Annotated in this window: 62 protein-coding genes and 3 pseudogenes (1 of these 65 cut by a window edge); 21 read left to right on the top strand and 44 right to left on the bottom strand. The window is 35.3% G+C overall.

Annotation, left to right across the window (positions count from 1 at the left end):
- Positions 1-187: 187 nt before the first annotated feature.
- The 5 genes from F0362_RS05445 to F0362_RS05430 form a co-directional block, all read right to left on the bottom strand.
- Entirely contained in the window at positions 188-841 is a 654-nt protein-coding gene (locus F0362_RS05445) for a DUF975 family protein (RefSeq protein WP_000625392.1), read from the bottom strand.
- Between the two features lie 223 nt (positions 842-1,064).
- Positions 1,065-2,495 (bottom strand): PH domain-containing protein, encoded by a 1,431-nt coding sequence (locus tag F0362_RS05440; protein WP_000278183.1) that lies wholly within the window; start codon positions 2,493-2,495, stop codon positions 1,065-1,067.
- The gene (locus F0362_RS05435; RefSeq protein ID WP_000371350.1) at positions 2,488-2,964 is read right to left on the bottom strand and encodes a PH domain-containing protein; all 477 of its coding nucleotides are present in this window, start codon (positions 2,962-2,964) and stop codon (positions 2,488-2,490) included. The genes F0362_RS05440 and F0362_RS05435 overlap by 8 nt, the downstream gene beginning before the upstream one ends.
- A gap of 79 nt (positions 2,965-3,043) precedes the next feature.
- Positions 3,044-3,211, bottom strand: a complete 168-nt coding sequence (locus tag F0362_RS30460) for a hypothetical protein (RefSeq protein WP_000783814.1) — start codon at positions 3,209-3,211, stop codon at positions 3,044-3,046.
- A gap of 2 nt (positions 3,212-3,213) precedes the next feature.
- Entirely contained in the window at positions 3,214-3,795 is a 582-nt protein-coding gene (locus F0362_RS05430; protein ID WP_000164841.1) for a TetR/AcrR family transcriptional regulator, read from the bottom strand.
- Positions 3,796-3,952: 157 nt separating this feature from the next.
- Here F0362_RS05430 and F0362_RS05425 point away from each other — a divergent pair, with 157 nt between their 5' ends.
- Positions 3,953-4,096, top strand: a complete 144-nt coding sequence (locus F0362_RS05425) for a YjcZ family sporulation protein (RefSeq protein ID WP_000522751.1) — start codon at positions 3,953-3,955, stop codon at positions 4,094-4,096.
- A gap of 40 nt (positions 4,097-4,136) precedes the next feature.
- Here F0362_RS05425 and ecsC read toward each other — a convergent pair whose 3' ends face one another.
- The 3 genes from ecsC to ecsA are packed head-to-tail and all read right to left on the bottom strand — an operon-like array spanning position 4,137 to position 6,805.
- Positions 4,137-4,844 (bottom strand): ecs operon protein EcsC, encoded by a 708-nt coding sequence (ecsC, locus tag F0362_RS05420; protein WP_000634139.1) that lies wholly within the window; start codon positions 4,842-4,844, stop codon positions 4,137-4,139.
- A gap of 13 nt (positions 4,845-4,857) precedes the next feature.
- On the bottom strand, positions 4,858-6,069 hold the full coding sequence (locus F0362_RS05415) for an ABC transporter permease (RefSeq protein WP_001089114.1): 1,212 nt from the start codon (positions 6,067-6,069) through the stop codon (positions 4,858-4,860).
- Positions 6,062-6,805, bottom strand: a complete 744-nt coding sequence (gene ecsA, locus F0362_RS05410; protein WP_001292604.1) for an ABC transporter ATP-binding protein EcsA — start codon at positions 6,803-6,805, stop codon at positions 6,062-6,064. Before ecsA ends, F0362_RS05415 begins: the two co-directional genes overlap by 8 nt.
- A 559-nt stretch (positions 6,806-7,364) precedes the next feature.
- Between ecsA and F0362_RS05405 the strand changes: the two genes are divergently transcribed.
- From F0362_RS05405 to F0362_RS05395, 3 genes are all read left to right on the top strand, one after another.
- A complete protein-coding gene (locus F0362_RS05405; protein ID WP_001016840.1) occupies positions 7,365-7,799 on the top strand; it encodes an HIT family protein in 435 nt (144 codons plus the stop codon).
- A 214-nt stretch (positions 7,800-8,013) separates the two neighbouring features.
- Complete coding sequence (locus F0362_RS05400) at positions 8,014-8,376, top strand: YtxH domain-containing protein (RefSeq protein WP_000030306.1); 363 nt, start codon at positions 8,014-8,016, stop codon at positions 8,374-8,376.
- A gap of 297 nt (positions 8,377-8,673) precedes the next feature.
- Positions 8,674-9,231: an HTH-type transcriptional regulator Hpr gene (locus F0362_RS05395; protein ID WP_000834919.1), complete on the top strand. Its 558-nt coding sequence runs from the start codon at positions 8,674-8,676 to the stop codon at positions 9,229-9,231.
- 5 nt (positions 9,232-9,236) lie between these two features.
- Here the strand turns inward: F0362_RS05395 and F0362_RS05390 are convergent, their stop codons facing one another.
- Complete coding sequence (locus F0362_RS05390) at positions 9,237-9,572, bottom strand: DUF1878 family protein (protein WP_000383648.1); 336 nt, start codon at positions 9,570-9,572, stop codon at positions 9,237-9,239.
- A 118-nt stretch (positions 9,573-9,690) separates the two neighbouring features.
- Between F0362_RS05390 and F0362_RS05385 the strand changes: the two genes are divergently transcribed.
- A complete protein-coding gene (locus F0362_RS05385) occupies positions 9,691-9,885 on the top strand; it encodes a hypothetical protein (protein WP_000172690.1) in 195 nt (64 codons plus the stop codon).
- 31 nt (positions 9,886-9,916) lie between these two features.
- Here the strand turns inward: F0362_RS05385 and F0362_RS31355 are convergent, their stop codons facing one another.
- Positions 9,917-10,030: a YjcZ family sporulation protein gene (locus tag F0362_RS31355; RefSeq protein WP_306472009.1), complete on the bottom strand. Its 114-nt coding sequence runs from the start codon at positions 10,028-10,030 to the stop codon at positions 9,917-9,919.
- A gap of 279 nt (positions 10,031-10,309) precedes the next feature.
- Here F0362_RS31355 and prsA point away from each other — a divergent pair, with 279 nt between their 5' ends.
- The 3 genes from prsA (at position 10,310) to F0362_RS05365 (ending at position 14,534) form a co-directional block, all read left to right on the top strand.
- Entirely contained in the window at positions 10,310-11,173 is an 864-nt protein-coding gene (prsA, locus tag F0362_RS05375) for a peptidylprolyl isomerase PrsA (RefSeq protein WP_000710079.1), read from the top strand.
- Between the two features lie 378 nt (positions 11,174-11,551).
- On the top strand, positions 11,552-13,885 hold the full coding sequence (helD, locus tag F0362_RS05370; RefSeq protein WP_001035451.1) for an RNA polymerase recycling motor HelD: 2,334 nt from the start codon (positions 11,552-11,554) through the stop codon (positions 13,883-13,885).
- Between the two features lie 85 nt (positions 13,886-13,970).
- Positions 13,971-14,534 (top strand): hypothetical protein, encoded by a 564-nt coding sequence (locus F0362_RS05365; protein WP_001017091.1) that lies wholly within the window; start codon positions 13,971-13,973, stop codon positions 14,532-14,534.
- A gap of 838 nt (positions 14,535-15,372) precedes the next feature.
- Here the strand turns inward: F0362_RS05365 and glpD are convergent.
- From glpD to F0362_RS05270, 16 genes and pseudogenes are all read right to left on the bottom strand, one after another.
- Positions 15,373-17,055 carry an aerobic glycerol-3-phosphate dehydrogenase gene (gene glpD, locus F0362_RS05355; protein ID WP_000672820.1) on the bottom strand — a complete coding sequence of 561 codons (1,683 nt, stop codon included), beginning with the start codon at positions 17,053-17,055 and terminating at the stop codon, positions 15,373-15,375.
- A 133-nt stretch (positions 17,056-17,188) separates the two neighbouring features.
- Complete coding sequence (gene glpK / locus F0362_RS05350; RefSeq protein WP_000759975.1) at positions 17,189-18,679, bottom strand: glycerol kinase GlpK; 1,491 nt, start codon at positions 18,677-18,679, stop codon at positions 17,189-17,191.
- Positions 18,680-18,691: 12 nt separating this feature from the next.
- Positions 18,692-19,513, bottom strand: a complete 822-nt coding sequence (glpF, locus tag F0362_RS05345) for a glycerol uptake facilitator protein GlpF (protein WP_001272191.1) — start codon at positions 19,511-19,513, stop codon at positions 18,692-18,694.
- A 227-nt stretch (positions 19,514-19,740) separates the two neighbouring features.
- Complete coding sequence (gene glpP, locus F0362_RS05340) at positions 19,741-20,301, bottom strand: glycerol uptake operon antiterminator GlpP (protein WP_000394289.1); 561 nt, start codon at positions 20,299-20,301, stop codon at positions 19,741-19,743.
- A 97-nt stretch (positions 20,302-20,398) separates the two neighbouring features.
- A complete protein-coding gene (locus tag F0362_RS05335) occupies positions 20,399-20,848 on the bottom strand; it encodes a helix-turn-helix domain-containing protein (RefSeq protein WP_000577654.1) in 450 nt (149 codons plus the stop codon).
- A gap of 221 nt (positions 20,849-21,069) precedes the next feature.
- Complete coding sequence (locus F0362_RS05330; protein WP_000404439.1) at positions 21,070-21,270, bottom strand: sporulation YhaL family protein; 201 nt, start codon at positions 21,268-21,270, stop codon at positions 21,070-21,072.
- A gap of 80 nt (positions 21,271-21,350) precedes the next feature.
- Entirely contained in the window at positions 21,351-22,223 is an 873-nt protein-coding gene (locus tag F0362_RS05325) for an alpha/beta fold hydrolase (protein WP_000819491.1), read from the bottom strand.
- Positions 22,224-22,464: 241 nt separating this feature from the next.
- Positions 22,465-22,713 carry a hypothetical protein gene (locus tag F0362_RS05320; RefSeq protein WP_000725083.1) on the bottom strand — a complete coding sequence of 83 codons (249 nt, stop codon included), beginning with the start codon at positions 22,711-22,713 and terminating at the stop codon, positions 22,465-22,467.
- Positions 22,713-23,801, bottom strand: coding sequence for a response regulator aspartate phosphatase (locus F0362_RS05315; protein WP_000500567.1), 1,089 nt, complete (start codon positions 23,799-23,801; stop codon positions 22,713-22,715). Before F0362_RS05315 ends, F0362_RS05320 begins: the two co-directional genes overlap by 1 nt.
- A 252-nt stretch (positions 23,802-24,053) precedes the next feature.
- A complete protein-coding gene (locus F0362_RS05310; protein ID WP_001072584.1) occupies positions 24,054-25,031 on the bottom strand; it encodes a ring-cleaving dioxygenase in 978 nt (325 codons plus the stop codon).
- Positions 25,032-25,086: 55 nt separating this feature from the next.
- Positions 25,087-26,031, bottom strand: coding sequence for a ring-cleaving dioxygenase (locus F0362_RS05305; RefSeq protein ID WP_149889687.1), 945 nt, complete (start codon positions 26,029-26,031; stop codon positions 25,087-25,089).
- A 545-nt stretch (positions 26,032-26,576) separates the two neighbouring features.
- Positions 26,577-26,843, bottom strand: a pseudogene (locus F0362_RS05295) (AAA family ATPase); the annotation flags it as partial.
- A gap of 794 nt (positions 26,844-27,637) precedes the next feature.
- Positions 27,638-27,967, bottom strand: coding sequence for a hypothetical protein (locus F0362_RS05290; RefSeq protein ID WP_000566287.1), 330 nt, complete (start codon positions 27,965-27,967; stop codon positions 27,638-27,640).
- A gap of 585 nt (positions 27,968-28,552) precedes the next feature.
- The gene (gene yhaM / locus F0362_RS05280) at positions 28,553-29,497 is read right to left on the bottom strand and encodes a 3'-5' exoribonuclease YhaM (protein ID WP_000726648.1); all 945 of its coding nucleotides are present in this window, start codon (positions 29,495-29,497) and stop codon (positions 28,553-28,555) included.
- A 41-nt stretch (positions 29,498-29,538) separates the two neighbouring features.
- Positions 29,539-32,463: an ATP-binding protein gene (locus F0362_RS05275; protein WP_097980337.1), complete on the bottom strand. Its 2,925-nt coding sequence runs from the start codon at positions 32,461-32,463 to the stop codon at positions 29,539-29,541.
- Entirely contained in the window at positions 32,460-33,701 is a 1,242-nt protein-coding gene (locus F0362_RS05270; protein ID WP_000815714.1) for a metallophosphoesterase family protein, read from the bottom strand. The genes F0362_RS05275 and F0362_RS05270 overlap by 4 nt, the downstream gene beginning before the upstream one ends.
- 261 nt (positions 33,702-33,962) lie before the next feature.
- Between F0362_RS05270 and F0362_RS05265 the strand changes: the two genes are divergently transcribed.
- A complete protein-coding gene (locus tag F0362_RS05265; RefSeq protein WP_000539550.1) occupies positions 33,963-34,148 on the top strand; it encodes a YhzD family protein in 186 nt (61 codons plus the stop codon).
- Positions 34,149-34,174: 26 nt separating this feature from the next.
- Here the strand turns inward: F0362_RS05265 and F0362_RS05260 are convergent, their stop codons facing one another.
- Positions 34,175-34,537, bottom strand: coding sequence for a hypothetical protein (locus F0362_RS05260; RefSeq protein WP_000582774.1), 363 nt, complete (start codon positions 34,535-34,537; stop codon positions 34,175-34,177).
- 153 nt (positions 34,538-34,690) lie between these two features.
- Between F0362_RS05260 and F0362_RS05255 the strand changes: the two genes are divergently transcribed.
- Positions 34,691-34,831, top strand: a complete 141-nt coding sequence (locus F0362_RS05255; protein WP_000273535.1) for a YflJ family protein — start codon at positions 34,691-34,693, stop codon at positions 34,829-34,831.
- A gap of 54 nt (positions 34,832-34,885) precedes the next feature.
- On the opposite strand, the gene F0362_RS05250 is transcribed toward F0362_RS05255, so the two are convergent.
- Together F0362_RS05250 and F0362_RS05245 are read right to left on the bottom strand one after the other, a co-directional pair.
- Positions 34,886-35,131 carry a hypothetical protein gene (locus F0362_RS05250; RefSeq protein ID WP_000418550.1) on the bottom strand — a complete coding sequence of 82 codons (246 nt, stop codon included), beginning with the start codon at positions 35,129-35,131 and terminating at the stop codon, positions 34,886-34,888.
- Positions 35,132-35,221: 90 nt separating this feature from the next.
- A complete protein-coding gene (locus F0362_RS05245) occupies positions 35,222-35,806 on the bottom strand; it encodes a hypothetical protein (protein WP_097927213.1) in 585 nt (194 codons plus the stop codon).
- 215 nt (positions 35,807-36,021) lie between these two features.
- On the opposite strand from F0362_RS05245, the gene F0362_RS05240 reads away from it, so the two are divergent.
- From F0362_RS05240 to F0362_RS05230, 3 genes are all read left to right on the top strand, one after another.
- Positions 36,022-37,014, top strand: coding sequence for a zinc-dependent alcohol dehydrogenase family protein (locus F0362_RS05240; RefSeq protein WP_001215030.1), 993 nt, complete (start codon positions 36,022-36,024; stop codon positions 37,012-37,014).
- Between the two features lie 161 nt (positions 37,015-37,175).
- Positions 37,176-37,856 (top strand): FadR/GntR family transcriptional regulator, encoded by a 681-nt coding sequence (locus F0362_RS05235; protein ID WP_001024476.1) that lies wholly within the window; start codon positions 37,176-37,178, stop codon positions 37,854-37,856.
- A gap of 70 nt (positions 37,857-37,926) precedes the next feature.
- Positions 37,927-39,108: an MFS transporter gene (locus F0362_RS05230; protein ID WP_000768277.1), complete on the top strand. Its 1,182-nt coding sequence runs from the start codon at positions 37,927-37,929 to the stop codon at positions 39,106-39,108.
- 118 nt (positions 39,109-39,226) lie between these two features.
- Here the strand turns inward: F0362_RS05230 and F0362_RS05225 are convergent, their stop codons facing one another.
- The 4 genes from F0362_RS05225 to F0362_RS30455 all read right to left on the bottom strand — a co-directional run bounded on the left by F0362_RS05225 (position 39,227) and on the right by F0362_RS30455 (position 40,781).
- Positions 39,227-39,538 carry a YbjQ family protein gene (locus F0362_RS05225; RefSeq protein WP_000637510.1) on the bottom strand — a complete coding sequence of 104 codons (312 nt, stop codon included), beginning with the start codon at positions 39,536-39,538 and terminating at the stop codon, positions 39,227-39,229.
- A gap of 142 nt (positions 39,539-39,680) precedes the next feature.
- The gene (locus F0362_RS05220) at positions 39,681-39,884 is read right to left on the bottom strand and encodes a DUF4028 family protein (RefSeq protein WP_000635853.1); all 204 of its coding nucleotides are present in this window, start codon (positions 39,882-39,884) and stop codon (positions 39,681-39,683) included.
- A gap of 165 nt (positions 39,885-40,049) precedes the next feature.
- Positions 40,050-40,580, bottom strand: a complete 531-nt coding sequence (locus F0362_RS05215) for a general stress protein (protein ID WP_001100091.1) — start codon at positions 40,578-40,580, stop codon at positions 40,050-40,052.
- 60 nt (positions 40,581-40,640) lie between these two features.
- Entirely contained in the window at positions 40,641-40,781 is a 141-nt protein-coding gene (locus F0362_RS30455; protein WP_001004563.1) for a hypothetical protein, read from the bottom strand.
- Positions 40,782-41,017: 236 nt separating this feature from the next.
- Here F0362_RS30455 and F0362_RS05210 point away from each other — a divergent pair, with 236 nt between their 5' ends.
- From F0362_RS05210 to F0362_RS05200, 3 genes are all read left to right on the top strand, one after another.
- Positions 41,018-41,269, top strand: coding sequence for a hypothetical protein (locus tag F0362_RS05210; protein WP_000991353.1), 252 nt, complete (start codon positions 41,018-41,020; stop codon positions 41,267-41,269).
- A gap of 202 nt (positions 41,270-41,471) precedes the next feature.
- Positions 41,472-44,162, top strand: a complete 2,691-nt coding sequence (locus F0362_RS05205; protein WP_001084949.1) for an ATP-binding protein — start codon at positions 41,472-41,474, stop codon at positions 44,160-44,162.
- Between the two features lie 16 nt (positions 44,163-44,178).
- Positions 44,179-45,036 (top strand): CheR family methyltransferase, encoded by an 858-nt coding sequence (locus F0362_RS05200; RefSeq protein WP_000429037.1) that lies wholly within the window; start codon positions 44,179-44,181, stop codon positions 45,034-45,036.
- A gap of 39 nt (positions 45,037-45,075) precedes the next feature.
- Here the strand turns inward: F0362_RS05200 and F0362_RS05195 are convergent, their stop codons facing one another.
- The 5 genes from F0362_RS05195 to rsbV form a co-directional block, all read right to left on the bottom strand.
- Entirely contained in the window at positions 45,076-46,218 is a 1,143-nt protein-coding gene (locus tag F0362_RS05195) for a fused response regulator/phosphatase (RefSeq protein ID WP_000025510.1), read from the bottom strand.
- Positions 46,219-46,543: 325 nt separating this feature from the next.
- Entirely contained in the window at positions 46,544-46,984 is a 441-nt protein-coding gene (locus F0362_RS05190; RefSeq protein WP_000017755.1) for a ferritin-like domain-containing protein, read from the bottom strand.
- A gap of 69 nt (positions 46,985-47,053) precedes the next feature.
- Positions 47,054-47,830, bottom strand: coding sequence for an RNA polymerase sigma factor SigB (gene sigB, locus F0362_RS05185; RefSeq protein ID WP_149889686.1), 777 nt, complete (start codon positions 47,828-47,830; stop codon positions 47,054-47,056).
- Entirely contained in the window at positions 47,793-48,275 is a 483-nt protein-coding gene (gene rsbW, locus F0362_RS05180; protein ID WP_000970214.1) for an anti-sigma B factor RsbW, read from the bottom strand. Before rsbW ends, sigB begins: the two co-directional genes overlap by 38 nt.
- A gap of 6 nt (positions 48,276-48,281) precedes the next feature.
- Complete coding sequence (gene rsbV, locus F0362_RS05175; RefSeq protein ID WP_002038093.1) at positions 48,282-48,620, bottom strand: anti sigma b factor antagonist RsbV; 339 nt, start codon at positions 48,618-48,620, stop codon at positions 48,282-48,284.
- 197 nt (positions 48,621-48,817) lie between these two features.
- Between rsbV and F0362_RS05170 the strand changes: the two genes are divergently transcribed.
- Positions 48,818-49,018 carry a hypothetical protein gene (locus F0362_RS05170; protein ID WP_000391008.1) on the top strand — a complete coding sequence of 67 codons (201 nt, stop codon included), beginning with the start codon at positions 48,818-48,820 and terminating at the stop codon, positions 49,016-49,018.
- Positions 49,019-49,198: 180 nt separating this feature from the next.
- Here F0362_RS05170 and F0362_RS05165 read toward each other — a convergent pair whose 3' ends face one another.
- From F0362_RS05165 to F0362_RS05155, 3 genes and pseudogenes are all read right to left on the bottom strand, one after another.
- On the bottom strand, positions 49,199-49,450 hold the full coding sequence (locus F0362_RS05165; RefSeq protein WP_000522903.1) for a GlsB/YeaQ/YmgE family stress response membrane protein: 252 nt from the start codon (positions 49,448-49,450) through the stop codon (positions 49,199-49,201).
- A 75-nt stretch (positions 49,451-49,525) separates the two neighbouring features.
- Positions 49,526-49,726 (bottom strand): annotated as a pseudogene (locus F0362_RS05160) (CsbD family protein).
- A gap of 50 nt (positions 49,727-49,776) precedes the next feature.
- Positions 49,777-50,166, bottom strand: a complete 390-nt coding sequence (locus tag F0362_RS05155) for a YflT domain-containing protein (protein ID WP_000448820.1) — start codon at positions 50,164-50,166, stop codon at positions 49,777-49,779.
- Between the two features lie 213 nt (positions 50,167-50,379).
- Between F0362_RS05155 and F0362_RS05150 the strand changes: the two genes are divergently transcribed.
- Together F0362_RS05150 and F0362_RS30815 are read left to right on the top strand one after the other, a co-directional pair.
- Positions 50,380-50,850 carry a hypothetical protein gene (locus F0362_RS05150; protein ID WP_000720845.1) on the top strand — a complete coding sequence of 157 codons (471 nt, stop codon included), beginning with the start codon at positions 50,380-50,382 and terminating at the stop codon, positions 50,848-50,850.
- A 71-nt stretch (positions 50,851-50,921) separates the two neighbouring features.
- Positions 50,922-51,089 (top strand): annotated as a pseudogene (locus tag F0362_RS30815) (YolD-like family protein); the annotation flags it as partial.
- A gap of 64 nt (positions 51,090-51,153) precedes the next feature.
- On the opposite strand, the gene F0362_RS05140 reads toward F0362_RS30815, so the two are convergent.
- Entirely contained in the window at positions 51,154-51,567 is a 414-nt protein-coding gene (locus F0362_RS05140; protein ID WP_000120218.1) for a BtaA family protein, read from the bottom strand.
- 428 nt (positions 51,568-51,995) lie between these two features.
- On the bottom strand, positions 51,996-54,380 hold the full coding sequence (locus F0362_RS05135; protein ID WP_000710824.1) for an immune inhibitor A domain-containing protein: 2,385 nt from the start codon (positions 54,378-54,380) through the stop codon (positions 51,996-51,998).
- Between the two features lie 513 nt (positions 54,381-54,893).
- On the opposite strand from F0362_RS05135, the gene F0362_RS05130 reads away from it, so the two are divergent.
- A complete protein-coding gene (locus F0362_RS05130) occupies positions 54,894-55,988 on the top strand; it encodes a response regulator aspartate phosphatase (protein WP_000253567.1) in 1,095 nt (364 codons plus the stop codon).
- On the top strand, positions 55,988-56,146 hold the full coding sequence (locus tag F0362_RS05125; RefSeq protein WP_000732342.1) for a hypothetical protein: 159 nt from the start codon (positions 55,988-55,990) through the stop codon (positions 56,144-56,146). The genes F0362_RS05130 and F0362_RS05125 overlap by 1 nt, the downstream gene beginning before the upstream one ends.
- Before the next feature lie 360 nt (positions 56,147-56,506).
- On the opposite strand, the gene F0362_RS05120 is transcribed toward F0362_RS05125, so the two are convergent.
- Positions 56,507-57,671 carry the 3' portion of a sensor histidine kinase gene (locus F0362_RS05120; RefSeq protein WP_000736484.1) on the bottom strand. 209 nt of this gene lie beyond the right edge of the window, so 1,165 of the gene's 1,374 nt are visible here — the last part of the coding sequence; its start codon lies off the right edge, out of view; it ends in the stop codon at positions 56,507-56,509.

The raw sequence follows: 57,671 nt of genomic DNA, 5'->3' as shown, positions 1-57,671 counted from the left end.
AACCATCTGCTCCCTATATTCAGTTTAGATGTTTTATCCCGCTATTTGCGGGCAGTAAGACCCCCACCTCAAAATTTAGCGAAAGCAAAGAAGTTAGGTGAGGAATCAACTGCCCGTAAACGCCCGATTAGTTCAACTAATAATCAGTGGGGATGAAGAACCCCCCACTGATTAAAGTTTCACTTTATTAGAAAGTAGTACCTTCTTTTTTGTAATATTCTTTTGAAATCTCTTCATAAAACGCTGCCGATGTCGAATAGAAGTAAGGTGCTAACCATAAGAAACCGATTCCGATAGTAAGAATACTTAAAATGAACCAGCCAAGGAAACTTAAGCATAGTAAAAAGTAATCCATTTTATGTCCGTTCATCATACGGCGACTTTCAGTAATTGCTTGATTCGCTGTATATTCTGGATGATCATTCAAAATAAAATACGTCATAGAATAAGAAAATGATTTAATAATACCCGGAATAATAAGAAGTAATGTCCATAGAATTACGTATACATACATTAGTAAATATGTTAAAAATGCTTTCATAAACTTACTTCCATCGCTAAACCATCTAAATACATGACCAATACTAGCATTAGTTCCACGAATTACATTTAAAACTAGGTAATAAGCACCCGTTGTTAACGGACCGATAATAAGCATTGCAATAATAGTTACTGTAAGCGAATCACTTGCTTCTTCCCAACCCCAAAACATTGAGAAAATACCTGTCGTTAGAAATTCCACAGCTCCAATAAGAATTCCAATTAATAAGGTTGCTCCTACTGCTAATCCCCATTTTCCTTTTAATGCATCAAGTGCTTCTCTTTTCAACTGACTTATCATACATAGCCTCCTAATATTATTTCTACATTAGTATACCATTTATATCAAATATTTCACGAATTTCCCTGAAATAGAAGTATACTTCCTTTTTCCTGATACATATTCATTTATGTGCGCTGTAGTCCTCATATATGGATTGGACTAAAGAAAACTTAGTTCAATTGTAAACTACTCATTTCTCTATAAAAAAGCCTGCCTATCATACTAGGCAAGCCTTTTTAAACTAATCCTCACTTATTCTCTTCTTATACCAATCCTGCATTCTCTCTGCATCTTCTACTCTCGTATGCTCTAATTTATAATTCGATGATGCACTAGAAAACTTATACGTACATAAGTCTACGCGGCGCTGGAAATATGATTGTGTCTTCTCCATTGATTGGACGTGTCTTCTTCTGACAAGTCCTGTATATTTTCCAATACTACGATACACAATTGTAATTTGTTCTCCGTTTACACCGTAACCATTTGTTTTAAATGTTGCGTATCCAAGTGTAAAGATGAGGATCGCGAGCGGTAATAATGCCCACATGATGTAATACTTTTCAAAGTATATGCTGATTCCCGTCAGCGGGATTGCTAGCATGGCGAAGAAGATGAAACTATCAATGAGATAGCGACGCAATGCTGCTTTTGGTAATGAAATAATGTTTGTATTCAGTTCGTATGGTAATTGTAAATGGGTGAGTAACTGTTGCACGCGATCTTTTCGAATGATAGGATGTAGCGTAACTTTTTCTTCTTTTCCTTCACTTTGAATGACTTCTACTTGCACAGCACAATAACCGAATGGTTGGCGTAATATACCTTCTTTTATCGTAATACCTTGAATGCGGTGTAACTTTAATACGAGTTCTTTTTTCTCCAGTAATCCTTGCGAAATACGGACTTCATCATTTTTTCGATTGACTGTGAAATCCCCATGTTTTAACGCATATCCAATTGTAGATATAATCCAAGAAACGACAAGTAAAATAGCTACCATGTAAATCCAGCCATATATATCATGATCCATAACATAAGACTCTACGCTATTTTTGATCCATTTCGGAATATACTCGTCCACTTGGTTATAAACGAAAAATATTAAAGAGAATAATAATCCAAATTGACCAGATGTAACAGACGCTATTAAAATCTCTTTCCACGTTAACTTGTACTCTGTCGTTTGTTTTTCCTCTGTAATAATTTCTTTTTGTACTACTTCTTCTGATGTTTCTTCTACTTTTACTACCGAGGTTGGCTCATTTAACATTGTAATAAGCTTTGTTGCCTCTTCTACCGTAATACCAGCTAAACTAACTTCCGGCTCATTTCCTCCGCCAGCTGTTTCAATTTTAATTTTCTTTAGTCCTAACACTTGGTACAGCATGCCTGAACTTGTATTAATCGTTTGAACACGTTCTTTATTTAAGTAGCTCTCCTTCTTCACAAAGAGCCCTTCTTTAATATGTAATACGTTATTTTCGACCCAATATACTTTGTAGTACCAGCCTACGATAGCTGAAACAATCGTGATTACCGCAAAACCGATAGGAACTAAATACCAAAATGGAAACTTTCCTTTTAAACTAAAAAGAAAAATAATAAATGGTATAAAATCTGTTATTTTTAATTCTAATAACATCGTGATTGGATGCTGCCTCTTATACATCCTCATCACTCACTTTCGCTAATTCTGCGATTTTCGTTTTCAACATTTCTGCCTCATACATCGTTAAACCTGGGATACTATGAGAAGTCGCCGCTGTTGAAATGTGTAATTCTGCTAATCCGTATTTCCTCATAATTGGCCCTTGTTCAATTGTAACGTGCTGCACACGAATCATCGGTACTAATACACGTTTTACGACGAAAAGACCGTGCTGAATTTCAAGTTCTTCTTCATTTAGTTGGTAGCTATAGTAACGTTGACGCAATTTCGGGAATGTAAAGTAATCAAGCGGCGTATATACAATTGTTAATCCGATGAGCACATAAAAAATCCAAGCCCACCAATTAAACTTAATCATAAAGAAAAGATATGCCAAAATGACGATAATACTAATTCCTAACTCAATTAAGGAACGCGTTTTCCACACCTTGACCATGTCAGGGTGAATTTCATTTTTCAATGGATCCATGTAACCACTCCAAATCTAGTAATCTAATATATGAATACTCTCAATCTATATTTTACATAACTTTACAGAAAATTGAAATTTAATTATCTTTCTTCTCTGGAATAAAATATCCGAACCAAAGTAACCAAATGAAACCGATTAACTTCAGCCAACTTCCATCCGCCTGAAAAGCCTCTATCATACCTGGAATTTTATACACTCCAATGAATCCAAGAAAACCGAGCCACCAGTTTTTTTGCATTTTCACTTTTACTCCTCCTTTATGACGTTTTTCACATTTCGAATCCAAATTTCTTTATACTTTAACTGGAATCCCATTAACATGTAGTTGCTCATATTATCGATAACGAGCGCTAACGTATGAGCATTCTCTTCTGTTGCATGTTGTGACACAACGTCAAGTTCTACACCTTGCTTTAATAAATCATGAAAGCCATTTAAAAACTCTTCTTGTATTTCAAATAAACGTTTCTGATACTTTTCATTTCGCGCCGCAGTTACGATAAATTCATTTATGACGCGTAATATACCTTCTTGTCCTTCATACTCAGACAACATATGTAAACCATCTGCAATTAACTTTTTTGCAAAATTTTCTTTCGTATATTGATCTTTATCGAAGTAAGAAGAGAAATGATACCCAGAAAAAATTTCTTCAAATAAAAAATCTACTAACGCTTCTTTAGAAGAAAAATGATAGTAAATGGCCGGTTTTGAAATACCTACCTCTTTCGCAATCATGGAAAGGCTCATTTTCTCAATACCGTGCTCTGCCATAAGTTTAAATGACGCCTCTACAATGTTCTGCGATGTTTGTAAATTCTTTGTCATACTGTACCTCACTTGTTTTTACTTACCGGTCGGTAAGTAAATTATAAAATGAAACGAAATGATTTTCAAGTTAGTTAGCACTTTAGAAGGGGGGTTATTGGTAAATGTAGAAAAACATAAAGTAAAAGCAATATATAACAATAAGGAGGATGTTCATATGGGACTTGGTGGTAAAGGCGGTAGCGGCGGAACTGGTGGCGGTGAAGATGGACAAGCTGGTAAGAGCGGATTTCCATTCATCATTGTACTCTTTATCGTATTAATTATAGTTGGAGCTAGCTATAGTGGACTTGGCTTCTAAGAAAAGGCGTCCTACATTACACATGTAGGACGCCTTCTTTTTAATCCCTATTCAACAATCGCATACGATAACAATTCATCGTCACTTCTCCAAGTCTTTGCAGTAATTGATAGTTCGCATATGCGCCGACCGGGGCACCAATTATTGGTACGAGCTGAAGCATTTTTGCTAAATCGATATAGTCTCGGTACTCTGTTTGGAACTTTTCCCAGTCCATATGATTTTCTTCTTCTGTATCCCACGTTTCGATGGCTTTCCATATTTCTTTTCGATGATCATCACTTGAAAAGGCGAGTTGGAAAACGTGAAGGATAAAAAGGCGCTCTTCTTTGTTACTCGTATCAAATCCGTACAACGTTGCTGCATCGAATAAAAATTTAATTTTAATGCCGAGTAAAAGCGGAAAGTCAGCAAGGCCAAGGAGAATACCACCAGCTCCAGTCCCAGCCCCTTCCGCCGCTGCTATTTTTTTGTACTCATCCATTTTTTTGCGTACTTCATCGTCACGTCTTTGCAGTGACCATGTCGTCTCTTTTAATTTCGGCTTTATAAAGTTTGATCCGGCGCTGATCGTTTGCACCATCATACGAATCGTCTCTGTTAACACCTTTTGTACTTTCGCCGGAATGAGCTGTTGTACTTTCGTCTGCACTTTTTTGGAGAACCGTGTCATCATAGAAGAATCTTTCATGAATGTAGCTTTCCACTGCTCCAATTCTTTTATAACCTTCTCTTCATATGTAATCATAGGTTCATTCCTTTCAATTTAAACGCTCAATGCGCTTCGCCCCGTATTGGTAAACGAAACCGATACTAAATAATATGCTTACGATAAGTAAAATTCCTGTCATCATGAAATCTTTCGTTGCTAGTGCAAATATAACTGTAAAGATTACGCTCCCGATGATTAGAATCGCGTTTAATAAAGTAAGAAAATCTTTCTTCTTTTCATCTACCTTTACTGGATACAAATCAAGCCAAATTTTCATGCGGTGATGTTTCCATAAAGTTAATAGCTGATAGCCGATTAAGTATAGGAAGATAAAACTCACGATGAATCGTCCATATAAAAATGGAATGAAGTAAAGAATAACTCCTCCAAGAGCGAGCAAACGCACATATAATCCAAAATAGTTACCTGATCTTAAAAATGTTCTCGTATATAAGTATAAATATGTACGCTTTTCGCCGATTATCGAAAGAATGAAATCAAGCCATTTCTTGCGGGATACTCTCTCTTTTAATGCTGGTACATCAACGAACATATTCGCAATGCGGTACAGTAACATCATCTTTTTACCTTCTTCAGAAATTAAATACTCCCAATTCAGTGGCTTCCCTTTCACCATTTGATGCATGATAGCAAGGTATAACACCATGAATAGAACAATTCCGCCAATAAAAAGAACTGAAGTACGTTCTACAAGGAAATATACAAATAAACCGTTTAAGATAAAACGTATGAACCAATCCGCCTTTTGTACATTTTGATCTGTTAAAAAGGACTTTTCCCACGCTATAAATAAATTCCAAGCTTTCACAATAACAAACGCGATTACAATCCATATGTAAGCCGCTCCTGTTTGCTTCATTTGCTGGAAGTATAACGGGGCAAGCGCAGCTGCTACGATTGCGATTATGTATAACTGAATCATAAGCGTAAAGAGAAAGGCCTTTGTGAAGTAAGGCTTTAGCTTCTCTTCAACTGGCAGTAAGTAAACAAGGTCTGCTTCTTTTAATAACGTTTGCATTGATCCAGCTGTTAAAACTAGTCCAATTAACACTGCCATCACGAGCGCAGTTGGAAACGAAGGTGTTAACGTTTGTAACCATTGTTGGTAATAATACGCTCCCGCACCGATGATAAACACGAAAATAAATTTCAAATGATCGTTAAATACGTATTTACTATATGTACGAACTTCTTTTAGAAAGTGACGAAATCGTTCTTTCCATAATGCTGTACTATTCATAATCTTCTTCCTTTGTTAATGCAATATAAATATCATCTAACGTTGCACCTGGCATATTAAACTGTGATTGCAGTTCAGATAATGTTCCCATCGCTCTTACTTCGCCTTGATGTAAAATAATGAACGAATCACAATAACGTTCTGCCGTCGCTAAAATATGTGTACTCATTAAAATACCTGCGCCGCTCTTTTTCATTTGATCCATCATTTGAAGTAGAGATTGAATTGCTAACGGATCCAGTCCAACGAAAGGTTCGTCTACTATGTAAAGAGATGGCTCCACTAAAAATGCACTCATAATCATTACCTTTTGTTTCATCCCTTTTGAGAAATGAGATGGAAACCATTTTAAACGATTTTTCATACGAAATTCTTGTAATAGTTGTCCTACACGTTCTTCGTACTGTTTTTCATCGACACCGTACGCCATCGCTGTTAATTTCAAATGCTCTTCTAGCGTTAGCTCATCATATAATACCGGTGTTTCTGGAATGAATGAAAAGCTAGAACGGTACGCTGTCATATCATCACGAATTGTTTTCCCATTAATTGTGACAGTTCCTTTTTTCGGTTCCATTAAACCGATAATATGTTTAATCGTCGTACTTTTACCAGCCCCATTTAAACCGATTAAGCCGACAAGTTCGCCTTTATTAACAGAGAACGAAACGTCTTTTAATACAGGTCGTTTCGTATATCCTCCTGTAACATTTTCTACACGCAATAACTCGCTCATACGACACCACTTTCTTCATTAGTATTCATTCTATATTCATCTTACCAAAAATTGCGCTGTACTACATAGTATCGATGTGTTCAAAAAAAATTTAAATTTGTTAGCATATATTTTTACGAAAGCGGACATCATAATTAGTGAAGAAGGAACACATTGAAAAAGCAACCACCAATTGATGAGTATAACAACATAGTGAAGTCATCATGAAATGGGGTGTCCATGTTGGACAATGAAATTTACACATAACCAGATTATTTGTTTCATTTTCGAAACGGGGTGTCTCCGAAAGAGCATATACTGTTTTAAAAAATAAACAATTTCATTTTAAAAAGATTGCAATTCATTTCACTTGAAAATGGGGTGTCTACGGCAGAAACTTTAGCCGATTTACCATGCATTTCTTAAATAAATGGGGTGTCTGCGAAACGTAAATTACGATAATGCTTTTTCAATCCCTCTTCAGAAAACAGGAAGCTGACTCAGCTTCCTGTTTTTCGTGTTTGTTCTCTTATGTAATTATGGTAAAATACGGCTAAGGATATTTGAAAGGATGAGATCAATGAATCATACAGCAGACAATTGTATTTTTTGTAAAATCATTGACGGGCAAATCCCTTGCTCAAAAGTATACGAAGATGAACATGTGCTTGCATTTTTAGATATTAGTCAAGTAACAAAAGGACATACTCTTGTTATTCCGAAAGTTCACAAACAAGACATTTTTGCGTTAACGCCAGAAATCGCATCACACATTTTTTCTGTCGTTCCAAAAATCGCAAATGCGATTAAAGCAGAGTTTAATCCAGTTGGCTTTAACCTACTTAACAATAACGGTGAAAAAGCTGGACAAACTGTGTTCCACTTCCACCTTCATTTAATTCCACGCTACGGTGAAAACGATGGTTTCGGTGCCGTTTGGAAATCACACCAAAATGAATATACAATGGAAAATTTACAAAACATCGCAAGCACAATTGCAAATAGTGTGAAATAGTGACACTATAAGAAGACGTAATACATAACAAGCCAATTCCCCGAAGTAATTACATATTGCAAGGCTTGTTTCTTCACTCCATATACCGGGGTATACTTTTCTGTGCATAGCGCACTTACAAGAAGGAAAAGTTCTCTTTTCTTTCTCTTGTTTTAAAGATATGCATACTATTTCACATCATGAATACGAACGAAAAATAAGGAGGTCTCTTTTTATGTCAAAAGCTAAATCCTTTATTACAGGTGTCCTTTGCGGCGGAGCAGTTGCTGGATTAGCAGTTCTTTTCTCTACTCCTTCTTCTGGCAAAGCCATGCGCGGCAAGTTAAAAGAAAAAGGAAATGATATTAAAAAGACTTTAGCTGATATTACAGCTGATACAAAATTATTAAAGCGTCAAATCGTTGAAACTGCTTCAGAAGGTAAAGAAGTGTTTCAAGAATTAAAAGACGACATGCAAGACACGCTTTCTAACTGGAAACAAGATATTTCTCAAAACAAGCGCCATATTGAAAAAGAAATTTTGGACATTCAAAAGTCAATTGAGAAACTACAAGAAGCTGTTCCAGAAAAAGCGTAAACAAATTCCTGCTTAGTTTTTGCATATAACAAATATTTTTTATATAAATTGACCTTAACACGGCATATCACATAGATATGCCGTGTTTTTATGCATTTACAATATATGTTAGCCATTAACATGTAAGGACAACACATGTACTCACGACTCATAAACCGCTTCCATAGTTATGCATGATTTGTATAGAATGTCATTTTTTTAAAAAATTTTCACAATTCTCACAAAAAGACTTTATTAATTTTTATTTTACTGGCATAATAGATAGTAATGAAAAAGAATGTTAAAGTGGGTGAGTAAATGAAAAGTGGAGAAAAAGATTACTCGGTAAAAGAAGCGATGATTTTCAGCCAACGCATTGCTCAATTATCGAAAGCGTTATGGAAATGTGTAGAGAAAGATTGGCAAATGTGGATTAAGCCTTACGATTTAAATATTAATGAGCATCATATTTTAACAATCGCTTATCATTTAAAAGGGGCTTCTATTTCTGAGATTGCTAAGTTTGGAGTTATGCACGTATCAACGGCGTTTAACTTCTCGAAAAAGCTTGAGGAACGCGGCTATCTTGTATTCTCGAAAAAAGAAGATGATAAACGAAATACGTACATTGAAATTACAGATAAAGGGGAAGAATTACTACTTCGCTTAATGGAGGAGTATGACCCTGAAAGTAATTCAGTGTTTAATGGGGCTCTTGCACTTCGTAATTTTTATGGGAAGTTCCCAGAAAATATCGAGCTGATTGCTATCTTGCGCAATATTTACGGACAAGACTTCATCGATATTTTTGAGAAATCATTAGAAGATATTGAGGAGAATTTTACGGAATCCGATCAGAAGTTAGTTAAGAAATAATCTATTTATTTTTTCGCACTCATGCGTAAGAATTCATTCATAAGTGGGTTAAATAAACCTTGTTTTGCTAGCGCTTCCGCAGTTTCGTTTACTTCGAGCTGATGTGGAAGCGCTTTTTCAAATTGATCTAACAGCGCATCGAACAATAAAAGGCCTTCTGCTTTCTCCGCTACATATTGTTCGTTCAATGTTTCACAAAGTTTCAGTATACGTTCAATATCTTTTTTACGGGCTTTTTTCTTTATGATTAAAGAATAAAATGGACACTTTTCTTCATCAATCATTTTAAATAGTAGGTCTACGTAGTATTCAGCTTGTTCTAATCTTCTAACAACGTCCATTTTCTCCCTCACTTTCTAACACAAAGTCTTCTATTTCTGAATTTTATAACACGAACAAAATATCGTATGATACAATATATAAAGTATATGTATTTTAGCCAAAAGGAGGTCTCGCCTCATGACACTTATAACAGTTGTTTTTGTCGCATTCGCACTTCTTGTTATATTTTACACGAATTTCATGACACATACACTGTGTGAACGAAAACAAATAGCTGCGAGCCGCCAGCCCGGTGTCTTTCGGGTTATTAATGTATGTATAACAATTTTATTAATTTCTAGTTATATAGAAATTATATTTCATGGAAAGTGAGGAAGGAAAGCCCCTTCCTCACTTTTTTCCTCTATAAGCAAATTATACCTACTATAACCAATAAAATAAACAGTACAAGTAATAAAATAAGTTGAGAATTCATCCCCATCCCCTCCTCTATTCTGTATATGCGGCATCCGCCCAATATGGCACACTTTCAAAATCTGACACGATATGGTTAATTTTTCTTTATCAATATGAAAACGAGTCGAAATATGATATATTAAACTTTGTACATATTGCTTATACTATAGAACAAATAACATCCATCAAAACTTTATCCTCAGCCTCGGTAAGCCCTGTTAAGCGCGCTTTAACAATATAAAAAGCAAAAGTATCAGTGAGACTTAATCGGGCTCTTATGAACTTAAGTTCATTGGTGTAGGATAAATTAAAAATACATAATAGTAGGAGTGTTTATTGAATGAAGAAAGCTATGCTTGCCTTAGCCGCAACAAGTGTAATCGCATTATCAGCATGTGGAACATCATCATCAGACAAAGTTGTTACTTCTAAAGCTGGTGATATTACGAAAGAAGATTTCTACAATGAAATGAAGCAAAAAGCTGGTAGCCAAGTCTTACAAGGTATGGTTATGGAAAAAGTACTTATCAAAAACTACAAAGTAGACGACAAAGAAGTAGATAAAAAGCTCGATGAAACGAAAAAACAAGTTGGTGATCAATTCGATACACTGTTAAAACAACAAGGTATGAAAGAAGAAACATTTAAAAATATGTTACGTGCTCAATTAGCTCAAGAAAAAGCAATTGAAAAAACAATCACTGATAAAGAACTAAAAGAAAACTACAAACCTGAAATTAAAGCAAGCCACATTCTTGTAAAAGATGAAGCTACTGCGAAGAAAGTTAAAGAAGAACTTGGACAAGGTAAATCTTTCGAAGAGTTAGCGAAACAATACTCTGAAGATACTGGTTCAAAAGAAAAAGGCGGAGACTTAGGATTCTTCGAACATGGTAAAATGGTTAAAGAATTCGAAGATGCTGCTTATAAACTGAAAAAAGATGAAGTAAGTGAACCTGTAAAAACACAATTCGGTTACCACATCATTAAAGTTACAGACATTAAAGAGCCAGAAAAATCATTCGAACAATCTAAAGCTGACATCAAAAAAGAACTAATTGCGAAGAAAATGCAAGATGGCGCATTCATGAACGATCTTATGATGAAAGAAATCAAAAAAGCTGACGTAAAAGTTGACGATAAAGATTTGAAAGATCTTTTCGAAGAGAAAAAAGCTGACGAGAAAAAAGAAGAAAAGAAATAATGAAATAAAAAGCTCGGGCTTAGGCCTGAGCTTTTTTGTATACCCTCTTCTCTCGGGAGTTATATCCAGATTCGGTAAATGAAATTATATAGTTGGTCCTCTGAATGAATTATATCGGCGATTTTCGAAATATATCGACTTACCGACAAAAAACGACAACAAGCGTGACTCCCTCTACAAAAACAAAAAAACCTTGATCCACGTAGCATGGAACCAAGGTTTATCTTATTATCATTGATTAAATGAAAAAACTATGTTAAATTAGTACAGAAACACATTTTACAAAACGCAAAGAACGTATTTATCCGTATCTTAATTGTACACCAAAACACATCTTCAGTCAACCTCTATTTTTCACTTTTAAAGGAGTGCTACCGTATGAACAAAAAACTTGATCTAGAGCAAAAAAGATTGGATACCGTAATCGAAACGATTACGCAGCAAATTGATAAACTGGAAAACGAAACTGGCAGACGCCGGGCAGAAGTAATCCATATTCGTAAACATTTCTGGGATGACGTGAAAGTGAATACTGATACTTTTGATGATTATCTTGAAACAGTTATCAACTTAAGGCAACAAGCTCAGTCCCTTGCTGTAACACAAATTACACATAAGCACACTTTCAATCGACTCGCTGCACTAAGACGTATGCATAAAGCCCCTTACTTCGGACGCATTGATTTTACAGAAGAAGGTGAACCTGCCGCAGAGGAAATTTATATCGGCGTCGCTACGCTTACCGATGCTAGCGGAGAAAACTTCCTCATATACGACTGGCGCGCACCTATTTCGAGCGTTTATTACGACTATCCACCAGGACCAGCTGAATACAAAACACCAGGAGGCGTAGTTCGCGGTAATGTGGAGAAAAAATTACAGTACATTATTCAAAATGGCGAGATTGATTCTATGTTCGATACGAGCCTTACAATTGGCGATGAAATTCTGCAACAGGCGCTTGGAAAAGGTACGAATAAACATATGCAAAGTATCGTCGCTACGATTCAGCGCGAGCAAAATGAAATTATTCGTCACGATGAAGGCCGACTCCTTATCGTGCAAGGAGCTGCTGGTAGTGGTAAAACGTCAGCTGCCCTGCAACGTATTGCCTATTTACTATATAAATATCGCGAATGGCTAAAAGCGGACCAAATTATTCTCTTCTCCCCTAACTCTATGTTCAACAGTTACGTATCTAACGTACTGCCAGAACTCGGCGAAGAAAATATGCAGCAAGTCACATTCCAAGAATATTTAAACCATAGACTAAGTAAATCGTTTGATGTTGAAGATCCTTATGAACAACTAGAATATATGCTAACTGAAACGAATAGCCCTGCTTATAAAACGAGAAATGCGAGCATTCGATTTAAAGCATCTACTCAATTTTTCGAGATGATTAGAGCGTACAGACAATCTCTTGAATCTTCAGGCATGCTATTTAGAGGAATGAAATTTAGAGGGAAATTGATTGCCTCTGCTAAAGAAATTACAGAGCAATTTTATAATACGGATTCCTCCCTCCGCTTCCATAATAGAATCGAGAAGTTAACGGATTGGCTAAACAAACAAATAGACGCAATCGAAAAAACAGAACTGAAAAAGCCATGGGTAGAAGAAGAAATTGAATTACTTAGTAAAGATGAATATCAAAAAGCTTATAAATACTTACAGAAAAAAGGCGAGTTTGAAGATAACTCCTTTAATGATTATGAGAAAGAAACGAAAGTACTTGGACGTATGATTGTCCGTAAAAAATTGAAGCCGTTACGTAAAGGCGTTCAAACATTACGTTTCATCAATTTTACAGGCATATATAAACAACTCTTCACAGATGCATCATGGGTTACTGGAGAAAAGCCAAAAGAATGGGACGACATTTGCTCATTAACTGTGAACATGCTTGATGAAGGAAAATTATATTACGAGGATGCGACTCCATTTTTACTTTTAAAAGAACTAATTGAAGGCTTCCAAACGAATAGATCGATTAAACACGTACTCGTAGACGAAGCGCAAGACTATTCTCCGTTTCAGTTCGAGTTTTTAAAACGTCTCTTCCCTGCCGCAAAAATGACAGTGCTCGGAGACTTTAACCAAGCGATATTTGCCCATGCGAGTGAAACAGTGAACTTCAATACACTTACTAGCTTATACGGACCCGATGAAACGAACGGCATCAACTTAACTCGTAGCTATCGTTCCACAAAACCGATTATTGAATTTACACGCGCTCTCGTACCGCAAGGAAAAAACATTAACGCATTTGAACGTGACGGTGAGAAGCCTACAGTAACGAAAGTAGCGAATGATAGCGAACTGCACGACTGTATTTCTTCCAAAGTTGCTGAACTTCAAAAACAACAGCATAATACAATCGCAATTATATGTAAATCCGCAGCTGAAAGTGCCGCTGCCTACGAAGCACTTAATCATATCGAGAATATTAAACTCGTGAAAAGTAACTCCGCCGAGTATGAGCAAGGTATTGTCGTGATCCCGGCTTACTTAGCGAAGGGTATCGAATTTGACGCTGTTATTATTTATAATGCTTCTAAAGATGTGTACAGTGATGAGAGTGTTCGTAGATTGTTTTACACTGCTTGTACGCGAGCTATGCATGAATTACAACTTTATAGCGTTGGCGAGGTTAGTCCTTTTATACTCGGGGCTGCTTCAGAGAGCTTTGAACTTATTACAACACCTTGATACGAATCAAGGTGTTTCTTTTTTATGCAGGATTTACAACTTCAAAATAGAATATATCATTTTAGAAAAAATAAGGAGTGGAAAAATGAATCATTATTTCATTGCTATTTATGACGGTGAGTTTCCTACCGAAAAATTACATACCATTTTACAATTGAACCCCACTTTTATTGATTTAAACGTCCGCACCATTTCAATTTCATCACCAACACTTTTCACATTAGTAGTTGGAGAAGAAAACGATGCACTCACAACTGGACTTACAGATAAATACCACTTATTAACGAAGGAATTACAAGCACTTGAGCAGCAAGAAAAGTACTACTACGTATACGATTATAAAATTAGAAAGACCATCGAGAATCCTACCGAAAAATGCTTTCCATTAGCAAAAATCAATATAAACGTTACGAATTTCCATCAGATGATTCAAAAAGTAAAAGATTTAAAATACCCTGTATTTGCAGGGTATAAAATCATTTCTCATGATTCGGATATACTGACAATTGATGTACTTCTTTCTTCTCATTTATTAGATCCTAACACTTCTGAAAAAGATGCGGAAGAATACGCCTATTTACAACAACTAGCTGAATCAATCTCTCGTTCTGAATTATGTACTTCTATAAAAGCAAGTGCACTTATTTAAACACGAAAAGAGGGTTATTTATCATAACCCTCTTTTGCTATCTATTTACGTTTGTACTTAATCAAAATAGTGAATTCTTTTTACATATAACAAAAACACCTTGATCATCATCAAGGTGTCCTCTTTATCTTCTATTTCAAACATCTCTACTGTTAATTCATCCACACTATTTCCTCCTTCCCATATATTAGACGCCGCACTCTATGGAAAAGTTTTATACATTCATAAAAAAAAGAACGGTTAGCAATGTCCATACCGTTTTTTGAACTCTTAATTTTTCTTTACTATGAGTAAAATCAATCTTTATTTGCTCATCGCCCCCTCACTTTACACACGAATGAGTCATTTATTTTTACATATATGTCTTGTCCCTTATTTTGAAAAATAATACAATTAAAAAGTAACTTACTAACGCTATAACTAGTAGGTGTGGTAATCATCTCTTCCATTTTGAAAAAAGGGGGGAGATGATAATATGATCGCGATGTTTGTAATTAAATTAGTGTATGGTATCCTAACCGGAGCTGGCGTTGTCATCGGTAGAAGATACGTCGGTCCGTGGCTAATTTCTGTATACAAAAAGCGAGAACCACCCTGCTTCGTGGAAAAGGTAAGGGCGGTTCTCGGCTAAAACGTTAATGTAATTGTCTTATAACCGCACCTACTACCACCACAATAGCAAGTTAGGTTACACAAGGCAGAAGTTTCTCAGGCTTCTGTCTTCTTTATTTTATGCAAAATCCATACTATATACTCTATCATCATTGTAACACATTTTATTTATTTTTAGTCAAGAGAAAAACCACCTAAAGGGCTCTCCTTCAGGTGGTTCTCTATTTTAAGCTAACGCAGCTGCCTGCTCTTGTTGATCTACAGGAATTACAGCGTCTGTTAATGCTTTTTCTAATTCTGCTGTGTATTTCATTTGTTCTTCTTTGCTCCAGCCTAGTTTCGCAGCCATGTAGTTGATTACTGCTTCTTTCCACTCGTATACCCAGTGGATGTTGAAGAATACAGCACCTCTGCGGCGTACGAAGAAGTCTACTGGTTTTGCTGTCATTTCGTAATCCATTGCGTATACAAGTGGGATTAGAACGTCAAGCGGCATGTTATATTCTTTCGCTTCGTCTTTATGTTTTTTCGCTAAGTCGAATAGTACGTCAACGTTAGAGCCGTAGAATTTCGCGAACTCTTCTGCTTGCGCTTTCGTTAAACCAGATTTCGTACCTTCGTCTGCTTTTTTCGCAACGAATGCTGGGAATCCGTGTGAACCATCTACATGTCCACCAGAGATTGGCATATGTTTCGTGTCACTCTTCGGATATGCACTATGACCTTCTTTTTGTAGTAAGTTTGTTACGTAGTCTACTACCATTTCAGCCATTTTGCGGTATCCTGTTAATTTACCACCAGCGATTGTAATTAAACCAGATTCAGAAGTCCAAATTTCATCTTTACGAGAAATTTCAGATGCATTTTTACCTTCTTCATAAATTAATGGACGTACACCAGCCCAGCTTGATTCAACATCTTTTTCCGTAATTTTCACGCTTGGGAACATGTAGTTAATCGCATTAATAATGTATGTGCGATCTTCTGTTGTCATGTGTGGTACAGCTGCATCTTTATCATAGAACGTATCTGTTGTACCTACGTATGTTTTTCCGCCACGAGGAATCGCGAACACCATACGTTTATCTGGTGTATCGAAGTAAATTGCTTGACCTAATGGGAAACGTTTTTGATCAATTACTAAGTGAACACCTTTTGATAACTGAAGTACTTTTCCTTTTTTCGAGTTATCTTTTTCACGAAGTGTATCTACCCAAGGACCAGCTGCGTTTACAATTTTCTTACCGTAAACTTCGTACACTTCTCCGTCTAGTAAATCGATTACACGTACACCGCATACTTTTCCATCTTTATATAAGAAACTGTCTACTTTTGCGTAGTTAACAGCTTTCGCACCATGCTCAATTGCTTCTTTCATTACTTCAATTGTAAGACGCGCATCGTCTGTACGATATTCTACGTAGTAACCGCCGCCTTTTAATCCTTCTTTTTTCACAAGAGGCTCTTTGTTTAATGTTTCTTCACGGTTAAACATTTTTCTGCGCTCGCTTCGTTTTACACCTGCTAAGAAGTCGTATACACGAAGACCAATTGATGTACTGAATGATCCGAACGTACCGCCTGTATGGAACGGAAGTAACATCCACTCTGGTGTTGTTACATGGGGACCGTTCTCATATACGATCGCACGCTCTTTCCCCACCTCTGCTACCATTTTCACTTCAAGTTGTTTTAAATAACGTAGACCACCGTGTACAAGTTTCGTAGAACGACTTGATGTACCTGCTGCAAAGTCCTGCATTTCAAACACAATTGTTGATAACCCGCGTGTTGCCCCATCTAATGCAATACCAGAACCAGTAATACCTCCACCAATTACGATCACATCTAACTCTTGTTTATTTACTCCGTTTAATACGTCTTTACGTTGTTTACTTGAAAATTTCATGGTAATTCCTCCCTTTGATAACGAAAAAAGAGACCACGAACTCCGCTATAGATTTCGCCTCTATAGCGTGTTGTGGTCTCTCCAAATCTCCTACCGAATTATTAACTTGTCATCATTATAACACTGTTTATGATTATTTGAAAGCTTTTGTTGCTTCAATTGCTTTTTTCCATCCAGCATATAGCTCTTCGCTTGTTTCCGCTTCCATCGTTGGTTCAAAGCGTTTGTCCATATGCCACTGCGCTTTAATTTCATCTTGGTTTTTCCAATATCCAACCGCAAGACCTGCTAAGTATGCTGCACCTAAAGCTGTCGTTTCATTGATCACTGGACGCTCTACAGGAACTTCTAAAATATCACTTTGGAACTTCATTAAGAAGTTATTCTTAACTGCTCCGCCATCAACGCGTAATGTATTTAGTTCGATACCTGAATCTGCTTCCATTGCACAAAGTACATCTTTCGTTTGGTATGCTAAAGATTCTAGCGTCGCACGAATGAAGTGCTCTTTCGTCGTACCGCGTGTTACGCCAAACATAGCGCCGCGTACTTCACTATCCCAGTAAGGTGTTCCGAGTCCTACGAATGCTGGTACAACGTATACACCATCAGTTGATTCAACGCGTGATGCGTACACTTCACTCTCACTTGCATCTTTAAACATGCGCATTCCGTCACGTAACCACTGAATTGCAGAACCTGCTACGAAAATACTTCCTTCTAATGCGTAGTTTACTTTACCATCTAAACCCCATGCAATTGTTGTTAATAGACCGTGCTCAGAAGCTACTGCTTTTTCACCTGTGTTCATTAACATGAAGCAACCAGTTCCGTAAGTATTTTTCGCCATACCTTCACCGAAACAAGCTTGTCCAAATAATGCTGCTTGCTGGTCACCAGCTACACCTGCAATCGGTATATTTTGACCGAAGAAGTGATAATCAATTGTTTCACCATATATTTCAGATGATGGACGTACTTCAGGAAGCATGCTCTTTGGTACTGTTAACATGTCTAGAAGCTCATCATCCCACTGTAAGTCGTGAATGTTAAACATTAATGTACGTGATGCATTTGAGTAGTCTGTTACGTGCGCTTTACCACCAGATAGTTTCCATACAAGCCACGTATCAATTGTTCCGAATAATAACTCACCGTTTTCTGCTTTTTCTCTTGCACCTTCAACGTTATCTAAAATCCATTTTACTTTCGTACCAGAGAAGTATGCGTCAATTAAAAGACCTGTTTTTTCACGAACCATTTCGCTATAACCTTTTTCTTTTAACTCATCACAAATCTCCATTGTTTGACGAGATTGCCATACGATTGCGTTATAAATTGGTTTACCAGTCGTTTTATCCCATACAACCGCTGTTTCACGTTGGTTCGTAATACCGATACCTGCGATTTGCTCTGGTTTTACATCCGCTTCACTTAAGCAAGTTGCGATAACTGCTAAAATAGATCCCCAAATTTCTTGTGCATTATGTTCTACCCAGCCTGGCTTTGGAAAATGTTGCGTAAATTCTTTTTGAGCTGAATGAACGATTTCCCCTGCTTTATTGAAAAGAATTGCGCGTGAGCTAGTTGTTCCTTGGTCTAATGAAAGAATATATTTTTTCATATCGGTTTCCCCCTATGCTACTTTTCTATTATTTGTAGTGCTTCCACTTTTTTTACTTGTCATATATGAGATTGCTAGTACAACCACAGTTGCAATAATTACATAAATAAGTGCTGAATTTTGTTTCCCTTCAAATACAACTTGATGGAATAAACCTGCAAGTGATCCACCTAAAATCGGACCAACTACTGGAATCCATGCATACTTCCAGTTTGAACCGCCTTTTCCTGCAATCGGAAGGAAGAAGTGTGCAATACGCGGACCTAAATCACGAGCCGGGTTGATTGCGTATCCTGTTGTTCCACCTAATGATAAACCAATACTTACAATTAAGAAACCTACGATAAATGGATTTAATCCATCTGCAAATTTATTTGCTCCAATTGCTAATATACCAAATACTAAAACGAATGTTCCAATCATTTCACTTAAAAGGTTTGCAAATGTGTTCGGAATTGCTGGACCTGTTGCAAATACGCCTAACTTTGTTCCTGGATCTTCTGTTTCTTTCCAATGTGGTAAATAGTGTAAATATACGATAATTGCCCCGATAATTGCCCCAATCATTTGTGCTGCGATATAACCTGGTACGTCACTCCATGGGAACGCTCCCTTAAATGCTAGTCCTATCGTTAAAGCTGGATTCAAATGTGCCCCACTAATTGATCCAACCGCATACGCTGCAACCGCTACCGCTAAGCCCCAGCCCATTGTAATTACAATCCAACCAGAATCTTTCGCAAACGACTTCTTTAAACTTACACCCGCACAAACGCCGCCACCAAGTACGATTAACAACGCTGTCCCTATTAATTCCCCTAAAAATGCTGACATAAAATCCCTCCACAATCAATTTAAATGCTTTCAAATGTGATAGAGGTAAAATGAATGGCCATTCGTTTTTTTCAAAAGAAAAAGATCCACAGCTTACACGCTTCTATATAAAAGTATATAGAAACAATGAAATGTGGATCTCTTCTTTTCTCCGTCACGTTTATTAACTTGTCTATAATGTTAACCGTTAATGAAAGCGGTGTCAACAGAATCTTTTCACATTTTCGTCACTTTTTTTGGTAATGTTTCCATAATTCTTTTTTCGATGTCGTAATCGCTGTCGCACCAGCATGTAAAGCTCTTTCAACATCCTCCACAGTACGAATAAAACCACCCGCTAAAATCGGTACACCTGTACGCTCTTTCACTTCAGCGATCACATCCGTTAGCGCACCAGGAAGCACCTCTATATAATCCGGTTTCGTCTTTTCTAACAAATTACAGCTCTTTTCCATCGCACTAGAATCAATCAAAAAGATGCGTTGAATGGAGACGACACCCTTTTGCTTCGCCTTCATAATTACGCTCGCCTTTGTTGACAATAACCCGTACGGTTTATATTCTTGGCATAAAAACTCCGTCGCATGCCCATCACTTTGTAACCCATGGATCAAATCAACATGTAAAAACACCTTTTTACCGTGTTGCTTCGCGAGTGAAACAACACTCTTCAATTGACCAACATGAATATCTAAAATAACAATATATTCATACGAACTATGTAATAGCTTTTCCAAGTCTTTAATTTGCCTCACTGCTGGCAAAATCTTTTGTTCATGAAATTCCATTCTAAATGTCCCCTTCTTTATATCATCCTATCCTTTATAGTACACAATTTATATGAAAAGAACAGCTAGTGTAGGGAATTTCTTTCAAACCTTTCCTCTATTTATATCTTTTCTTCAACTTATCAGAAACCGTGCCACCTACGATCATTAATATAAGAGGTAGAAAGTTCATCATATACGGTGCGTCTGCTACAATTGTAATGCTCGCTCCTGCAAACTTATTTAACATCCACACAACGATTTTTGTAACAAACAAAAATACGCCCATTATAAATAAACTATCAAAAAACACCTTCCATTTTGGATATGCCAATTGCTTACTATCTTCAATAACTTTCTGTGTCAACTCTTCATCACTCCTCAATAACTCATCAATCGTAATACCGAACAGATCGCTTAAATGAATAATAATTTCAATGCTCGGATAGTTCTTTCCTGTTTCCCATTTCGAAACAGACTGCCTACTTACATGAAGTTTTTCAGCCAAATCATTTTGCGACCAATTTCTTTTTTCCCTTTCTTCTTTTAAACGCTCGCTAAAAATCATACTGTGTTTATCACCTCTCTACGCCTAGTATGGTCAAACAAATGATGAAGAGTAAAGCTAGTTATCGTTGCATAACCTACGCAACTTATGCGTTACACCTTAACATAGAGCCATTGCGCACTTTATGTCATGCAAATTTTTTATATTTTTCTTCTATAATAATTTCCCGAACAATAAAAAGAAGAGAAACTAAACTCTTTTCTCTTCTTCAAAAGTTTCTATTAAAGTAATACCGAATCCTTATCACTATCCTGATTACGTTTCTCACGCTCTTCTTCTAAACGTTTCATATATACTTCGCCTTCTTTTTCAATAAACTCATTATCCATCTCTTGCTCTTTTTTTGAAGTATATAAAACCATGTAGCCACTTAGTACAATCCCAACAATTACAAGATAAACCCACCATGGTAAAATTTCCAAATCACTTCATTCCTTTCTTTAGACAAGCCTTATTAGTTTCACTGTATGAGGAAAGAAGTGGATTTATGCTTAAAAACTTTTTATTGTGGATGCTTTGAGAAAAATGCTTGTACATATTCCATAAATTCGATTGGCTCTTGGCGGAACGGAGCATGGTATCCTTTTTCAATAATATGAAATGTACTATTTGTAAATAACTGATGATACAGCTCACCGTTTTTCCAAGAAACGCTCTTATCATGTCGTCCCCATATAATTAAAGTCGGTACTTTAATTTTATCGGCCTCCATCGCAATGCGGCGCTCTCTCATTTTCGTAAGCTGATCGTAATGCTCTTTATCATCACGACTATTTTTCACTTCATTTTTATTATAATCCGTAATCTCTGTTACTGTTTGAAGATCCGTTGATAGGGGCGACACTTCATAACTTTCTTTTTGCTGGAAAGACTCGATTCCTGTAGAATCCGCCAAAACGAGATGTGTCACTGCGTCCGGATATAAATACGCTAAATTAAGGGACATCTCTCCCCCCATCGAATGACCAAGTACCGCAAACTGATCGTATCCGAGCTTCTTCATTAACTTATAATATAAATTTACTTGCGCAGGAAACGAATACTGAAAATCAACCGGCTTAGAAGAACGCCCAAATCCTAAAATATCAACTGCAATAATCGTATGATCTCTCGCAAGTTCCGGATAAATATCACTAAACCCATCTGAAGAACCACCAAATCCATGAAGCATAAGTAAAGGCGGCTTCCCCTCACCAATTTGCTTAAAGTAAATCGTCTGCCCATCAATCTGTGCCATACTCTCTTTCGTATTCAGCTTCATCATAACAGTATCTTTCACTTCTCTAACCTTCGCAATCGGCTTATCGACGAAGTTACATACTACTAACAAAACGAGCACAATACCGCTAATCATATAAAACTTAAACCGTTTCAAAATTTCCGTCTCCTTTCTCATGTTGCTATTTAAAGTTTTTACATTTTTTGGTTGTTTTATGATTGATTTTTAATTGTAACTGAATCAGTTACAATTATATTAAAAAAATATAACTCATCTCTATTACTGATGGTTACTTTGTAACTATTATAGTTACATATTAAAAGTAAGTCAATTCTTTTCTCTGCATGGCCAAAAAATAAAGAAGGGACTTCCATATGAAGTCCCTTCTTTATTTTTATTATAGTTGGCTTACTCCGCCGCCGTCGCCTCTATTATCTGCAGGTGCTCCACCCGTGTCTCCAATGTTAACGTAGTCTGGTCTTGCTGGTGCTCCACCTGTATCTCCCTTATTAAAACCAGAATACTCTGGTCCTGCTGGCGCTCCACCTGTATCTCCCTTATTAAGAGCAATAGCATTAAAATCATGGGAACCTAAAACTGAGAAAGTAAATGCAAATCCAATTACTGTTAACACAATTTTTTTCATTACTTTAACGCCCCTTTTGTCATCTGTTTTTGCCTCGCTTCTTTACTCATACGATAATATTTACTAGCCTTTTCATGATTGTTTATATCATAAAATTTATCTGCTAAGCGTTCTGTATATTCCTGAATACAGTCAAATAACTCTTCTCTTTCAAAGTAAGAAATACCTGCTATAACAACCTCTTCTAATGCATCAATATTTGTATTCATTTCATTTAAAACCATGAATCGGTATTGATATTCTTGATTCTTCAACTGATTACAAATATGCAATCCTTTACTTATTATGGCACTCGCTTTTTCAAATTCTTTTATTTTTAAATATTCATCAGCCTCCAAGTACAGCGCCCTAAAATGATTAGGAGCTTTCTTTGTTACTTCGGATAAATGGCGAATGGCTAACTCAGATAAATTCTGATTTGCATATAGCAACCCTAAGTTATTTCTAACCATTAAAATATATTTTTCATGATTAATTTGTTGAAAAACATTTAAGGAATTATTAAATATCTCCTCTGCTAACTCAAATTGATTTAAATCAACATAGCATAACCCTAAAATATTCTCGCATAAGGCAAAATTAACCTCATATCCTGATTGCTTCATAAAATCTTCTTTTGCCTTTTTCAAATAATCAATCGCATTAATTTGTTGATAGGAATGATAATGAAAGTTCCCCATTCGATAATTAAACTCCGCATGCTCTATCGGATCTGCAATATATTTCAATAACTTCTCAGCTTTTTCATACTGTTCTTTCGCTTCGTTATAATTTGAAATTAATGTACAATGAAATCCTTTAAAGAAGTGATAGTAATACGCTAGAAAGCCTTCTGTCGGAATTTCGAAAGATTCTACTTTATCAAAACTATCTTCTCTAACTGCAATCCAATCAACTAATGCATCATATCTAAATTTCAATAACGCATGATAAAGCGATACATCTTGATCAACTTCCAAACCACTAATCTTACTATCAATCTCCTCTTTCATTTCTGTAGCTTTCTCTATATGTTGCTGCAACATTACACGATACCAATCATCTAAAAAATGTTTCATTTGCTCCTTCGTTACTACATCTGCTCCCATACCTCGCGTCCCCCTTGCCCCAATTTATAAATTTGGGATATTTATACAATTATTCAAATTGTATATCATCGCCCATTAGCATGTATTGAAAAATTATTATCAGAATTTTTAATATTTTATTGTTATTATACTAAACATTTCCTATTACAAAACTTGAGAAATAATTATCAGAATTTTTATCGACCAATAAAAAAGCAAGCAATTTCAGCTATTCGCTAAAACTACTTGCTCTCCTACTTATTATCTCTATTTTTACTCTTTAATAAATTCCTTTGTACTTCTCACTGTATCAATTGGACGAACTAATTTTTCAATTTCTTCACGTTTTGGCTCTAGGAATGGAGGTAAAGATAATTTTTCTCCAAGTGTTTCGTATGGCTCATCTCCCATAAAACCAGGACCGTCTGTTGCGAATTCAAATAAAATTTGCGGTGCAACTCTTGCGTATAATGACTCGAAGAAGTGACGATTTACATAACCAGATGAAGGGAGACCAACGCTACCTATTCTTTCAATCCATTCTTCTAATACAGCGCGATCTTCTACACGGAATGCAGCATGGTGTACTGTACCAAAACCTTGTTGTGCTTCAGGAAGAACTGTATTATGTTCTACAATGACAGATGCACCGTTTCCACCTTCATTCACTTCAAATAAATAGAATTCTCCTTCTTGAGCAATCTCTTTAAATAATAGAACTTTTTCTAACACTTCTTTAAAGAAACTAAAGTTTGCGATACGAATAAATACAGGTCCTAAACCAGTAATTGCATATTCTAATGGCACTGGCCCGTTTTGCCATGGTGTACCTGATTCTACCCCTTTATCAACTTCATCCGAGATTAATTGATAGTGTTGATCATCAAAATCAACGAAAGAAAGAGTTTTCTTACCAAATTGCTCTTTAATTCCTGTATGTTCCACTTCAAGACGATCAAAGCGTTTCACCCAATATGATAATGCTGCATCCGTTGGAACACGGAATGAAGTTTTTGAAATTTCATTTGTACCGTGTACTCCTTTTGGAACACCTGGGAAGTCAAAGAATGTCATATCTGTTCCGGCACTACCTTTATCATCTGCAAAGAATAAATGGTACGTTTGAATATCATCTTGGTTTACCGTTTTTTTAACTAAACGCATTCCTAAAACATGAGTGAAAAATTCATAGTTCTTTTCTGCACTACTTGTAATCGCTGTAACGTGGTGAATTCCTTTTAATTGGTTCATTTTCTATTCCTCCAATGGTTTTCATTTATATATTAAATTTGTATTTTTTCTTCTATTACTTCTCTTCAATCGGAGCTAAATTTGCTTCAATTTCTGCTCGCTGATCTTCTAAGAATGGTGGTAAATCAAGTTTTTCTCCTAAATGCTCCACATCTCTATCAACTGTAAATCCTGGTCCATCTGTCGCAATTTCAAATAGAATTCCGTTTGATTCACGGAAATATAAGCTTTTAAAATAGAAACGGTCGATGATTCCTGAAGAATGGAAGCCTCTTTGTTTCACCTGTTCTTCCCAATAGGCAAGCTCTGCATCGTTTTTCACACGAATTGCTAAATGATGAATACTACCGCGGCCCGGCTTTTCAGAAGGACCATCTAAATATTTCACAACGATTTCTCCAAAGGCCTCTCCTTTTATAGACTGAAAAATTGCTTCTTCATCATTTCGGCTAACCTCTGTGTAACCAAACATTTCTGTAAGTGTACTCGCCATTTTATCAAGTCTACGCACTGTCATTTCCACAGCACCCATTCCTTGAATTTGATGCTTTGCAGGAACTTCTGATTTCTCCCACGTTTCCCAATGCTTCACTTTTTCGCCGTTTGAAACGAGTAGTACGAAACGAAGTCCTTCAAAATCCTCAAATTTCAAAGCAGGACGATTTGCATATGTTGTCATTTCACTATGTTCCACACCAAATTCCTCAAATCGTTCTTTCCAGTATTGCAAACTGTCCTCTGACGGAACGAGTAATCCAATTCGAGTAATCGCATTCGTACCACGATATGTTTTTCCTACTAAAGGAATTTCAAAAAATGATAGCTCCGTACCTGGGCTTCCTGTCTTATCTCCGTAAAATAAGTGATACATTGACGGATCGTCTTGATTTACCGTCATTTTCACACGACGTAAACCAAGCACGTTTTTATAAAAGTGATTATTTTCATTTGCGTTTTTCGTAACCATTGAAATGTGATGATGCCCTTTAATTTCATACATCGGTCATTCCTCCGTTTCATTTTACTAGTCAAGTGATAACCAAAAAAATAATATGCTTCTTAGCTTTTCAATTTATTCTCATTATGTTTTTATAACTTAGTCGTAGTTTTTACTAAATAAGCTGCATTGAATTCATTCATACATTATTTTACTGTGTAAGACGAAAACAACTGAGTGTATGTTTTTCATATGACTCATTTGCTTTCGTTACTATCACTTTACAACTCAAGTGATTAAAAAGCAAGCGAAAAATCTCGAATTTGAGATATTTTTTTAGTTAAATAACATTTAGGGTGTAAAATCATTAATCTCTATGTGGGATAGCGTCACATCACTATCAAGCTAAAGACTCCAGGCTCCCCATGCCCCAAAACAAAAATTTTATCTCACCACAGTTGGTTGTTTATGAGAATTCAGTGTACTTTTGTCGTTTTGGAGAATAATGAAATTCTTAATCTGATGGCGATGAGGAGTTATATTATTTTTCTTCCTACCACAAATGAGAGATACTAACTCAGAGAAGATCTTCTGGTGCATAGCCTACTCGTTTTAAAATCACTTTCTTTCATATCGAAGTATTCTAATCCTACTACATCACCCGGCAACGTATCCGATGTAAATTGAACACGCTAAAAAGCCCCATCAATACTTTTCGCAAGAGTTTTGGCTAATGTTGTTTTCCCTGTTCCTGGTACGTCTTCTAATAAAACATGTCCATTTGCAACTAATGCAATCATCGCTAAATCAATTACTCCTTCCTTTCCTACAATAACCTTTGAAACGTTTTCTTTAATTTTTTCTAATATGTTCATATTCCTTATCTCCTTTATGTTATTTGATTTTTCTGATGTTTTATCACAATAAACATTTCCCATAAACTAGAAAATATAGATTTTGTTAGTGCTATCCCTTATTTTGAAGGGCTGTTCTTTTAAGATCTAATAACTAACGTTCTTGGACTAAAAACACGCGAGGTTCTTGGTTTGAGGACATTATAAAATCCATAAGTTGATGGATGTAGGATATCGCCAGCATTTTTGAAAAAACACGCTAAGAGTATGCAAGTACAGTTTTTCAGCTAATTCAGCAACAAACGAGGACTCTAAAGCCACTCCAGGATAGGAATGTATTAAAAAATGCATAGATCCATAAAACAAAAAAAAGGAAGTTCCCTTGTGAAAATAGGGGTTCCTCCTTGTCCTTGCTACCGATAATAAGACGTTATGTTAACCTTACATGAATATCATATACAACCAAAATTATACAACATATCACTTCCTCTAAATGGTACAATTAGGAAAAAAGGGAGGGAAGTATGAAAAATAAAATACCTCTAATAACATTCATTTTAGCTGCTTTATTTGTAGCTGGAGGTTTTGCGTTCTTCTACTGGATCAAAATATTCCCATTCAACTAAAGAGACCTAACTACCGATAACACTGATTATATGAACGAAAAGCCCCTTGAGAAAATCTGAAGGGGCTTTTCTAGGTTTCTAGATAGATTGACTCCTCATAATGAGACGTTATGTTAACCCCATATGTATAGAATATACAGTTAACTAAAAATGAAAAGTTTACATTTTTTATTGTTTCTTATAAGTGAATTATTTGCATTCCTGTTTATATAATTTAAACGAATAAATAGCTCCAATAAAGAATACAAAAGCTTCAAATAATATAAAGATTTGACGGAAATTCTCAATATCTTTACCAACTAAAGAAATAAATATAGCATTCATTAGAATCTGAATAGTAAACATACGAGAAGTAATTTTTAAATAAATAGCATTTGTTCTTTCATATGGTTTACCAATTTTTTTGTAAATAATAATAAGTGCAATTACTGAACCCAAAAATAGAAGTGCTGTAAGTCCTACAACGATATTGAAATTGCCTGTACTTTCTAACATCCATTTATTTAATAGATCAATCATTATTATCTTCCTTTCCTACATAAGAGAATATTTCGTTCTTCTTTTTCACTATAATAAAAAAAGAAAAAGGAAAACATCGAACTTTCTTACAAACATTCGTGTATTCTTACAGTTTTGTCATTTTGTAAATGTATTCAGCGCCTTGCCTTTCACTATTTTCTTTGGAAAACATAGTGAATTACGAGAAAGAACGCTACAAGATCAACTTCCGAGAACGAGAATTATGTAAATAAGCTGCCCATATGGACAGCTTATTGTATTTTTTCTGAAATGCTGGCGGTACTCCGATCTAGTCGAGGAAAGGCACCTTAGGGTGTCTTTTTTATATAGGGATCCCTCCCACCTTTTAACCAAAATATATGCTAAACAAATTTCAACTCTTATTTTTAGGCCTATTGTACAGGCTGAAGCGATTCTAAGTATCTGCCATATTAAAGTTGATATGCTCCCATTCTAGTGGTGAGATATGTTTTAATCGTTCTTCGTTAACCCCATGCGTACTTCTTAACTATTTCATTTAATTTTTAATACAAAAACAGCCTCACTAAGCTTTTAACGCTTAATGAGGCCATTCTATTTACAATCTTAATTATGGAACGTCGGTTTATAGAATGAACGATTATCAAGTGCGAAGACACGCTCTGTGTATTCACCTGGTTTTGTACGTCCTAATGCGCGGTCCATCATGTTCATTTTTGCATCTAAGTTGTCGATGTAGTGCAGAATTTCTGCTTCTTTTACTAATGGTGGTTTTGGGCTACCCCATTCTGCTTTTCCGTGGTGAGAAAGGACGATGTGCTGCAAGATTAATACTTCTTCTGCATCAATTTGCAATTCGTCTGCTGCTTTCCCAATTTCGTTCACCATGATAGAAATGTGGCCTAGTAAATTTCCTTCTAACGTATACGTTGTAGAAATTGGACCAGATAGCTCAATTACTTTACCAAGATCATGTAAAATAACGCCTGCATATAGTAAGTCTTTATCTAACGATGGGTATAGAGCCGAGATAGCTTTTGCTAAATCTAGCATCGATACAACGTGATAAGCTAGTCCAGATACGAACTCGTGATGATTTTTCGTCGCTGCTGGATATTCTAAAAACTCATTTTGATGCTTATTTAATAAATGTCTTGTTAGACGCTGAATGTTCGGGTTTCTCATTTCAAATATGTATTGCGTAATTTTCTCAACCATATCTTCTTTTTTCACTGGTGCTTTTTCTACGAAGTCCGAAATATCTGTTACTTCATTTTCATTCGCAACTCGAATTTGTTTCACACGTAATTGAATACGTCCTTTATAGTTTAAAATATCTCCAGCTACTTTAACGATTGTTTCTGCTACATATTGTTTCTCAACTTCCGGTGATACATCCCATAGCTTCGCTTCAATATCTCCACTTGGATCTTGTAAAATTACTGTTAAAAACGGCTTTCCATTACTTGCGAGACCTTTTGTCGCTGTTTTAATTAACAAGAAAACATCGACTTGTTCACCAACTTCATATTCTGCAATTTTCTTTTTCATTCGAATTCCTCCACCAAATCAGTTACTTTTAGTATAGCACACTACAACTCATTTTCTTTACGCTTATGCGTTAATTTTATAATCCGTTCTTCTGTGAAATACGTTAACAAATGCGCATGACATGTAAAGAAGATGACTTGTCTATCTTTCGCAATTTCCTTTATTAGTTCAATCGTTCGATTCGTCCTTACCACATCAAAATGCACGAAACTATCGTCAATAATAAATGGATAATCATGCTCAAATGTTTTCGCTAATGCAAATCGTAACGATAAATACAATTGCTCCGCTGTCGCTTGGCTTAGTTCATGACTGTAAAAACGTATACCGTCGTTACGTTCAACAATGAACGGCTCCGCCTCTGACGGTGAAAAGATTTTACTATAGCGCCCGCCCGTTAAATAGACGAAATACTCTTCTGATTTTTGTAAAATACGAGGCAAATGTACCTCATGATAGTATTGCTTCGTTTTCGTTAACACCGTCTTTGCTGCCGCATAAGCAGCCCACCTTTTCACTTGTTCGCGCACTTGCGCTTTTTTCATTTCCCATTCATGCATTAAATCACCGTACGTACTGCCTTCTTCTAAATTCTCAATTTCCATACGATGTTTCGCAATGCGCTCTGTCAGTTCTTTCTCTTTTGCAAGACAGTTTCGCACGACTGTCATTTCTCGCTTTAATTTTTCCTCATAACCTTCAGCTTCATAATGTTCAGCTAATGACAAACTCGTTAAACGCTGCTCTAAAAGCTCAATTTGCGGTAATAAACGCCCCACTTGTTTCTCTGCATCTTCACATTTCTCTGCCAGTTTACCTGCTTCTAAAAACATCTCTTCATCTGTAGCCTCTGCAATATGCCACAAACTATCTCGTTCTACTAGTAGCTGTTTCAATTGCCCTTGCATGAACTCATATTCTTCTTGCCATTCCGTCAACTTCTCTTTTAGTTGCTTACAAGTCTGGCGCTTTTCTTTCTCATTTTGCATACGACTTTGTGCCTCGTGCAGCTTATTATACTCCGCGCTACCGATAACAGTTTCTAGTTTATGTTCAAAGTGCGAAATCATTTCATATAATGAAGATTTCCGCGTGCTTTGTTTCTCTACTTCACGATACAGTTGCTGCATTTTTTCAATCCGCTCAAATGCCGGCAATATGTGTGCATACGTATAAAATTCAGGGAACATATAGCGCGATTTATACGCATCGACTTGTTCTCCTGCGCGGAACGTTTCTCTCTCCCATTCCTCATACGATGAAACGACTTTATCATAAGCTCGTTCCATTTGCTGTAACTTATATGACTCGCGCTCAAATAGCTTACGGATCTCTTCATCTTTTTCTAATTGATAGCGAACGGACATCGCTTCTTCACTTTGTCTTCCGCCAGCACTTTGCTGAAGAGTAAGAAGCTCTTCTTGTAATCCGCTTGATGGATCTTTATATAAAACAAGGGCGAGAACAATCCCTACAAAAACAATGACACTAATAAATAAAAGCTGGCGGTTATCTATAAATAAGCTCGTGAATAAAACACCTGTGTTAATAAGAAGTAACAGAAGACAAACTCTTTGCCACTGCTTTTTCTTTTGCGTAGCCACTCCTACTTTTTCCTCATACTTACGCTTCATTCTATCCGCACCCATACCGATAAACGCCGCGTCTTGGAACGATTTTTCTTTCTCAGCTAATGTAGCACGCTCTTCATCAGCTAACATTTGTTTCTTGATCTGTCTTATATTTTCTTCTTGTTCTTCTAACTGCTCTTGCGCTACTTTGAAGCGATCATCGAGCTGTGCTTTTTGCGTTTCTAATTCGCGCGCTTTTTGCACTGTTTGTGTAATTAGCTCTTTCGTTGCCAAACTCATATCAAACGAAAGAACTGTTTCTTTTTCAAAAGTAGCACCAATTTGTTGCTCTAATTCTGCTATTTCTTCTTTTATATTCGCAATATTCCCCGTCATATCTCGCATTTCTTGGCGTGCATTTTCATACGACATATGCTGCATGCGAAGTTCTTCTACATAACTTTCTTTTTGTAAAAACTCTTCATCTATTTGAATCGAGGCAATTTCCGATTGCACTGTCTCTATTTTCTTATGGAGCGAATCAACTTGTAATTGAAGCGGCTCCATCTTCGCCTTTATCGCTTCATAGCGCGCCGTTCCGTTTACAGGAAATTGCCTTTTTTCATATTCTAACACTTTCTCATGCGCATGCTTTTCAATAACGAGAGGCTCAAGCGCTGCTAATATTTCATAATCTTGCTTTCGCTTTTCCGCGTTCTCCTTCTCCGCACGAACAGAGGCAAGCTTCTCTTCATCCTCTTTTAACTGCTCGACCTGTTTTTCATACGTGCCAATTTTCCCTTGCCACTCTTTCATCTTCTCTTCAAGCTTCTTCATCTCTTGCAGTGACATATTAATCTCTGGCTTACGACCACTCGGCTTAAAGCGCTGATCCATTTCTTTCTCTAGCTTTTTATCGAGCTGTAATAACGCATCGCTTCCAACTGCGCTTGCCGAAAATAAATAATTTCCGATATCCGCTTCACCAAGCTGATGAATATTTTGCAACCCATGCATATCAAAAGAAAAAACAGATTCAAATAAACTTTCATTCATCCCGCTTAATATATCGTGTAAAATTTCCTCGCCGCCCGTTTTTCCATCTTCAAAATAAATGGTCACCTCTCCAGCTGCCGTCTTTGGTAATCGTTCAATTTTCAAACGGCCGTACTTCTCTGTTTGTACAGTAACTGCACCACCATACTTCCCGCCTTCTTTCGGCTCATAACGGCGCTGTCCTCTCGTCGGAAAACCGAACAGAATACTTTTCATAAATGAGCGAATTGTCGATTTCCCCGCTTCATTTTCACCGTACAACACCGTCAGCATCGACAGATCCATTTCCACATTTTCTAATTTTCCGTATCCATAAATATGGAGTTTTTCCATTCTCATTTCTTATCCCTCTCTTGCTGGAATAATTGTTCTAAAATAATATTTTCCGCTTCCTTTTGAATCTCTTTCTTCTCTTCTTCTGTAAAAGATTCAATACTATTACGCGCTACAGGAGATGTCCAAATGGTGCGCAACACGCCGTCCATATTTGTGAAAGCTTCTAACTCTTTCAGTACACTACCGACAAAATGATTTTCTTCTTTCAAACGCTCTATTTCTGCAAAAGAAACCGTCTCATTTTTCCATTTCATCGCATATACGAAATCTTTTCGCTCTTCTCCAGATGCTAAAATATGAAAAATCTCTTCCACGCGCTTTTCGTCACGCAAATAAGGAGAAAGCGGCCCTTGTCCTGTAAATACGACAGTTAGTAGCGTCCCTCCCTCTTCTCTTCGGCACTCATTCATCGCAGTAGATATGCTCGTCATAATTTCATCAACAGTTTCAAGTCCATCAATATTCACTTCTATTTCATCCCATACAACATCTGCCGTATGGAAAAATGAGCAATGCGTTCCTTGTTTCGTAAGTTCAATAAGGTACGCACCCTTTTCCCCTGTCTCTTTACGATGACGCCCTTGTATATTACCTGAATAAATAATGTACGGCTCTTCTGATAAAATTTCACGTTTATGTATATGGCCAAGAGCCCAATAGTCAAACTGCTTTTCTTTCAGCTCACGAATTTGAAACGGTGCGTAGCGATTATGCTCTGCATCTCCTTCCACACTTCCGTGAAGCATGCCAATATGAAAAGGCGCATCACTCATTTTCGTAAACTGCGCTGTCATATTATCCGTTACTGCTTGCTGCAAATAACTAAATCCGTAAATAGAAGCTAACAGTTCACCATTTTTATAAAATGATTTCTCTTCTACATAAGGCTCCGTAAACACATGAACATTTTCCGGAAACTCAATCGCTGCCCAGCTTCCTCCTAAATGATCATGGTTACCGTGAATAATAAAAACAGGGATATCGTACTGCGAAAGTCTCTTCATTTGCTCACGCACAAACACTTGCGCCCGCAAACTTCGCGTCTCCGCATCATACAAATCCCCGGCTAGTAATACGAAATCAACGCGCTCTTGAATCGCTTTATCAATAATACGTTCGAACGATTCAAACGTACTTTGCTTCATTCTCTCCCAAACAGACTGCGGTACATTCATTTCCATCCCTTTAAACGGACTATCCAAATGCAAATCAGCCGCATGTATAAACTTCACTTGTTTCACAAATAACGATCCTTTCTATATTTCAAAAGTTTCATTTTATCCCGTACTAACGGGCAATAGGCAAGGAAGGCAATCTGAAAGTTAACTGCCCTTAAATACCCGATTGGTTCCACTAATAATAAGCAGGGGATGAAAAACTCCCCTGCTTATTAAAGTGTCACTTTATTGTAACATGCAATGTCATATATTTCTTTGCATATTCTAGTGATTTATGCCAAAATAGTTATAAGATTCTGATTTTAATTTTTGGAGGGAATTTTCATGGGAGTATACGTTCTAACAGTCTTTGAAAAAGATGGTTCAAAAGCATTGGACGAATCATTTGAGGCGGCAACTGAAAAAGAAGCGAAAGCAAAAGGTGAATCTATTTTACAAGAAAAAGGATTGCACGAAAAAACACATCGCTGCACATCTTCTGCAGGTAAGCTCGTTTTATTCCAGCGCTAAAAAAAGAAGCGTCATCCGCTTCTTTTTCACTCTACTATATCTTCGTCGCACCACGTAAACTCCACATCTAGAATGCGATTACCGATACGTACGCGTTTATTCCATTTACCTGTTTGGATCTGATGTTGCAATTCTGCCTTCATCTTTTCCGTCCAGTTATGAATCGTTTCACTACCGTCGTACGGATATATGCCCGGAAACTCTTCCTGCAGAAGGTGTAAGCTCTCTGCATCAAAATGAAAATGGAAGAAGTAGTTTGCTGTAAGCGATGGTTCTTGTAAACGTAAAAAATGATCATCAATTTGCTTTCTATTTCTATAGAAAGTAAAGATATTCACTTTACCGCTCGTAATTTGGTCAATTTGAATTTCGTGCTTCTCTATAATCACGTCTTGCCCACCTCGTTATATACTACCTTTAGTATATATGTCTTTTGCAACAAAGTTAACCATTTTCGCACGAAATTCATTTCCTTCATTATATTACCTGTACCTCCAAGTACAATCAGAACAAATAAAACAAAGTTGAAGGGGAGCGATCACATGTATTTCGGAAGCAAAGGTTGGTATGTAAAAGAACTTAAAAAATTAGGTATCCGTACTTATGAAGGTAAAAAACTAGAATCTTATCGTACGCATATTTTATCTAGTTTACTTGAGAGAATGAAGAAGGCTTCGGCTTAATAGACAAATAGAAGAAGCTACTTTAAAAGTAGCTTCTTCTATTTGAAAAATCGCTTATCCTTTGTACCAATCATAGCCTAAACGAACAACATTAGCCTCCATATAAGACAATGAATTTTCTCTAAGAAACGTCTCGTAGTTCACAAAATTATTCATCCCAAACCTATCCTTATGTAACCACGTTGCGTCACATTCATCACAAACATATACAACTTTATCAATGTCTTTTATTTCAACTTTACAAACGAGACCATTCCCATCACATCTTGGACAAACAACTTTACCTTTAAATAGCTCCATCTATAATTCCCCCATTACAAACTTTTAAAGCCCTCATTATATAATAGAATTTAAAATTGTTCTTTTTAGGCCATATATTTTATTTTGCGATTATTTTTTGTTTTTTTCTTGAATCTTCTCTACTTCATTTTTTATATCCTCTGATATAGCCACATCAATATTCCCTTTATATTTCTTGTATTCTTGGAATAACATGTTTGCATTTTGATTAAACGTTATCAGAGTTCCACTAGGAGATTCTGTTTGTTCCTTTAAAGATGTAATAATTCCATACATCTTCTTGTATTCATCATAAAGTTCTTTGTACTTATTTGGATTTTCTTTCGCAGCTTCAGATACCGTTTTTAATTGCCCTTCCATATCACTATATATTACAGAAGATTGAGCCACCATTGAATTTAGAGATTTTTTCTTAGCATTTAAAGCTATGTTAAAATTTCGGCGTTCATCAATAGCCTTAGACCAGGACTCTGAATATTGCGGTAAAACAAAATCAGCAACAAATCCCATTAATTCAATATTATTATAAAATTCCGCTGCGTCTTGAACATAGCTAGCTTCACGTTTCTTCTTTTCCTCTGCTTCTTTGGCATTTTTTTGTAATACATTCATACTCACAAGGGCTATCATGATCACAACAATCCCTAAAATTCCCCAGATTATCTTTTTATTCATGCTGACTCCCCCATTTATGTATAATCTTTAAATTATATTGGTAAAAACAAAATAAAAGCACTCGTTCGGGTGCCTTTAACTTTAGTTTTTATTGGGCTAATTCTTCATGTTTACTCCCTCTTTAAAATTTCTATTCCCTTATATATATAACGAAATAAGTAGCCAAGCTAAAAATGCTATAATACATTTGACTACATTAAGGAGGAACCATTATTTTGCGCGGAACATGCATTCAATTTCATAAGTTTGGTAGCCCAAAAGATGTATTACAAGTTGAATATAAAAATATAGAACCAGTAAAAGATAATGAAGTGCTAGTTCGTATGTTAGTTAGACCGATTAATCCATCTGACTTAATTCCTGTAACTGGAGCGTATGCACATAGAATTCCTTTGCCTAACATACCTGGTTATGAAGGTGTTGGTATTGTTGAAGATGTTGGTGCGAGTGTTTCTAGAGACCTTATCGGTAAACGCGTGCTACCTTTACGCGGGGAAGGTACTTGGCAAGAATATGTGAAGACATCAGCTGATTTTGTAGTTCTTATTCCCGATTCAATTGATGATTTTACAGCTGCACAAATGTACATCAACCCATTAACAGCTTGGGTTACGTGTACAGAAACGCTAAACTTAAAACGAGATAACGTTTTATTAGTAAACGCTTGTGGATCCGCTATCGGTCATCTTTTTGCACAGTTATCACAAATTTTAAACTTTCGACTCATTGCAGTGACTAGAAATAGTAAACATACAGAGAAATTACTTCAGCTCGGTGCTGAATATGTAATAGATACTTCCACTGTTCCGCTTTATGAAACCGTTTTGGAGTTAACGAACGGGATAGGCGCAGATGCTGCGATTGATTCTATTGGAGGATCCGATGGAAATGAATTAGCATTTTGTGTACGTCCAAATGGACACTTTTTAACTATCGGTCTTCTATCAGGCGTACAAGTAAACTGGGCCGAAATTGTTACGAAAGCAAAGGTGCATGCTAACATATTTCATTTACGACATTGGAATACAGACGTGTCACCGTATAAATGGCAAGAAACGTTTCGTCACTTAATTCGTTTAGTTGAGGATAAAAAATTACGTTTTATGACAGTACATTCTACGTATGACTTAGCGGATGTGAAAACTGCGGTTGATGTTGTGCAGTCTGCTGAGAAAGCAAAAGGAAAAGTATTTTTGACGAGTTATTAAATGCGGTTGAAGAATTCATTTTGATTGATTTTTTTCAAAATGGATTTTTTTATGCCTTATAAATCTGATTTTAGTATTCCGCTTCAACCACCTAAAAAATAACATTGTCAACAGAACTTAAATTGGTTATTATAAAAGCGAATATAACAGGAGATGAGCAGATGAATATAAATGAAAAGAAATCTTTTTCAAAAGTTTCTCGACGAAAATTAGTCGATGAAGTGTTGGAACGTCTACAAGAAAAAATCTTTTCTGGCGAGTACGAAGTTGGTGATCGCCTCCCTACAGAGCCCCAATTAATGGAAGAGTTAGGTGTAGGGCGTTCGACGCTGCGAGAAAGCATAAAGATATTAGTACATGCTGGTATCTTAGAAGTTCGACAAGGACAAGGTACTCGTATTGTCTCACTAAATACTACGCAAGATTCATTTGAAAAACGATTGCAGGCAGCAAATATTAATCATGTGTATGAAGCACGAAATATGTTAGATAAAGAAGTAGCTATGTTAGCGGCACAGCGCCGAAGCGAAGAGGATCTTTTATACTTAAAAGGACATTTGGATAAAAGAAGAAATGCCCTTCGAGAAGGAAATTATGTAGCTTACATAGATGCAGACATTCAGTTTCATTTAGCAATTGCAACGGCGAGCAAAAACGAAGTTCTACTTGATTTATATCAATCTTTCGTGCCTGCCCTTCGTCATATTTTAAGCCAATTAATATTAAATACAGCTGACTATGAAGATAACTCTGAAATTCATGAAAAATTATTCCAAGCTATATTAAAACAAAATGCCGAAGAGGCTCGAACATACGTTGTTCAAAATTTGGAGCTGAAATAAGCTCCTTATATATTACACTTAAACATCAGATGATATACTCAATAACATCTGATGTTTAAGAGAGGAGAAAATGAAATTGAAACATCAAGAACGAACTTATTTGTATATACTAGCACTATTTTTTACTTCTATTAATTTACGTATCGGAATTACATCTATTTCACCTTTATTAGAAACAATCCGACAAGACTTAAATATAAGCAATTTTTCCGTTAGTTTTTTAACAGCCATTCCTGTTTTTTGTATGGGGACATTCGCCTTACTAACCGGGAAGGTAATTAAAAAATATGGGGCAGAAAAAGCAATTATGGCTTGTCTTATTTTAATTGGCTTTGCAACATGTATGAGAGCTTTTACTTCTTCCATTCTCACCTTATTCACAAGCGCTTTATTTATCGGCATTGGAATTGCACTTGCAGGGCCGTTACTATCAGGTTTTATTAAGGAAAAATTCCCTACGAAAATCGGCTTAATGATTGGAATATATTCAGTAGGTATGGGAACTGGCGCTTCTTTAAGCGCAGGATTAACGCTTCCTTTACAACATGTATTAAAAGGATCTTGGAATATGGCACTCGCTTTTTGGGGTGTACTTACTATTATCGCTATTATATTTTGGTATCCGGTTATGAAACGAAAAAAGAATACGAGCATACAAAATAAAAAGAATAATAATTTACCTTTAAGAAATAAAAAAGCATGGTTGTTCACAATCTTTTTCGGCCTACAATCAGGAATCTTTTATTCCATTACGACTTGGCTAGCACCAGCAAATCAAAGTATGGGTGTCAGTAGCGGACAGGCTGGTACTCTAATAACTGTATTTACAGTTATTCAAATGATATGCAGCTTTTTAATTCCAACATTAGCCGATATTTATAAAAACAGACCACTTTGGTTATTAGGGAGTATATGCTTTGTACTCGCAGGTTTATCGCTTATGATTTACCCACTAACTACACCATGGATCCCTTCTATTTTATTAGGTATCGGGCTCGGCGGCGTATTTCCACTCGCTCTCATGCTACCGCTATACGAAACAAAAACTTCCGAAGATGCGAGTGCATGGACTGCTATGATGCAGTCAGGAGGATACATTATGGGCGGATTCATTCCTGTCTTAGCAGGAATCGCTCGTGACTATTTTAATAGTTATACGCAAATTTTTATTATAATGGCACTTCTAAGCTTAGTTTTGTTCATTTTAACTTTAGTCATGAACAAAACTAAGATAGAAGCGAAAATAGCTTAAATGAAAAGAATGGGCTTTTTCCTAAAGGATCCAGCTCATTCCTTTACTTCTACAAATTGAAAACAAAAAAATCCCCTCAAAGCATAAGCTTCGAGGGGGAGCCTGTTTTTTTATTTACTTATATACGTACAGCTGTACCACTTACAGCAACCATTAACATTCCATCACGAACTACTTCATAATCTACGTCAATACCAACAATAGCGTTCGCACCTTTTTGTTTTGCAAGTTCTTTCATTTCATCCATTGCGATATCACGAGCTTCTTTTAGCTTGCTTTCATAAGAACCAGCACGACCGCCGACAACATCACGAACAGAAGCGAATAAATCGCGGACAATATTTGCACCCATAATAGCTTCACCATTTACAATATCGATATACTCAATAATTTCTTTACCTTGAATTCCAGACGTTGTTGTTACAATCATGACTGACACTCTCCTAATAAGTTGTAGTTTTAATTAGCTTTCTTATGTCTTTATTATGGCATGGAACAAGCAACTAATCTATTGAATTACCTTACAGGAATGTGACAGTTTTGTAATAATAAAGCGCGCATTATGTTTAATTTTAATAAAGCGCTTTAATATTGGGATACATAAACGATTCTCTATTTTCTTTCCAATCCTTTTCTACTTCTTTAAAAGTTGGTCGCCCTAATTCTTTGTTATTTTCATGTTTACTAAACCATTTTTTCACATACTGGTCTCCATTTTTGTTTTGAACTGTACAAAGGAAACTATTACTGCTATCCTTTAATATTTTTACAATCACGAAAAGGCACCTCTTCCCTTTTAAATAACATGATAGAACTTGATCTTTTACTATAAGCCCTTCCTCTCTTATAGTCATACGACTCCTCGGCCGCGCCAAAGTTGTAAGATCAAAAACGATATTCACTATTTCCACATTTTTCATAATTGATATATGAAGTACATATTATTTAAAGAAATCAGAGTTATAGGCATTATGCTTATCAAATATTTTATAGATTTCTAACTTATCATCTAACTTTGCATCTACTAAAATTAATATATTTCCATCGTAAATATATTCTTCATACTTTTTAGCATGTTCTTCTGGAATTCCTAACCCTATAAATGCTCCTATTAAACTTCCAGCTCCTCCGCCAATACCGGCTCCTCCAATAGCTGCTGCGATCGGTCCTGCTGCTACAATTGGACCCATTCCAGAAACGGCAAGTACACCAAGACCTGTTAATAAACCACCGAGTCCGCCTGCTACACCTCCTGCTACAAGCCCTGTCGCTGAAAAGATATCTGCTTTATGTGCAGTTTCGCTATTCACTTTTTCACCCGACTTTTCTTCCAGATGTTCAATTTCCTTTTGATCTTTCGCAATAGCTGAAATGTTATCTGCTGAGTATCCTTTATCATTTAATTCATTAATAACGAGTGCCGCATCATCAATTGTTCTAAAAACACCTACTATTTTTCTATCTACATTCATAACTATTAACCTCCTAAATTTTTATATACATATACGCCCTTTTATTTTTATAATGCATCTTTATCCTTCTTCATTTCTGTATACACTAATCTTCTTATTAACATAACCATTTACGAAAAAAGCGAACAGTAACAGTATTACAAGCGAACTACTTAACAAGTAAATTAAATCAAACGTAATATCAATCATCATTTCATTCATGTATACCAGGCTCCTTTTTATTTAAAGTAAAAGTATATTTTGATAGACTAATCTACTAAACATAGACATCTTACAATTCATCTTCAGTCAATCTCTTTGTAGTATATGTATACCCTTCCTAACCTTTTCTAAACGTAAAAAACTATACTTATATTTTTTCTTATTTATATGTTTAACATTTTTTAAAACGGGTATGTTTATATTGTTATGCTTACTATATGGAAAGGAATATTGCAATGAACGCCATTCACTCTACTACTATTTCTTATAATGAAACGCCTACAATAACTCAGATTCATCATTTTTACGCTTTAATGACAACATTTCAAACGAACTTGTTTATAAGTAAACACGGAACACTTACTTCTATTAAAAACTTAAGCACATTAGTATCCTTTTTCCTTACGGTAAAAAAGAGAGAGCTTGTATTATTTATTTTTGAAGGAATAGATGCAAAAAGAGCTTTAAGAACACTCTTTCCTTCTTAGAATGTTTGTTATCCTCTATTCCCTCGTTTACTACCTTTCATATATATTTTTATTTCAAAATGATTTCCTCTATTAAAAAAGAACCCCCTAATACAATAGGGGGATTTCTAGTTTGGCCTTATGAAAACTGATATAATATATATTACGTTTTTCATTCTTTACAATAGGAAACTTTTAATACTCTTGAAGGTAGGAATTTTTAATGAACTCGAAAGCAAAATTTAGTATTCGCTACAAAATTATGGCTGGTTATTTAGTTATCATTTTGTTCTTACTTATCTCTTTCATTATGCTAAACAATGAGATTTCCAGTTTACAAAAATCTCGTAATTTTATTATTGATCACGATTTTAAAGTTCTTAATTTAACGAATCAAGTGGAGAAAGAATTGCTAACAATTGAAAATAAAGCGAAAGGGTTTATCATTTCTAATAACCCAAATTACGTGCAATCCCTTAACTCCGCGGAAAAAGATTACGAAAAACATTATCAAGATCTTTTTGCTCTATTAGAGGATAACCCCTCTCAGCAAGAAAAATTAAAACAGATTAACGAAAACATTACTAGTTGGATTAATAAAGAGATTCACCCACTCATTACAAATAATAATAGTAATAATGTACAAACAATCGACACGACTCAAATTCAGTCATTACAGTCGCAGCTAACTAACTTCCGGAGCACTGAGGAGCAACTAACGAAAAAAAGAGCTGCACAATTAGATATTGAAAATAATAAATTAGAGATTTGGTTATACAGTTTATTGTTCTTACTTTCTTGTATTTCCATTATCGTTTCACTCTATATTTCGAATTCCATTACAAAAACGATTAAAAATGTAATTCAAGCTATTAAATCCATTTCTTCTAAAGAAAAAATTACGGAAAGAATTCATGTAAATACACATGATGAAATAAAAGATCTTGCTCATACAACAAATCACCTACTAGATGAAATATCGAAAAGAGAGTGGTTACAAACTGAGCTTGCAGAATTAATTTTAATGTATCAAGGTGTATCTTCTATTGAGATGTTAGGTAAAAAAATTCTTAGTGGAATTATACAAAAAACGCAAACTTCTTGCGGTGCATTTTATGTACGTGAAGAATATGAAGAAACTGTCTACTATGTGAAAAAAGCTTCTTTCGCCGATCAAGGTGCTGATATTGGAAAACAATCTATTAAAATGGGTGAAGGTTTCATTGGACAGTCTGCCTTAGAAAAGAAAAGTTTTATTCTCAGTGACATACCCGAAGAGTTTCGTTATGTCACTAGCGGAGTATTAGAAATACGTCCTAAAAATCTACTAGTCATCCCTATCTTATTTGAGGATGAAGTAATTGCAGTAATGGAGTTAGTAAGTGTAACTGAGATTTCAGACTTACATCAAGATTTAATTCAACAAACTATTGATAATCTAGGTTTAACAATCCATAGCATTATAGGACGTATGCGAATTCAAACTCTTTTACATGAATCACAAGCAATGACAGAAGAGTTACAAGTTCAATCAGAAGAATTACAAACGCAAGCTGAAGAACTACAAATGCAAGCTGAAGAATTACGAACAACGAATGAACAATTAGAGTCTAGAACTGAAGAAGCTGAACAAAAGACAGCTGACTTACAAATTACCAAATCAGAATTAGAAGAAAAAGCAAGCGAGTTGTTACGCAGCTCAAAATACAAATCTGAGTTCCTAGCAAATATGTCACATGAATTACGCACACCGTTAAATAGTATTTTACTATTATCTGAAATGTTAAGAGAAAATCATGATAATCATTTATCGGATGATGAAATTGAACTAGCAACTGTCATTCATTCATCAGGGAAAGACTTACTTACTTTAATTAATGACATACTAGATTTATCTAAAGTAGAAGCAGGCAAACTAGACATCATTTTTGAAGCAACGAACATAAGTGACATGGCAGCCAATATGCATCAAAATTTTTTACATATCGCTGCACAAAAAAATGTCGAATTTACTATTGAAGACAGTGACACCATTCCTGACCTGTTTTATACAGATGCAAAACGGATTGAACAAATTATTAAAAACTTATTATCCAATGCATTTAAATTCACAGAAAAAGGATCTGTCTCTTTACATTTCGATTCGATAGAAACAAGCAATTTAAGTCATGATATGCAGTCTATAAGTAAAGATTGGATTATAATTTCAGTAAAAGATACTGGTATTGGTATCGCTAAAGAACAGCATCAACTTATTTTCGAAGCCTTTCAACAGGCAGATGGAGCAACAATTAGGAAATATGGTGGTACAGGCTTAGGGTTATCTATTTGTAAAGAGTTTGCTAGATTGTTAGGTGGTTGGATTACATTAGAGAGTAATGTAGGAGAAGGTAGTACTTTCACGGTATATATTCCTAACCTTCCAAATGGCTTAAATGAAATCCAAGTATCCAATTTAGAAGTCGCAGCAACGATAGAAGATGTTATTCCTGCTGAAGTTATTGAGGAAACTATCGTTACTACCGAAACAAATAACGTCTTCCAAGAGAAAACCATTTTAATTGTCGATGATGATCATCGAAATATATTTGCTTTACAAAATGCATTAAAAAAACAAAATGCCAACATTATTACTGCCCAAAACGGCATAGAGTGTTTAAAAATACTAAAAAGCAATACAAATATTGACCTTATTTTAATGGATATTATGATGCCGAATATGGACGGTTATGAAACGATGGAAAATATCCGAATGAATTTAGGGTTAAATGAAATACCTATTATCGCATTAACTGCTAAAGCAATGCCAAATGATAAGGAAAAATGTTTATCTGCTGGCGCTTCAGATTATATAAGTAAACCATTAAATCTACATCAACTCTATTCGGTAATGAGTGTATGGTTAATAAAATAAGTGAGGTTTAGTTGGAGTGGAAAATAAGTATTATAATTTTGATCCATCAGTAGATACGGATGAGCGCACGAACTTAGAAATTGAATTACTATTAGAAGCGGTATTTAAACTATCAGGATTTGATTTTCGCCAATATGCTCGCACATCTATTTATAGAAGGATTTGTAATCGAATGCAGCTCTCTAATATCCCAACCATTTCAAAATTAATTGAAAAAGTAATTCACGAGGAAGGGGTTTTAGAACAGTTATTAAATGACTTCTCGATTAATGTAACTGAGATGTTCCGTAACCCTGCCTTTTTTAAAGCGCTTAGAGAGCATGTAATTCCTGAATTAAAAAAGAATCCTGAAATTAGAATTTGGCATGCTGGATGCGCAACTGGTGAAGAAGTATTATCAATGTCCATCTTACTTCACGAAGAAGGATTAAGTGAAAAGTCGGTTATTTACGCAACAGATATGAATACAAATGTGTTAGAAAAAGCAAAACAAGCTATCCTCCCGTTAAATAAAATGCAAACTTATACGAAAAACTATTTACAAGCTGGCGGTACACAAGCATTTTCTAACTATTATTCAACAGATAATCGTTTTGCTTATTTTAATCCATCACTTTTACAAAACATTATTTTTGCACAGCATAATTTAGTAACTGATCAATCTTTTAACGAATTTCATATTATACTTTGTCGTAACGTTTTAATTTACTTTACAAGTAAACTTCAAAATCAAGTACAGCAACTATTTTATGAAAGTTTAGGCCACAATGGATTCCTATGTTTGGGGAATAAAGAAACTCTTCGTTTTTCAAATATAATGCCGCATTATACCCAATTTAATCCTAGTGAACAAATTTATCAAAAAATACAATAAAAAGCGTATGAAATCCTCTGTTTGGATTTCATACGCTTTTTATTTCGCATTCGTTTTTATCATAATGAGACACATATCATCTGATTGTGTTTTCTTCTGTTCTTCCTTATAAAACCCTTCTATCTCTTCTTCTAAATCCCCCCATTTTCTTTCTGTAAAAGCACGTAATTTCTCTTCAGACTCAAATTCATCATTTGCAATTGCTTCAAGAACACCATCTGTAAATAATAATATTTGAGCGTTCTTATTAAAAGGTATGACTGTCTTTTCTACCTTTATTTCATCAAAAAACCCTACTGCACAACTCCCGCGATTCAGTTCAACTACATTTGTTTCATCAACTAAAACATATCCAGCAGGATGTCCTGCATTCACATATTCAATCGTTCTATCTTCTGTATTAACAACTAAGTATATGGCCGTAAAATAATATGGAATATTATCATTGTCATTATGTAAAAGGGTCATATATTTATTTAATTCTTTAATGACGAGTTCTGGATCAATTAAACATTTAATTGTTTCGCGTAATACAGAAGAAATAAACATACAAACTAATGAAGCAGATATACCATGTCCCATCACATCTAATAATATAATACCGTAGCGATTTTCATCGATTTTGTACCAATAATACATATCTCCAGCTAGTTTGAATGACGGTAAGTAACTTGCTTCAATTTTTATATGATCTTCTCTTAATGGGCTACTTAATAAGTTTCTTTGTACTTGTGTAGCTAAATCTAGTTCATTCCGAAGATTTTCTTCTTGTTCTTTATGCCAATTTAATTCCGATTTCAAGCGTAATGCTACACGCATACGCGCTAATAGTTCAACTTTATTTATAGGTTTCGTAATATAATCCATTGCCCCCATATCAAGAGCTTCGGCTAATTTATTTGCATCCTCTAAAGCTGTAACAAAAATAATAGGGATATCTTTAAACTTCTCCTCTTTTTGTAATCGCCTACAAACTTCAAGTCCATCAATTTCAGGCATCATAATATCTAATAGTATTAAGTCAATTTCATTATGCCTGGAAGAATCTTTTCCAAACTGTATGTATTCGAAGAGCTCTTGTGCAGAATTGAGCGATACAAGATCATGATATCCGGCTTGTTTTAAAATTTTCTCAATTACAAATATGTTAACCGGATTATCATCAACAATTAAAATGGACACAAGTTATTTCCCCTTTTCTTATTTAAAATGTAAATCTATTATAATTTTCTATTTTTCTAGTATTACATACTCAGTTACAAAATGAAAATTTCGTACTCAAACATATTTATACAACAAAAGAACAAACCCCTAGAAATAGGAATTTGTTCTTTCACTCTATAAAGTGAAACTTTAATCAGTGGGGGTTTTCTTCATCCCCCACTGATTATTAGTTGAACCAATCGGACTTTTATGGGCAGTTAACCCCCCACCTAAATTCTTTGCTTTCGCTGCATTTTGAGGTGGGGGGTCTTACTGCCCATTAAAGTGGGGTAAATTTCCACTTTTAATTTAACACCATTGCTTTATCATTTAAAAGACGATCTAATTCTTCCATATGATTTGTTTCATCTGCAATCATATCTTCTAACTTTACAACTAACTCTGTCATATTTAATTTCGCTGCCTGTTCTTTTCTCGTTTCATAACGCTTAATTGTTTCATATTCTGATTGTCTAGCGGATTCTAACATTTCTCTAACATCTTCTACTTGTTTCACTGGTAAAGGGATCGTAGTGGGGGTACCACCTAGCGTCTTAATTTTCTCCGCTAAATATAGGGCATGTCCTTGTTCATCACTAATTTCAGATTCAAAGAAAGGTTTTAACACTTGTCTATATATACCAGAAACTGTAGCTGCATTATGGTTATACATAATAATTGCTGAGTATTCTCCTGCTAAATCTTCATTCAATCCTTCTATTAGTTCTTTCACATCGTGTGACATTTTCATATCTCCTCCTATACTTAATAAGTACCCCTTTCCTCATGTTTTAAACATAATTATTTAAAATTTTTATGTATCTAAAAATGCAGCTTGCTTCAATTTACTTATCGCTTGTCTTTTAATACGAGAAACGTGCATTTGCGAAATACCTAACCGTTCCCCTGTATCTTTTTGATTTAAATTTTCTCCAAATATATAATGAATAACACTCTTTTCTGTCTCATTTAATACGTTAAAAATATCCTCTAAAACGAGACGTCTTTCTGTCTGTTCATATCCTTGCTCTACTTCACCTACAGATTCAATTCTCGCTACCGAACTTCCATCAGATGAATTTTCAACTACATCATCTAAGGAAGATACTCGATAATTATTTTTCGCATCCATAATTTCTAGCACTTCCTCTTCGGATAGTCCTAAATGATCCGCAATCTCTATTATCTTCGGTGAACGTTGCAGGTGATCTGTTAACTCCTCTATCGCAAGTTTAATTTTCCCGCCTAAATCTTTAATTCGCCTTGGAACGTGAATGCCCCAAGTTTTATCACGTAAATACTTCTTTATTTCGCCTACTATTGTAGGTATTGCAAACGGCTCAAAAGCATTCCCTATCGAATAATCATACCTTCTTATTGCGCCTAAGAGCCCTAACATCCCTACTTGTATAATATCCTCATACATCGGCCCGCCTTTTGAATAGCGATATGCAATGGAATATACGAGATTTTTATAATGATCAACTAACCTTTCCTGCGCTTCATTACATTGGTTTTGTTGGAATTCTGCAATTAGCTTAATAACGTCTTCTTTAGTAAGAGTTGTAGGTTGAGATTGGATTTCCATCATTCTCCACCTGCTCTCTTTGTATATATTTTGTCATTAAAACTGTCATGCCCTCATCATGCATAATTTGTATATCATCCATTAACGTATTAATTAAATATAAACCTAAACCATTTTCCGGCAAATGTTCTACTGGTTTACTAATATCATACGGACCAACTTTCCTTTTTAAGTTATTAAAATCAAAGCTAACCCCATTATCCGCAACCATAATTTCTAATCGATCTTCATATAGGCCGAAGACAATTGTAATTTCTCCAACGTCTTCTTTATATGCATGTTGTACAATATTTGTACATGCTTCACTAATAGCAATTTTCATATCTTCTATATCGTCATAAGCAAAGCCCATTCGGTTCGCAACACCAGCCATTGTTAAACGAATAATAGCCACATATTCTGCCTTTGCAGGAATTTTCATTTCTATCTTTTCAAATTTCTCCATCATCCCTAGTCACCTTCTTTCTACTTTTTCAAAATCGGAATTCAAATTTAATATTTCTGTTAGTCCTGTAATATCAAATAATCTTTTTAGTCTTTTAGATACACCAATAAACTCTAGTTTGCCATCATTTTTCTTAACTGCTTTTAATAGAGCTATAAAAACACCTAAACCGGTACTATCCATATAATCTACGTTATGAAAATCTACTACAATATGAACTTCTTTTTCGCTTGCAATAGGCATCATCTTATTTTTTAAATCTGATGCCGTATATGCATCAATCTCACCATTAAGTTGTACCGTATAACCTACATCATTTTGCAAAATATTTATTGCCAAATTCATCATTTCCGCCCCCTTATCTCAAACCACTACTATGTTAATTACCCATAAAAATTAATTTTAAACATATTTTTTTATTTTCATTATAAATAAATTTTCTACACCTTTCTCGGCTTAACACTTAAAAAATACTACTAAATGTTTAAACCTTATAAATTTGTGTATGTATAATGTATAAACATTATTTTTAGGGGGATCTATCTATGGAAGAGCACAACTTTAAAAAGGGAGATTTCGTTCAATTTTCTTATCGACACGATCATGCTACAAAATTAGTTGGTTCCATTATTAACATACTGACGAATACAATTGTAGTTGATATAGGTAATAGTGAGGACTTATCTCATATAGAACCAAGGCAGGTCGTAAGGATAAATAATTGTGAAAAAGTAACGATGGTTTAATACATAATAAAAAGTGTAATTTCAATGAGCGGGGGCCTTCATCCCCCGCTCATTCCTATGCAGATTACATAAAAAAAGCATCCAAATTAGTTTAATTGGATGCTTTTTTATGTATATTTATCAGTTCATTCACTTTATAGTTATATATAATAAACTTAAGATTACTATTCATTATCATACTTACGCTTTCCGTAGCATTCTAGAGAAGAATGTAACGATTAAAATAAAGACGATTGCACCTAATAACGCTGGAAGAACAAAAATGCCTCCCCATTCAGGACCCCAATGACCAAATAACGCACTACCTACCCAAGATCCAATTAAACCAGCAATTACATTACCAACTATACCTAAAGGAAAGTCTTTCCCCGTAATCATTCCAGCTAACGCACCAATAAGTCCACCTACAATACACGTAATAATAAGTCCCACAATTAAACCTCCTATATTGTTTTTATATTTGATTTATCAAGCTTTGGTATGTAACCAAAGCTTGATAAACATGTATTATTCTTTATTATCCAATCCATCACTTATCTTTTGTTTAACTTTTCCGACTTTTTCTTTTATCGTTCCCTTCGTCTTCTCTCACTTCCCTTCATTTTTCAACTCTCTATCTTCTGTAACTTCACCAATCCCTTCTTTTACTTGTCCTTTTTTCTTTTCAACTTTACCCGTAATTTGTTCTTTTAGACCGCTCTCACTCATATTTCCAATCTCCTTTTCGTAATAGATTTATAGATGTAAAGGATACAAATTTAAAGAGAATACGTGCATCTTCTTTCTTGTAGCCATTCACCGACTCTTTCTAAATCCTTAACGAATAACAAGATTTTCCCTTCATCCAGCTTTTCTTCATAAAAGTTAGCTTCTTCCTCATTAAGTCCTAACTCTTGCATCTTATTTCTTAACTGATCTCCCGTTTTTTGAAAGACATTAATAATGCTTGTCCCAAGTCCTTCCTCTTTTATTCCAATCGTGTTCACGTCTGCATTATCTGCGATTCTATCTGTCCTCTCTTTCTCATGTGTTAACACGTAAATATCTTTTTGTTCTATTCCTTTCTTCACTAGATCATTTGCCGCATTCATGACCTCTTTCTCCGTAATAAATTCATATACAAAAGGTTTACTATACTTCGTTTCCATCTTTAACTTCCTCCTTTAAAATGAATTATTTGTTATATTATATGTAGTACACCTATTTTCGAAATGTTAAACATAAAATATGAAAAAAGTTATGTGAATTTTAATTTTAATAGAAAATGAACAACATCATTTACCACTTTAAAACATCTTCTCCTTACAATAACTACCTAAATTAACAGAAAATTGTTATAATTAAACATAAGGAGGGATACTATGAAAAAAATCATATCTATATGCGCTCTAACCGCTCTATCTTTCACTTTAATAGGTTGTACAAGCTCCTCGGCTACAGATAAAGCTTCACAAGTTAAGCAAGAACATACACAAAATACATTTCAATTAAATTCCGCTAATATTACAGACATTGAAATACTGAAAACAACAAATAATACTATTTCCAAATCTCAAACAGACAATGAAGAAATGATAAAACCTATCGTTTCGGCAGTTCAAAATGGAACCTCGAAAACAATTACATTAGATCAAAAAAAGAAACAATCGGCACATTCTACTATAACCGTTACATATAAAGATGACGCAAAAGAAGAGTTTCTTGTCTGGATCGATAATAAGGAGCAAATTACAATCGCTAAAGATGAGAAGAAAGGTAAAGTAGAAGCTGTGACATTAAACATGAAACACTCTAAAATGATGAAAGATTTCTTTAAAAATGATAAAACGTAAAAAGGATCTCCTTTAAGGAGATCCTTCTTCTCTTTATACAATTTGCTTTATACAAGCAAACGAAATACATACTATTGTTATGCTCCTTATCATTCGAAGAAGAAATATTAATTATATATTATGGAGACGGTTATTTACTCTTTAATTATATGACTATCGTTAATATTGATTTGCTAAATCGTGCTGTCCTATGTACCGATGATGACACTAAATTTTTTTATATAGTTGATGTTAAGTAAAGGAAGTAGCTTTACATCCTACTTCCTTTACTTAACCATTTCCATATTTAGACTTTTATAAAATCTATTTAAGGTCTAATTTTGCTAAATCATGTTGTAAAACATTATTTCCTTCTTGTGGATTAAATACGATTGCACTAAGACCAAAAACATTCGTAACAACATCTCTATCATTTGGATGAATTATTCTTACTTCGTAAGCAAAAAGTCCTGGAGGAAGAGCTGCCGAACGAAAAGTAACATATTGATTAGGTGCTAATGTTCGTGTAGAAGGATCTACTAATGGTAACAATACAGGAGAACCAGATGACCAATCAAACATTTCAACAGTTACTCTATGAGTATCATCTGGATCAACATTCATAGCATCAACAGTAAGAAATAAAGTAGCAGAATGTCTACGTAATACACCCGTTGATAACGTTTCATTGTAATTTTCACAACATTTTTTAGAAGAATAACCATAGCCATAACTCATATCAATTTCCCCCTTTCATTTACAATTAAGGACAAGCATTCCTTATAATATATAATGCTATTATTATTTTATTGAAAGGTATAATAGCGGAATTTCATCTATATTTTCTAATATTTAAGTTTACGTTTGTTCACTCGTATTGAAAATAAAGTGAAACTTTAATCAGTGGGGGTTTTGTTCATCCCCCACTGATTATTAGCCTTCACCAATCGGGCGTTTACAGGCAGCCCGACCCCCACCTAACTTCTTTGCTTCCGCTGAATTTTGAGGTGGGGGTCTTACTGCCCGGCAAATAGCGGGATAAATTTTATATCATTCTTTTCCATGAACTAGTTCCTAAAAGGTCCCTTTTCTACAATAAAAAAAAGAGCTGTCCATAAGTCGGTTTCACCAACTTATGAGACAGCTCCTCTTCACTTCACCTTATTTTATCGATGAATCCAAACTGCACCTGCAGACTTGTCTTCTGCTTGGCCTACTACTTCAAACTTTAATCCTAGTTTCGGCAACTTACGTCCTGCATCTGGAATCACGCTGTTGATATACTGCTTAGAATCATCAAATTTCGCAACACCTGGTAATCCTTTATAGTCAAAGATACCGCGAGTTGGCGAATCTACTCTCCATGCTGGTGTTTGATCGAATGAGAATGCAGCATCAGCAATTTGATAACGCGTACTGCTCTTCACAGTCGGTTGTCCATTTAATGTCCCTACGATTGCCTCTGGATGAGAATCTACTACTCCTAAGAATCCTTCACCTGGATGAACCCCTACCCAGTTATCTGTAAAGCTTTGATCCGCATACCATACAACCATTCCTGTATTAAATACTGGACCACGCGCATGTTGTAAAGCCGTGTCAGAACCAGCGTAATTTCTCCACTCTACATAGTAGTTATGTTTCTTCTGTTCAAATCCGTTAGACACCGTAAATCCTTTTAGTGTCATTGCTGGTTGGCCTTCTGCATCATCTGAGAAAACAACTTTTCCATTTACAGTTAATGCAGCATTATCTAATGCAAATCCTTTATAAGCTACTGCAATATCTGTTAAATACTCAAATTGCAGTTTTACTTTTTTCCCTTTGAATTGGCTTAAATCGTATGATTTATCAACCCACTTACCATCAGTTGTATCCACGCCGCCTTTTACATCTTTTTCGCCCATTCTATCAATGCGTGTCTTCGTTCCATCTTCTGCAATCGCATATACGTCAAGGAAATCATACTTCGCTTCCAGTTCGTAGAATGCCTTATAATCAAACTTAGCATCCGTTGCATTTGTTAAGTCAAATACTGGTGTCTCAAGTGTTGTATGAATGTCATTTCCTTTTGTGCTGTAGTAAAACTTCTTACCAAATGCCGATTCGATATTTTTAATATCTTTGTCCGGCAAGTTAACACGAACGATTCCTGGTCGTTTTGATTTTGTAACACTTTGATCTAAATATGTTGCAACACCGACTCCCGTGCGAAGTTTATCGTAATCTACCTCAACGATATTCGCCCAATTGCCCTTCATATTCTTTTGGAAAAACTCTTTATTTTGTGGTGAGAAACTTGTTGGCTCTGTTCCTGCAATTTTTCCAGCCCAGCTACCGCCACTCATAATAGACCAAGACTCAACAGGTTCACCTTGTCCTGAGTACTTCGTATCGTACTCATCTGGTAAGCCTAAATCATGACCATACTCATGCGCAAACACACCAACCGCTCCATCTTCAGGCTCGATTGTATAATCGTATGCAGCCATCTTTCCGCCCCAATTTGAAACAGAAGATTTTGTGCCATCAATCGCATATGGTTTTGACCCAAGTTTTGAACGATGAGACCAAATTGCATCATCTTTCAATTTACCGCCACCAGCTTCTTGACCAACACCAGCATGTACAACCATTAAATGATCAATAATGCCATCTGGCTCGTTTTTATTTCCATCACCATCTTGATCGTATTGATCAAATTGGTCATAATCTGCTAAATTGATCCCTTTTGCTACCGCTGCTTTTAATGCTTCTTTCACAAAATCACGTGGCCCTAAAGGACCTTTGTTATCATGACCAGTTCCAGCATCCGCACCATAATCTGAAGCTTTTCCTGGAACAGTAAGCCATTCCGTTACAGTTCCATCAACTGTGTAGCTACCACCAGATTGTTCTTCATAATATTGTTTAAATGTGTTAATCTTCGATCCATCAAATAACGTAAACGGTTCATCACCAAATAACATTTTTTGATAATGTTCACGATTGAAGTCCTTAGAATACATGTATCCTGGCTCTTGATCAATATTGTTATGCTTAAAATCGCTAAATTCTACGAGTAAAACAAGTACTTTATCTTTTCGGACAGCTCCATTGTACTCAGCTTGCTTCGCTGATGTAGTAGGTACTTTTCCATTTAATTTCCCTGGATTTAATCCTGCACCTTGTCCAGCTACTGGTCCTACTTCTGGCTGCTGCGCCTGTTCATTTTCCTTCATTTTTGAATCTTTTACTTTTTTCATAAAATCAGAAGCTTCTTGCGTAAGACTATCTCCTGTCAAGACTTCTTTCCCAGGGTTTTCCCCTTTCTTTTTCTCAACATATTTTTCGACAGCCTTTGACGTCTCCGCTTGTGATGCAGATTGATCAATTACGCCCCGTTGTTTTAGCGCTTCTGCCAAACGCTCCTCCGGTATTAAATGCTCATCTATCGGTAGAGATGATGGCGTATCAGCATACGCTGCATGACTTCCAAAAGCAAAACTACTACTTAGTACTGCCGCTGTTGCTAAAACTGATAATGGTTTTAACTTCTTATCCTTTTTCAATGCATTTCCTCCCCAGTGTCTGCAAATTATCGTTTTTTTGTCGATAACAACATAATATTCGTTATAATACGAATATTCAATCTTTTTCAACGGACAAAATGTTGAGAAATATTTTTTGTGCAGGATGAAATACGTAAGATAGCAAAATACAAAGGTTCTGCTTATTTATGTTTTTTAAGTTTTGCATATAACCATAAAGTGGGATCACTTGTTCTTTCAAATTGATAGCGATGGAGTAAAATGCTTATTTACAATACTAAGGAAATACAACATACAAACAGGCTGTTATTTGTTTTAAGTACAATAGTCATACTTGCTCGATGCACTTATTTTTTGGCAATAAATAAATGATCACCATCTAAGGAATCTTATTTATATTCTAATTACCTTTTAAATTATCAGAAAATTATTGAAAAAGTTTTTTCTTGCTATCTATCACTCTAACACACTTAATTTCTTGCTAGTATATACATATCAATATACAAATAAATATAGTAGAACGCGAGGAGAATTATGGTAAGTCATCTAAAACCAAAAGATATAATCACACAACTTTTAAATAATTGGTATCAAGAGATACGTGCCCAGCACCTAAAAGAAGCAAAACATTTAAAAACAGAGATTGATACACACATAAAAAGTATTAATGAAGATCCAAATTTACTATTCCATTACTCACTTCTTACTTTTCGCTTTAAAGTTTTGCTCGATCATTTAAGCATCACACCCACAAGCTTCCAGGCAATTGATTCACTGGATATACCAAAAAATGAATCGTTGTCTTATTATTATCACTTTTTCAAAGGGATTCATGCCACACTAATTTCCAACAACAATGAAGCCTGGGAATACTACGAAAAAGCCGAAACACTATTACAACATATTCATGACGATCTTGAAATAGCCGAGTTTAGCTATCGTTTTGCTAACTTCTATCTTCATACCTATCAACCTCTATTAGGAATTCAACATGTGACTAAAGCTAAAGAAATCTTCTCTAAACATAATGGCTATGAAAATAATGTTGCCGCTTGTGAGAACTTATACGGTTTAGCATGTATTAATATAAAACAATTCCCTGTAGCAGAAGAAAAATTTAATTCTGCAATAGATATTTTACGTAAAAATAATGAGGATTCCCTAATATTAAGAGTCCGCAATAATTTAGGTTTTTTATATAGTAGCCAAAACTTATCCGCTTTAGCAATTCGACACTTATCAGAAGTAACAACTAAAACTCCAGAGCATTTTAGGGCCATTTTTCTTAAAGCTAGAGAACATTTAAAGATTGGGGAACTTGAACAGTCGGCCGAGTTAATCGAACGAGGATTAGCAATTTGTGAGAAGCTAGACAATAAAGAATACCTATATCATTTCAAACTTTTAGATTGTATAAATAAAGGTGTTTCGGCTGCTATTCTCGAAGAATTATCTTTGGAAGCTATCTCATTTTTCGACACACAACAACTCTATACTTACACACAAGAATACACTGAAAAATTAGCAATCAAGTTTTACGAAGAAAGCGACACTGTAAAAGCTAGTAAATACTTTTATATTAGTCATCAAGCTAAAGAAAAAACTTTTGAAAAAGGAGCGTTAAAATAATGAAAAAACTTTTTGGAACGATTTTAGGTTTATCACTTTCAGTTGCATTATCTATTGGATTAGCATTCCCTTCACAATCAGATTCTAAGAAACAAGTTGATTCGGCTAAATCTAGTACAATTATGTACATGCAATCAAGCCACGGTGACTCCTGGTAATACAAAGAGTTTTTTATCTGTTACCATCATTAATTAGGAAAAGGGCACTCCCTCAATGGAGTGCCCTTTTCCTAATTAATAGACAACATATAGCAGACTACTTATTAACTTCAGCCCATTTAACCTTGAACTCCGCACCGAAATCATTTGCGCAACACGTTCGAAAATATAAATCTATGATGTTAGAAACAGACTAATCATCTGTTCTTGTTGTTTCAATTTCATACTAAAAAGGAATGTATTGTATCATGTTGAAAACATAATTTATAACTAAATCGATTTACTTTCATTTACTTTTAAATAAAGATTAAAGAGAGCTTTTAAATCCATCTTTATTCTAAAGCTACAAACGAGCATACATTATGCTCGTTTTTCAATTGGTAGTTTAAATGTAAAAGTACTGCCTTCCCCTAATTTACTTTCAACGGTAATTTCTCCTCCATGTAGTTCGACAATCCATTTTACCATCGACAATCCTAAACCTGTGTTTCCCATGTTTGAAGATGTTCGTGCTGCATCAACTCGATAGAAGCGTTCCCATATTTTCGTAATATGTTGCTCGCTGATGCCTATGCCATTATCGGAGACTTTACCTATTATGTTCGTTCCATCACGGCATAGTTGTATATTCACACTACCATTCTCTTTACCATAAGCAATCGCATTCGTTAATAAATTCATTAATAAACGCATCATCAATGTTTGATCTGCTTTAATAAACAGGTCTTCCTCTATATTTGTTGTTATATCAATCGAGGCTTCTTGAACCATTAATGAAAGCTCTTCTACAACGATTTCCGTTAATTCACTCATATTGATACATTCAAATTGAAAAGTATCATGCTTTCCTTGATCAACTCGTGCTAATAATAAAAGTTGCGAGATTAACGAGGACATTTTACGTGATTGCCTTAAAATTACTTCTAAAGATTCTTCCATTTCTTTCGGATTATTCCTCTGCGATAAGGCGTATTCGCATTGCGAAATAATCACAGATGTTGGCGTTCTTAATTCATGAGATGCATCAGATGTAAATTGTTTTTCACTTTCAAATGATTTCTCCAATCGCTCAAACATGTTGTCAAAGGTTTGTGCTAAATGATAAATTTCGTCTTTCGATGAACCTTGTAAATTAATCCTCTTCGAAAGGTCTTTACCATCACCAATTTCACTAGCTGAATCACTCATTTGTTTCACAGGTCGAAACGCTCTTTGCGTAATAAAATATCCTCCCACTGCCGCAATGAGAATAAGTAATGGGAAAGAGATGAGTGTTACCACGATAAGCGTATTCATCGTTGATGATAATTGGTTCATCGTCATTATTCCACGAACCCAGACTTGCTCATCGCCGCCTACGTTATGGAGAAAATCATATACGATCCATTCTTTATTACCATTTTTAATGGTTTGTATTTCATCGGATTTAAGCGATATCTTTTTATTAAAGCTTGTTGGACTATTTCCTGCCAGTAGCTCACCTTGCTTACTATAAATGAGGAGATTTACTCCATCTTCTAAAGTT

Source organism: Bacillus sp. BS98, assembly GCF_008432245.1.
Lineage (GTDB): Bacteria > Bacillota > Bacilli > Bacillales > Bacillaceae_G > Bacillus_A > Bacillus_A toyonensis.
This window is presented reverse-complemented; position numbering and strand designations above follow the sequence as displayed.

Bases quoted from the DNA above. Each gene is read 5' to 3' on its own strand.
- F0362_RS05250 (WP_000418550.1), bottom strand. From the start codon at position 35,131: ATGGAGCTATTTAAAGGTAAAGTTGTTTGTCCAAGATGTGATGGGAAT.
- F0362_RS05230 (WP_000768277.1), top strand. From the start codon at position 37,927: ATGAAATTGAAACATCAAGAACGAACTTATTTGTATATACTAGCACTA.
- glpD (WP_000672820.1), bottom strand. From the start codon at position 17,055: ATGAAATTTTCAAGTAAACAACGTAAAGACGTATTAAACGGAGTAAAT.
- F0362_RS05425 (WP_000522751.1), top strand. From the start codon at position 3,953: ATGGGACTTGGTGGTAAAGGCGGTAGCGGCGGAACTGGTGGCGGTGAA.
- F0362_RS05245 (WP_097927213.1), bottom strand. From the start codon at position 35,806: ATGAATAAAAAGATAATCTGGGGAATTTTAGGGATTGTTGTGATCATG.
- F0362_RS05405 (WP_001016840.1), top strand. From the start codon at position 7,365: ATGAATCATACAGCAGACAATTGTATTTTTTGTAAAATCATTGACGGG.
- F0362_RS05190 (WP_000017755.1), bottom strand. From the start codon at position 46,984: ATGTCACACGATGTGAAAGAACTAATAGAAGGATTGAATGAAGATTTA.
- F0362_RS05210 (WP_000991353.1), top strand. From the start codon at position 41,018: ATGAACGCCATTCACTCTACTACTATTTCTTATAATGAAACGCCTACA.
- ecsC (WP_000634139.1), bottom strand. From the start codon at position 4,844: ATGATTACATATGAAGAGAAGGTTATAAAAGAATTGGAGCAGTGGAAA.
- glpP (WP_000394289.1), bottom strand. From the start codon at position 20,301: ATGGAATTTCATGAACAAAAGATTTTGCCAGCAGTGAGGCAAATTAAA.
- ecsA (WP_001292604.1), bottom strand. From the start codon at position 6,805: ATGAGCGAGTTATTGCGTGTAGAAAATGTTACAGGAGGATATACGAAA.
- F0362_RS05155 (WP_000448820.1), bottom strand. From the start codon at position 50,166: ATGGAAACGAAGTATAGTAAACCTTTTGTATATGAATTTATTACGGAG.
- F0362_RS05130 (WP_000253567.1), top strand. From the start codon at position 54,894: ATGGTAAGTCATCTAAAACCAAAAGATATAATCACACAACTTTTAAAT.
- F0362_RS05215 (WP_001100091.1), bottom strand. From the start codon at position 40,580: ATGAATGTAGATAGAAAAATAGTAGGTGTTTTTAGAACAATTGATGAT.
- F0362_RS05150 (WP_000720845.1), top strand. From the start codon at position 50,380: ATGAAAAAAATCATATCTATATGCGCTCTAACCGCTCTATCTTTCACT.
- F0362_RS05275 (WP_097980337.1), bottom strand. From the start codon at position 32,463: ATGAGAATGGAAAAACTCCATATTTATGGATACGGAAAATTAGAAAAT.
- F0362_RS05235 (WP_001024476.1), top strand. From the start codon at position 37,176: ATGAATATAAATGAAAAGAAATCTTTTTCAAAAGTTTCTCGACGAAAA.
- sigB (WP_149889686.1), bottom strand. From the start codon at position 47,830: ATGATGGAAATCCAATCTCAACCTACAACTCTTACTAAAGAAGACGTT.
- F0362_RS05395 (WP_000834919.1), top strand. From the start codon at position 8,674: ATGAAAAGTGGAGAAAAAGATTACTCGGTAAAAGAAGCGATGATTTTC.
- F0362_RS05390 (WP_000383648.1), bottom strand. From the start codon at position 9,572: ATGGACGTTGTTAGAAGATTAGAACAAGCTGAATACTACGTAGACCTA.
- F0362_RS05430 (WP_000164841.1), bottom strand. From the start codon at position 3,795: ATGACAAAGAATTTACAAACATCGCAGAACATTGTAGAGGCGTCATTT.
- F0362_RS05335 (WP_000577654.1), bottom strand. From the start codon at position 20,848: ATGATTTTTAGCGAGCGTTTAAAAGAAGAAAGGGAAAAAAGAAATTGG.
- glpF (WP_001272191.1), bottom strand. From the start codon at position 19,513: ATGTCAGCATTTTTAGGGGAATTAATAGGGACAGCGTTGTTAATCGTA.
- F0362_RS30455 (WP_001004563.1), bottom strand. From the start codon at position 40,781: ATGAATGAAATGATGATTGATATTACGTTTGATTTAATTTACTTGTTA.
- F0362_RS05365 (WP_001017091.1), top strand. From the start codon at position 13,971: ATGAATCATTATTTCATTGCTATTTATGACGGTGAGTTTCCTACCGAA.
- F0362_RS05225 (WP_000637510.1), bottom strand. From the start codon at position 39,538: ATGATTGTAACAACAACGTCTGGAATTCAAGGTAAAGAAATTATTGAG.
- F0362_RS05400 (WP_000030306.1), top strand. From the start codon at position 8,014: ATGTCAAAAGCTAAATCCTTTATTACAGGTGTCCTTTGCGGCGGAGCA.
- F0362_RS05205 (WP_001084949.1), top strand. From the start codon at position 41,472: ATGAACTCGAAAGCAAAATTTAGTATTCGCTACAAAATTATGGCTGGT.
- F0362_RS05290 (WP_000566287.1), bottom strand. From the start codon at position 27,967: ATGATTGATCTATTAAATAAATGGATGTTAGAAAGTACAGGCAATTTC.
- F0362_RS05265 (WP_000539550.1), top strand. From the start codon at position 33,963: ATGGGAGTATACGTTCTAACAGTCTTTGAAAAAGATGGTTCAAAAGCA.
- yhaM (WP_000726648.1), bottom strand. From the start codon at position 29,497: ATGAAAAAGAAAATTGCAGAATATGAAGTTGGTGAACAAGTCGATGTT.
- F0362_RS05305 (WP_149889687.1), bottom strand. From the start codon at position 26,031: ATGTATGAAATTAAAGGGCATCATCACATTTCAATGGTTACGAAAAAC.
- F0362_RS05320 (WP_000725083.1), bottom strand. From the start codon at position 22,713: ATGAAAAAAATTGTGTTAACAGTAATTGGATTTGCATTTACTTTCTCA.
- F0362_RS05440 (WP_000278183.1), bottom strand. From the start codon at position 2,495: ATGTATAAGAGGCAGCATCCAATCACGATGTTATTAGAATTAAAAATA.
- glpK (WP_000759975.1), bottom strand. From the start codon at position 18,679: ATGAAAAAATATATTCTTTCATTAGACCAAGGAACAACTAGCTCACGC.
- F0362_RS05310 (WP_001072584.1), bottom strand. From the start codon at position 25,031: ATGAACCAATTAAAAGGAATTCACCACGTTACAGCGATTACAAGTAGT.
- F0362_RS05140 (WP_000120218.1), bottom strand. From the start codon at position 51,567: ATGAGTTATGGCTATGGTTATTCTTCTAAAAAATGTTGTGAAAATTAC.
- rsbW (WP_000970214.1), bottom strand. From the start codon at position 48,275: ATGATGGAGAAATTTGAAAAGATAGAAATGAAAATTCCTGCAAAGGCA.
- F0362_RS05385 (WP_000172690.1), top strand. From the start codon at position 9,691: ATGACACTTATAACAGTTGTTTTTGTCGCATTCGCACTTCTTGTTATA.
- F0362_RS05415 (WP_001089114.1), bottom strand. From the start codon at position 6,069: ATGAATAGTACAGCATTATGGAAAGAACGATTTCGTCACTTTCTAAAA.
- F0362_RS05445 (WP_000625392.1), bottom strand. From the start codon at position 841: ATGATAAGTCAGTTGAAAAGAGAAGCACTTGATGCATTAAAAGGAAAA.
- F0362_RS05125 (WP_000732342.1), top strand. From the start codon at position 55,988: ATGAAAAAACTTTTTGGAACGATTTTAGGTTTATCACTTTCAGTTGCA.
- helD (WP_001035451.1), top strand. From the start codon at position 11,552: ATGAACAAAAAACTTGATCTAGAGCAAAAAAGATTGGATACCGTAATC.
- F0362_RS05255 (WP_000273535.1), top strand. From the start codon at position 34,691: ATGTATTTCGGAAGCAAAGGTTGGTATGTAAAAGAACTTAAAAAATTA.
- F0362_RS05315 (WP_000500567.1), bottom strand. From the start codon at position 23,801: ATGGGAGCAGATGTAGTAACGAAGGAGCAAATGAAACATTTTTTAGAT.
- F0362_RS05170 (WP_000391008.1), top strand. From the start codon at position 48,818: ATGGAAGAGCACAACTTTAAAAAGGGAGATTTCGTTCAATTTTCTTAT.
- F0362_RS05435 (WP_000371350.1), bottom strand. From the start codon at position 2,964: ATGGATCCATTGAAAAATGAAATTCACCCTGACATGGTCAAGGTGTGG.
- rsbV (WP_002038093.1), bottom strand. From the start codon at position 48,620: ATGATGAATTTGGCAATAAATATTTTGCAAAATGATGTAGGTTATACG.
- prsA (WP_000710079.1), top strand. From the start codon at position 10,310: ATGAAGAAAGCTATGCTTGCCTTAGCCGCAACAAGTGTAATCGCATTA.